44 protein-coding genes (2 of these 44 running past the window's edge) are annotated in these 57,671 nt (G+C 43.5%); 18 read left to right on the top strand and 26 right to left on the bottom strand.

The features are described 5' to 3' along the window. From IM792_RS03750 to IM792_RS03740, 3 genes are all read left to right on the top strand, one after another. A protein-coding gene (locus tag IM792_RS03750) for an arginine decarboxylase (protein WP_194100391.1) crosses the window boundary here: on the top strand, nt 1-1,034 show its 3' portion. The gene continues 361 nt to the left of window position 1, outside the view; the window shows 1,034 of its 1,395 coding nt (coding positions 362-1,395); its start codon lies beyond the left edge, outside the window; the stop codon is at nt 1,032-1,034. A gap of 164 nt (nt 1,035-1,198) precedes the next feature. Then, a complete protein-coding gene (locus IM792_RS03745) occupies nt 1,199-2,059 on the top strand; it encodes an AraC family transcriptional regulator (RefSeq protein WP_194100389.1) in 861 nt (286 codons plus the stop codon). A 77-nt stretch (nt 2,060-2,136) separates the two neighbouring features. After that, on the top strand, nt 2,137-2,847 hold the full coding sequence (locus IM792_RS03740) for an SIP domain-containing protein (RefSeq protein ID WP_194100387.1): 711 nt from the start codon (nt 2,137-2,139) through the stop codon (nt 2,845-2,847). Nucleotides 2,848-3,458: 611 nt separating this feature from the next. Here IM792_RS03740 and IM792_RS03735 read toward each other — a convergent pair. Next, on the bottom strand, nt 3,459-4,184 hold the full coding sequence (locus IM792_RS03735) for an RluA family pseudouridine synthase (RefSeq protein ID WP_194100386.1): 726 nt from the start codon (nt 4,182-4,184) through the stop codon (nt 3,459-3,461). Nucleotides 4,185-4,333: 149 nt separating this feature from the next. Further along, nucleotides 4,334-6,946, bottom strand: coding sequence for an ATP-dependent chaperone ClpB (clpB, locus tag IM792_RS03730; protein ID WP_194100384.1), 2,613 nt, complete (start codon nt 6,944-6,946; stop codon nt 4,334-4,336). A 201-nt stretch (nt 6,947-7,147) separates the two neighbouring features. Here clpB and IM792_RS03725 point away from each other — a divergent pair, with 201 nt between their 5' ends. Then, complete coding sequence (locus IM792_RS03725) at nt 7,148-8,479, top strand: HAMP domain-containing sensor histidine kinase (protein ID WP_194100382.1); 1,332 nt, start codon at nt 7,148-7,150, stop codon at nt 8,477-8,479. Here the strand turns inward: IM792_RS03725 and IM792_RS03720 are convergent. The 4 genes from IM792_RS03720 to pyrE form a co-directional block, all read right to left on the bottom strand. Continuing rightward, the gene (locus IM792_RS03720; RefSeq protein ID WP_194100381.1) at nt 8,476-9,903 is read right to left on the bottom strand and encodes an AAA family ATPase; all 1,428 of its coding nucleotides are present in this window, start codon (nt 9,901-9,903) and stop codon (nt 8,476-8,478) included. The genes IM792_RS03725 and IM792_RS03720 overlap by 4 nt on opposite strands. Nucleotides 9,904-9,965: 62 nt before the next feature. Beyond that, the gene (locus IM792_RS03715; RefSeq protein ID WP_194100379.1) at nt 9,966-11,594 is read right to left on the bottom strand and encodes an ATP-binding cassette domain-containing protein; all 1,629 of its coding nucleotides are present in this window, start codon (nt 11,592-11,594) and stop codon (nt 9,966-9,968) included. Between the two features lie 519 nt (nt 11,595-12,113). Next, nucleotides 12,114-12,509, bottom strand: a complete 396-nt coding sequence (locus IM792_RS03710) for an SRPBCC family protein (RefSeq protein WP_194100377.1) — start codon at nt 12,507-12,509, stop codon at nt 12,114-12,116. A gap of 13 nt (nt 12,510-12,522) precedes the next feature. Further along, nucleotides 12,523-13,164 (bottom strand): orotate phosphoribosyltransferase, encoded by a 642-nt coding sequence (gene pyrE, locus IM792_RS03705; RefSeq protein ID WP_194100376.1) that lies wholly within the window; start codon nt 13,162-13,164, stop codon nt 12,523-12,525. On the opposite strand from pyrE, the gene IM792_RS03700 reads away from it, so the two are divergent. Then, nucleotides 13,163-13,795 carry an NUDIX domain-containing protein gene (locus tag IM792_RS03700; protein WP_194100374.1) on the top strand — a complete coding sequence of 211 codons (633 nt, stop codon included), beginning with the start codon at nt 13,163-13,165 and terminating at the stop codon, nt 13,793-13,795. The genes pyrE and IM792_RS03700 overlap by 2 nt on opposite strands. On the opposite strand, the gene coaD is transcribed toward IM792_RS03700, so the two are convergent. Further along, complete coding sequence (gene coaD, locus IM792_RS03695) at nt 13,770-14,231, bottom strand: pantetheine-phosphate adenylyltransferase (RefSeq protein WP_194100372.1); 462 nt, start codon at nt 14,229-14,231, stop codon at nt 13,770-13,772. The genes IM792_RS03700 and coaD overlap by 26 nt on opposite strands. 113 nt (nt 14,232-14,344) lie before the next feature. Here coaD and gatB point away from each other — a divergent pair, with 113 nt between their 5' ends. From gatB to IM792_RS03680, 3 genes are all read left to right on the top strand, one after another. After that, nucleotides 14,345-15,817, top strand: coding sequence for an Asp-tRNA(Asn)/Glu-tRNA(Gln) amidotransferase subunit GatB (gene gatB, locus IM792_RS03690; protein ID WP_194100370.1), 1,473 nt, complete (start codon nt 14,345-14,347; stop codon nt 15,815-15,817). Nucleotides 15,818-15,843: 26 nt separating this feature from the next. After that, nucleotides 15,844-16,935, top strand: a complete 1,092-nt coding sequence (locus tag IM792_RS03685; protein ID WP_194100368.1) for a TlpA disulfide reductase family protein — start codon at nt 15,844-15,846, stop codon at nt 16,933-16,935. A 95-nt stretch (nt 16,936-17,030) separates the two neighbouring features. Continuing rightward, complete coding sequence (locus IM792_RS03680; RefSeq protein WP_194100366.1) at nt 17,031-17,720, top strand: response regulator transcription factor; 690 nt, start codon at nt 17,031-17,033, stop codon at nt 17,718-17,720. A 63-nt stretch (nt 17,721-17,783) separates the two neighbouring features. Here IM792_RS03680 and IM792_RS03675 read toward each other — a convergent pair whose 3' ends face one another. From IM792_RS03675 to IM792_RS03660, 4 genes are all read right to left on the bottom strand, one after another. After that, nucleotides 17,784-17,963, bottom strand: coding sequence for a hypothetical protein (locus IM792_RS03675; RefSeq protein ID WP_194100364.1), 180 nt, complete (start codon nt 17,961-17,963; stop codon nt 17,784-17,786). 76 nt (nt 17,964-18,039) lie between these two features. Continuing rightward, on the bottom strand, nt 18,040-19,131 hold the full coding sequence (locus IM792_RS03670) for an AI-2E family transporter (RefSeq protein ID WP_194100362.1): 1,092 nt from the start codon (nt 19,129-19,131) through the stop codon (nt 18,040-18,042). Between the two features lie 39 nt (nt 19,132-19,170). Then, nucleotides 19,171-19,407 (bottom strand): hypothetical protein, encoded by a 237-nt coding sequence (locus IM792_RS03665; protein ID WP_194100360.1) that lies wholly within the window; start codon nt 19,405-19,407, stop codon nt 19,171-19,173. Between the two features lie 138 nt (nt 19,408-19,545). Beyond that, nucleotides 19,546-21,102, bottom strand: coding sequence for a CotH kinase family protein (locus IM792_RS03660; RefSeq protein WP_194100358.1), 1,557 nt, complete (start codon nt 21,100-21,102; stop codon nt 19,546-19,548). A gap of 167 nt (nt 21,103-21,269) precedes the next feature. Here IM792_RS03660 and IM792_RS03655 point away from each other — a divergent pair, with 167 nt between their 5' ends. Genes IM792_RS03655 through IM792_RS03645 form a run of 3 tightly spaced genes read left to right on the top strand, consistent with a single transcriptional unit; the run spans nt 21,270 to nt 23,185 of the window. Continuing rightward, a complete protein-coding gene (locus tag IM792_RS03655) occupies nt 21,270-21,746 on the top strand; it encodes an Lrp/AsnC family transcriptional regulator (protein ID WP_194100356.1) in 477 nt (158 codons plus the stop codon). A gap of 25 nt (nt 21,747-21,771) precedes the next feature. Next, complete coding sequence (locus IM792_RS03650) at nt 21,772-22,740, top strand: EamA family transporter (protein ID WP_228084919.1); 969 nt, start codon at nt 21,772-21,774, stop codon at nt 22,738-22,740. Beyond that, complete coding sequence (locus IM792_RS03645; protein WP_194100354.1) at nt 22,733-23,185, top strand: GNAT family N-acetyltransferase; 453 nt, start codon at nt 22,733-22,735, stop codon at nt 23,183-23,185. The genes IM792_RS03650 and IM792_RS03645 overlap by 8 nt, the downstream gene beginning before the upstream one ends. A 67-nt stretch (nt 23,186-23,252) precedes the next feature. Here the strand turns inward: IM792_RS03645 and IM792_RS03640 are convergent, their stop codons facing one another. The 8 genes from IM792_RS03640 to glgX form a co-directional block, all read right to left on the bottom strand. Continuing rightward, complete coding sequence (locus tag IM792_RS03640; RefSeq protein ID WP_194100352.1) at nt 23,253-24,695, bottom strand: efflux transporter outer membrane subunit; 1,443 nt, start codon at nt 24,693-24,695, stop codon at nt 23,253-23,255. 18 nt (nt 24,696-24,713) lie between these two features. Continuing rightward, nucleotides 24,714-27,875, bottom strand: coding sequence for an efflux RND transporter permease subunit (locus tag IM792_RS03635; protein WP_194100350.1), 3,162 nt, complete (start codon nt 27,873-27,875; stop codon nt 24,714-24,716). Between the two features lie 88 nt (nt 27,876-27,963). Beyond that, nucleotides 27,964-29,109 carry an efflux RND transporter periplasmic adaptor subunit gene (locus IM792_RS03630; protein ID WP_194100348.1) on the bottom strand — a complete coding sequence of 382 codons (1,146 nt, stop codon included), beginning with the start codon at nt 29,107-29,109 and terminating at the stop codon, nt 27,964-27,966. Between the two features lie 97 nt (nt 29,110-29,206). Further along, on the bottom strand, nt 29,207-29,596 hold the full coding sequence (locus tag IM792_RS03625) for a hypothetical protein (RefSeq protein ID WP_194100347.1): 390 nt from the start codon (nt 29,594-29,596) through the stop codon (nt 29,207-29,209). A gap of 196 nt (nt 29,597-29,792) precedes the next feature. Continuing rightward, the gene (locus tag IM792_RS03620; RefSeq protein WP_194100345.1) at nt 29,793-30,893 is read right to left on the bottom strand and encodes a Gfo/Idh/MocA family oxidoreductase; all 1,101 of its coding nucleotides are present in this window, start codon (nt 30,891-30,893) and stop codon (nt 29,793-29,795) included. A gap of 94 nt (nt 30,894-30,987) precedes the next feature. After that, nucleotides 30,988-35,187 carry a malto-oligosyltrehalose synthase gene (gene treY, locus IM792_RS03615; protein ID WP_194100344.1) on the bottom strand — a complete coding sequence of 1,400 codons (4,200 nt, stop codon included), beginning with the start codon at nt 35,185-35,187 and terminating at the stop codon, nt 30,988-30,990. Beyond that, nucleotides 35,180-37,006, bottom strand: coding sequence for a malto-oligosyltrehalose trehalohydrolase (gene treZ, locus IM792_RS03610; RefSeq protein ID WP_194100342.1), 1,827 nt, complete (start codon nt 37,004-37,006; stop codon nt 35,180-35,182). Before treZ ends, treY begins: the two co-directional genes overlap by 8 nt. Beyond that, nucleotides 36,987-39,128 carry a glycogen debranching protein GlgX gene (glgX, locus tag IM792_RS03605; RefSeq protein ID WP_194100340.1) on the bottom strand — a complete coding sequence of 714 codons (2,142 nt, stop codon included), beginning with the start codon at nt 39,126-39,128 and terminating at the stop codon, nt 36,987-36,989. The genes treZ and glgX overlap by 20 nt, the downstream gene beginning before the upstream one ends. A gap of 219 nt (nt 39,129-39,347) precedes the next feature. Here glgX and IM792_RS03600 point away from each other — a divergent pair, with 219 nt between their 5' ends. Further along, nucleotides 39,348-40,346, top strand: a complete 999-nt coding sequence (locus IM792_RS03600; protein ID WP_194100338.1) for a glycosyl hydrolase — start codon at nt 39,348-39,350, stop codon at nt 40,344-40,346. A gap of 42 nt (nt 40,347-40,388) precedes the next feature. Here IM792_RS03600 and IM792_RS03595 read toward each other — a convergent pair whose 3' ends face one another. Next, nucleotides 40,389-41,987, bottom strand: coding sequence for an AGE family epimerase/isomerase (locus IM792_RS03595; protein WP_194100336.1), 1,599 nt, complete (start codon nt 41,985-41,987; stop codon nt 40,389-40,391). Nucleotides 41,988-42,141: 154 nt separating this feature from the next. On the opposite strand from IM792_RS03595, the gene IM792_RS03590 reads away from it, so the two are divergent. Next, nucleotides 42,142-44,628: a glycoside hydrolase family 9 protein gene (locus IM792_RS03590; protein WP_194100335.1), complete on the top strand. Its 2,487-nt coding sequence runs from the start codon at nt 42,142-42,144 to the stop codon at nt 44,626-44,628. Between the two features lie 70 nt (nt 44,629-44,698). On the opposite strand, the gene IM792_RS03585 is transcribed toward IM792_RS03590, so the two are convergent. The 3 genes from IM792_RS03585 to IM792_RS03575 form a co-directional block, all read right to left on the bottom strand. Then, nucleotides 44,699-45,442, bottom strand: a complete 744-nt coding sequence (locus IM792_RS03585) for an SGNH/GDSL hydrolase family protein (protein ID WP_228084917.1) — start codon at nt 45,440-45,442, stop codon at nt 44,699-44,701. 127 nt (nt 45,443-45,569) lie between these two features. Continuing rightward, the gene (locus IM792_RS03580; RefSeq protein WP_194100333.1) at nt 45,570-47,558 is read right to left on the bottom strand and encodes a glycoside hydrolase family 97 protein; all 1,989 of its coding nucleotides are present in this window, start codon (nt 47,556-47,558) and stop codon (nt 45,570-45,572) included. A gap of 107 nt (nt 47,559-47,665) precedes the next feature. Then, on the bottom strand, nt 47,666-48,892 hold the full coding sequence (locus IM792_RS03575; RefSeq protein WP_228084916.1) for an AGE family epimerase/isomerase: 1,227 nt from the start codon (nt 48,890-48,892) through the stop codon (nt 47,666-47,668). A gap of 307 nt (nt 48,893-49,199) precedes the next feature. On the opposite strand from IM792_RS03575, the gene IM792_RS03570 reads away from it, so the two are divergent. From IM792_RS03570 to IM792_RS03560, 3 genes are read left to right on the top strand one after another with little or no spacing between them, the layout of a single operon-like run. Further along, the gene (locus tag IM792_RS03570) at nt 49,200-50,123 is read left to right on the top strand and encodes a hypothetical protein (protein ID WP_194100332.1); all 924 of its coding nucleotides are present in this window, start codon (nt 49,200-49,202) and stop codon (nt 50,121-50,123) included. A gap of 12 nt (nt 50,124-50,135) precedes the next feature. After that, nucleotides 50,136-51,680 (top strand): phosphatase PAP2 family protein, encoded by a 1,545-nt coding sequence (locus tag IM792_RS03565; protein ID WP_194100330.1) that lies wholly within the window; start codon nt 50,136-50,138, stop codon nt 51,678-51,680. An 8-nt stretch (nt 51,681-51,688) separates the two neighbouring features. Then, the gene (locus IM792_RS03560) at nt 51,689-53,872 is read left to right on the top strand and encodes a TonB-dependent receptor (protein WP_194100328.1); all 2,184 of its coding nucleotides are present in this window, start codon (nt 51,689-51,691) and stop codon (nt 53,870-53,872) included. Between the two features lie 46 nt (nt 53,873-53,918). Here the strand turns inward: IM792_RS03560 and IM792_RS03555 are convergent, their stop codons facing one another. Further along, entirely contained in the window at nt 53,919-54,383 is a 465-nt protein-coding gene (locus IM792_RS03555; protein ID WP_194100327.1) for a PA2169 family four-helix-bundle protein, read from the bottom strand. Nucleotides 54,384-54,409: 26 nt separating this feature from the next. After that, nucleotides 54,410-54,571, bottom strand: coding sequence for a hypothetical protein (locus tag IM792_RS03550; RefSeq protein ID WP_194100325.1), 162 nt, complete (start codon nt 54,569-54,571; stop codon nt 54,410-54,412). A 112-nt stretch (nt 54,572-54,683) separates the two neighbouring features. Between IM792_RS03550 and IM792_RS03545 the strand changes: the two genes are divergently transcribed. Together IM792_RS03545 and mqnC are read left to right on the top strand one after the other, a co-directional pair. Further along, nucleotides 54,684-56,186 carry an ATP-binding cassette domain-containing protein gene (locus IM792_RS03545; protein WP_194100323.1) on the top strand — a complete coding sequence of 501 codons (1,503 nt, stop codon included), beginning with the start codon at nt 54,684-54,686 and terminating at the stop codon, nt 56,184-56,186. A gap of 71 nt (nt 56,187-56,257) precedes the next feature. After that, complete coding sequence (gene mqnC / locus IM792_RS03540; protein ID WP_194100321.1) at nt 56,258-57,382, top strand: cyclic dehypoxanthinyl futalosine synthase; 1,125 nt, start codon at nt 56,258-56,260, stop codon at nt 57,380-57,382. A 68-nt stretch (nt 57,383-57,450) separates the two neighbouring features. Here mqnC and IM792_RS03535 read toward each other — a convergent pair whose 3' ends face one another. Beyond that, nucleotides 57,451-57,671: the final stretch of a ferritin-like domain-containing protein gene (locus IM792_RS03535; RefSeq protein WP_194100320.1), read on the bottom strand. The gene runs 628 nt beyond the window's last position; the window shows 221 of its 849 coding nt (coding positions 629-849); the start codon falls outside the window, past its right edge — the gene reads right to left on this strand; it ends in the stop codon at nt 57,451-57,453.

Genomic DNA, 57,671 nt, shown 5'->3' with positions numbered 1-57,671 from the left:
TATCTAAAGATATCACCGTTATTTGCAACGGTTTTAAAACCTACCAATACAAGCAGTATATTGTTGATATGCTGCACGATGGTTTTAAAAACATCATCCCGGTATTAGATAACAAGGAGGAATTCAACATTTATGATGATGAAATTGAACTTGACGAGCCTTGTAACCTGGGTATACGCATAGCATCAGAGGAACAACCAAACTCGCAGTTCTATACCTCGCGTTTGGGCATACGTATGGAGGACGTGATCGACTTTTATCATAACAAGATAGAGAAGAACCCGAACTTCAAGGTTAAATTATTGCACTTCTTCATCAACTCAGGTATATCTGACACACCATATTACTGGAACGAGCTGGAGAAATACGTTACTCTATATTGCAAGTTCAAAAAGGTAAATCCCGATTTGGATACGCTGGATATTGGTGGTGGTATGCCTTTCAAAGATTCGCTGGTATTTGATTTTGATTACGAGTACATGATCAACGAGATCGTGAGCCGTATAAAAGAGATCTGCGCCATTAACGATACCATTGAACCGGACATTATTACCGAGTTTGGTAAATACACCGTGGCAGAAGCTTCGGGCATACTATACAAGGTTATTGGCCGTAAACAACAAAACGACCGTGAAAAATGGTTGATGTTGGATGGTTCATTCATTACCAACCTGCCTGATGTTTGGGCTTTGAACCAAAAATATATCCTGCTGCCTATCAACAATTGGGATGCGGAGTATGACCGTGTAAACCTTGGCGGTATTACATGCGACGGGCAGGATTACTACAACCAGGAAGCTCACATGAACAGTGTGTACATGCCTAAAACACGTAAGGTACAATACCTGGGTTTCTTTAACACCGGCGCTTATCAGGAAGTGTTGAGCGGTTATGGTGGTATTCACCATTGCCTGCTGCCATCGCCTAAGCATGTTATCATTCGTCGTAACCGCGATGAAACATTCAACTTTGAGGTATTTGGCGAGGAGCAAAATAGTAAGCAAGTATTGAAAATATTAGGCTATACAGCGTAGTTGGTCATTGGTCAATTGACATTAGTCATTGATCATTCATACTATGATATTCAGGAGTGGGAAAAGAAATTTTTTCCGCTCCTTTGTTTTTATACACTGATCGATCATTAAATATCAGATCACAATAACACTGACTACTGACTACTCACCAATGACTAAAACTGATGACTAAAACGAAGCACATCCCCATACATCGTATTAAAAATGAAACCAATATTGGTATGGAGATACATTGTGTTGGTGAGATGAAGGTGCACGATGAGGGCAAAACCTTGGGCATACATCGCGATGATCATTATATATTCTTTTTAACCGAAAAAGGCGAAGGTTCATTGACCGTTGATTTTACGGAGATCAACATATGCGGGCGTGCATTGTATTATATTTTGCCGGGACAGGTGCATCATGTATTGAATGCTTATCATGCTTCGGGATGGTTTGTTGCTGCCGATACTTCGCTTGTGCCGCCTCATTATCGCGAGATATTTGAGAACCAGCTTTGTATACAGCAACCCTATCCATTAAACGATGAACAGTTTAAGCAATGCGAAAGCACTGCAAAACTTTTGCACCAGCAGTTTGAAAGCGATCGGGAACAACCATTCTATACCCAACTACTCTATTCCTTATTAAATACTTTTATAGGGTATGTGGCTACCGGATATTGCAATAGCAATCAAAATAGCGCAACAGCCTCTCGCCCATACCAAATAACCCAGCAGTTTAAAAAGTTGTTGAGGCTGCACTTTGTAGAGAACAAGAGCCCGACCTGGTATGCGGATCAGTTGATGATCAGCGAATCGTACCTTAACGAAGCATTGAAAAAAACCACCGGATTTTCTGTAACCTACTGGATAACACACGAGATCGTACTTGAGGCTAAGCGCCTGTTACATTATAGCCAACTGAATGTTAAGGAGATAGCCCATACTTTAGGCTATGATGACCATACCTATTTTTCGCGATTATTTAAACGTTCGGCTCAGCAAACACCACTGGAGTTTAGGGCTGAGTACCACAAATAGTCCAATACTTACCTTAAGGTGTCTATTTTAGATCGGTAAATTGTGGCCTTACTTTGTAAGTATAAATACTTACAACAATGAGCGCATTACTATTATCACGCATAAAACAAAAAGCCACCAAAATATTAGAAGATCAGTTTTTGAAAACGGGCTACGTACTTGAAGCCCGCACATGGGTTACTGAAGATATTGTGGAGATCGATCTGCACTTACCATCAGCCACCATGCAATGGAACGAGGTGCAGCACATGAAATGCAAGGTTGCCGACTTTACCTATCGCGACTACACCCCATCAGCATGGGATGCCGAAACACAAACATGTACTTTATATATTGATGTTAACCACAATGGCCCCGGTGCACAATGGGCTAAAAAACTAACCAAGGGCGATGTTGTTGAGTATCTTGGTATAGCAACTACCAAACACACGCCGGTAAATACATCGGCCATTGTTTGCCTGGGCGATGAAAGTGCAATAGGCCACATGCTGGCCATGCAACAGTTAACCCAACCGTCTACACGTTTTACAGGCGCGGTGCTTATGGGCGACAATGCCAACAGTAAATTATTCACCGAATATTTCAGAACGCCTTTACAACCTGTAGAACGTGCCGACAGTTTCGGTCATCAACCACTGATACAATGGCTGTTGCAACAATCCGAAAACCTGGAGAACACGATATTTTATCTGGCAGGCAACTCCACCATGGTATCGCAACTCCGCAAAATTTTGCGAAGCCAAGGGTATGGTTCAAACCAGATAAAGGCGCATGGGTTTTGGCAGTAATATACCTCATCCCGACCCTCTCCTAAAGGAGAGGATGTTAATGAAAACTATAAAAAAAAATGTCATTTCGAACGAGGTACGAGGAGAAATCTGTCGCTTTGCTATTGAACGCGTACAGATTTCTCCTACGTCGAAATGACAAAATTGTATAAAAAAATACAGAAGCACGAACCGTAAATAATCTCTCCTATCGGCATCAGAAATGCCCGGAGTAGCACAAGCCCTGCCAAAGCAGAAACTTTAACCGGGCAGGGCGTAGCCGGCGATTTATTCGCTCTTGTTTGTTTTTTATTGGTGCTCATGAGATCGCTATCGCTAAGGTTTGTTTCTTTTGATCGCTCAAAAGAAATTGAGGACAAGTAATAAACTTTTATAGTTTGTGCTTGATTTGAAAAGGTTGTGCTCTAAACATCGTCAGCCTGCTCTTGGGCGCAGAGCCCAGTTACTTTGTCTTAGACACAAAGTAACCAAAAGTCAAGGCAGAAAAAACCTTCCGCCCACGAGGCCATACTCCCTGGCCCGGTTTTCTGCCAGGCCACCGCTCTTATTTTTTAAAATTCAAAAATTATAAACCAGCCAATAATGACGCGGTTAAAGAGAATTTTAATAATTTAACTATCAAACTTATCCAGCAACTTCAATAAAGTTTCAAAGTCTTTAGGATATGGGGCGTGGATAGTTATGTCCTCGCCGTTCAGGAGTTTAAAGGTTACTTCGTAGGCGTGCAGGGCAAAGCGTTTCATAATAGGTAACTCCTCCTGATCCTTACCCAAATGGTATTTACGTTTAAGTTTCGATAAAAATACTGGCTGACCTTTGTACATTTCGTCGCCGGCTATTGAGGCACGTTGTGTGGCCAGGTGTATGCGTATCTGGTGCATACGACCGGTTACCGGGCGACACTCCACCAATGTATAATGCTTGTAGTATTTTAGTGAATTGAACCACGTTTCGGCGGCTTTACCCTCTTGTCTGCTGATGGTTACACTGCTTTTGCCAATATTCAATATCGGCAGATCGATCTGTAGATCTTCAAAAACGTGCGTACCATCAATAACCGCGTGGTATACCTTTTTTACTTTACGACGCTCAAACTGCATGGATACTGAACGGTAAGCCTCCGGGTGCTTGGCGAATATCAAAGCGCCTGATGTTTCCTTATCCAAACGGTGACATATCTGCGCGTCATCACTGTAAGCCTTCGCCAACTTTAGCATACTTATTTCACTGCTGCCTTCGCCACGCTCATCAAGCGAGCTGATAAATGGCGGCTTGTTCACTACGATAACATCATCGTTTTCAAAAAGTATTTGGTCGGCAAACTTGGGTATTTTCATAACAAGGTGCAAAAGTACGGTTTTAAATGTAAAAGAGCCGCCCGTAGGCAGCTCTATTACTATATGATGGAGTTATTATGTTTGTTTGAGTAAGCCGCAGGCAAATGGTTTAACGCCTTAACAGTATTTAACATTTGCCTTTCAGACTGTTAACCGGCAACTTCATTGCTCTCCTTTGTATTCAGAAAAACAAACTGATTATCAAACATATCCAGCTTAATGGCACTATCCTTATCTACCTTACCGGCAAGTATTTGTTTGGATAATTCGTTCAATATCTTTTTCTGAATAACACGTTTAAGCGGGCGTGCACCAAATTGCGGATCATAGCCTAACTGTGCCAGCCAATCCAACGCTTCGTCGGTGGCTTCGATGGTGATACCCATTTCGGCCAGCGTTTGTTGTACCTGCCTGAATTGCAGTTTGACGATATCGCCTATCTCATCACGGTTAAGCGGAGTGAACATGATTATCTCATCTATACGGTTCAAAAACTCAGGCCTGATAGTTACACGTAACAAATCGAACAGTTGATTCTTGGTTTTAGCGATGATCTCGTCACGGTCATCATCCAGGTCGGTAAAGTTTTCCTGGATTATATTTGAGCCTATGTTCGAGGTCATGATAATGATGGTGTTTTTAAAGTTCACCACACGGCCTTTATTATCGGTCAGCCTGCCATCGTCCAATACCTGTAACAGAATGTTAAATACATCCGGGTGCGCTTTTTCTATCTCATCCAGCAATACTACACTGTATGGTTTACGACGTACAGCTTCAGTCAATTGACCGCCTTCATCATAGCCCACATATCCCGGAGGCGCTCCTATCAAACGTGATACCGCATGGCGTTCCTGGTACTCACTCATATCAATACGCACCAGCGCGCTTTCGTCATTAAACAGGAATTCGGCCAATGCCTTAGCCAGCTCTGTTTTACCAACACCGGTAGTACCTAAAAATATGAACGAACCGATAGGCTTACGTTTATCCTGCAAACCGGCACGACTGCGGCGTGTAGCATCGCTAATGGCCTCAATGGCTTCTTCTTGTCCTGCAACACGTTTATGCAGTTCTTCTTCCAAATGAAGCAGTTTTTCGCGCTCGCTCTGTATCATTTTTGAAACCGGGATGCCTGTCCAGCGTGATACCACACCGGCAATATCGTCAGCGGTAACTTCCTCTTTCAACATACGGCTGTCAACCTGCTGTTTTTGCAGTTCGATCTTCAGCTTCTCGATCTCATCCTGTGTTTCACGAATGCGGCCATACCGCAACTCAGCTACCCTGCCATAATCTCCGGCACGTTCAGCCTGATCGGCTTCCAGCTTAAAGTTCTCTATCTGCTCAACCTTTTGATTGATGCCATCCACCAAATCCTTTTCACCCTGCCATTTAGCGCGGATAGAATCACGTTCGGCACTCAGGTTGGCTATTTCTTCACTAAGTTCAGATACCTTGCGTTCATCCTTTTCACGTTTGATGGCCTCACGCTCTATCTCCAGCTGCATAATACGGCGTTCCAATTCATCTACCGATTCCGGAACAGAATCCATTTCGATACGTAATTTACTCGCAGCTTCATCCATTAAGTCGATAGCCTTATCCGGTAAAAACCTGTCGGATATATAGCGTTGCGACATTTCAACAGCGGCAATAATAGCCTCGTCTTTTATATATACCTTGTGATGCTGTTCGTAGCGTTCCTTTAATCCACGTAATATTGATATAGCATCCTGCGGATCAGGTTCATCAACCATCACTTTCTGGAAGCGACGTTCTAATGCTTTATCCTTTTCTACATACTTTTGATACTCGTTCAAGGTAGTAGCGCCAATGGCCATTAATTCGCCACGGGCAAGGGCTGGTTTCAGTATATTGGCCGCGTCCATAGCGCCTTCGCCGCCGCCTGCACCTACAAGGGTGTGTATCTCATCAATAAACAAAATGATCTCGCCATCGCTCTGCACTACTTCTTTCACTACGGCCTTAAGGCGTTCTTCAAACTCACCTTTGTATTTAGCACCGGCAACCAGTGCGCCCATATCCAGCGAATAAACCGTTTTTGATTTTAAGCTTTCGGGCACATCCCCTTTAATAATACGGAAGGCAATACCCTCAGCAATAGCGGTTTTACCCACGCCGGGTTCACCAACCAATACCGGGTTGTTTTTAGTACGGCGAGATAATATTTGTATCACACGGCGTATCTCCTCGTCACGGCCAATCACCGGGTCAAGTTTGCCCGATTCAGCGTACTCGTTCAGGTTACGTGCGTATTTGTTTAGCGCGTTGTAGGTAGCTTCAGCGTTCTGATCGGTAACCTTATTATCGCCACGTAAGCTTACAATGGCTTTTTTCAGATCCTTTTCATTTACACCCGCATCTTTAAGCGCGTTGGCTGTTTTATCATTAGATGCGAGGATACCGAGCAAAATATGCTCAACCGATACAAACTCATCCTTAAACTCCTTCAGGTATCCCTGCGCCTTTTGCAAAGCGCTGTTAGCATCTGATGATAAATATATGTTGCTGCCGCTTACCTTCGGGAATGACGCGATCTGCTGGTCAAGCACTTCGCCAAGCCTGTTCAGGTTAACATTCAGCTTTTTTAATAAGTAACTGATAACGTTCTCATCAACCAGCAGTAATGCTTTAAGCAAGTGCGCATTTTCAATGGCCTGCTGCTGATTACCGGTGGCAATTTCTGAGGCCTTTTGTACAGCCTCCTGAGCTTTGATTGTAAAGTTGTTAAAATTCATAGCGATAACATCTGTTCAAAACACTTACCAATCAATCATTTCTGAAAAAATGGCGGTTATAATTAATTTAAGCCGACTTTTTGGCTGAAAAGCCTGCTACTAATCCTATAACAATCCGCCAATACTTCAGGTTTTAATATGCTTGTTTGCAATACGCTTTTATTACTACATTTGAATTCCCGACCAACTATTTGATAAACTTTGAACCCTGACATCACCAGTACGGTAGCTGTAAAAAGTCGTGCGGAGTTCCGTAACTATTACATGCTGCAAAACCTTAAGAGCATAAAGATGCTCTGCCTTATATTTTTTGCGCTCAACTTATTGTTCAGAATTTTCCTTTCAGTATTTCCTGATAAAATAACACACGCCCACAACTTCCCTGAGTTTAGCATGAGCGTTTGGGTAAATGTTATACTATGCCCTGTATTTTATTTTGTGGTTACTTGGTTTTATAATAAGATAAGGGTTAGCCATAAGTCAACAATAGCCATGTCCATATTTACAATAATGTTCGCGTTGTATATTATTTTCAGCGGAATGGCATCAAGCTTTATTGTAACCTACATACCCAGTGATAACCTGATAGGTTTTATGATAGCTTTAACGGTTATGGGCATAATCTGCGTGTTTGAGTTTGGGCAAACCATGTTTATTACGCTAACCACCGGCATAGTATTCACCTTAACGCTTGCATCGTTATCAAACAGCAGTACCGAGATATTATATAACGAGCTGATATGCTGTATACTGCTAACCGGTTTCTTTTTTATATCGAGATATAATTATACCTACAAAGCCAACCATTTTTTACAGTTGGTTGAGATCAATAAAAAGAACCGCGAAATTGAACAAGCCAGCAATTTTAAAACCGAAGTGCTGGGCACTGTAGCACATGATCTGCGTAACCCGATAGCGGCTATTGAATCTATCACGATGCTGATGGAACTTGATGAACCCGACGACGACATGCGCGAGAACATCGACATGGTAAAACAATCGTGCGAGAAGGCCCGCAGCATTATTAACGATCTGTTAGAAACCGCACGGAATGATAATACTGATGAACTTGTAGTTAACCGGGTAGAACTAAACGGCTTTTTAAAACGCCTGGCAGATGGATGGAACAGCTCGGCAAGCATACCTAATAAGGTTATATTCACCTCATCGCCAACAAATGCTTTTGCTGATATAAATACCGAGAAATTTCAGCGGGTGATAGATAACCTGATTAGTAATGCCGCCAAATTTTCAAAGGATGCTGATACCATAGATATAACCCTTGGGGCAAGCGACAAGCAATTACAGATAGGGGTAAAAGATCATGGTGTGGGTATTCCGAAAGAGATATTACCACTTATTTTTGATCGTTTCTCAAAAGCAGGTCGTAACGGTTTACGTGGCGAACAATCAACCGGTTTAGGCTTAAGCATTGTAAAACAAATAGTTGAAAAACACAAGGGGAAGATAGTAGTGGAAAGTATAGTTGGTAAAGGATCAACCTTTATTATCAATCTGCCCGTAAGCAACTAATCGCTAACCGGCTCTCCGCCAAAAAACTTTTCGTTAAAGTTGACTAGATAAAGTTCATCGGTCGCGCGGGTGCAGGCCGTATAGAACCAGCGGAGAAAATCCATATTTACCATTTCCTCAGTTAAAAAACCCTGATCAACAAATACGGCCGGCCATTGGCCGCCTTGCGCTTTATGGCAGGTTATAGCGTAAGCGAACTTAATTTGCAGGGCATTGTAATATGGGTTGAGTTTTAGTTCCTCGTGCTGTGCACGTTTGCCATGCAGGTGCACATAATCCTTCATTACCTCCAGGTAAAAGCGCTTTTGGTCGATTGATTGCAGTGCCGGAGATTCGGAATAGAGTGTGTCTAACAACACCTTACAATCAACTATCGGGTCTTCGGCATAATCAATAAATTCCAGTTGCACGTTAGCGAAACGAAAGCCGTACATTTCTTCAATACCACGCACCTTACGTATACGGGCAATATCGCCATTGGCAATAAAACCTGTACTTCCCTCCTCCTTATCGTTCAGCCAAAAATAGTTGTTCTTCACTACCATTATCTGGTCGCCGCCGGTAAGTTCTTCTTCGCGCCATAATATGCGGGCACGTATTTGCCGGTTATACAGGTTGGCATTTTTGTTTGACCGGCAGATGATCAGCGTGCTCTCGTGCCCGTATTTACTGTAGGCGTAGTTAAGGCCATCCTCCAACCTATCGCTCCCCATTCTAAAAACATCCTTATAGCCTTTGGTAACAATGTGGGGCATCTGGGTATCTTCCAATCGTATTTGGTTACGCACGTTGGTTACATTATACAATATACCCGAGTTTTTTTGCTGGCGGAGTACATCCGTAAGTTCATAACTGAATATGGTTAATCCGTACTGCCCCCTCATTAACTCCACATCCAATGCCGGGCTTTCCATAGAACCAACAGGCGGAAGCTGGGCCGTATCACCAACCAGCATTAGTTTGCAATTGTTGGTATTATAAACGTATCTAACCAAGTCATTCAACAAAGTTTCACGGTTATTGCCGTTCAACTCGTCAGATATCATGGAAGCCTCATCAACAATAAATATGGTATTGCTTGCCATGTTCTCGGCCAGGCTAAAGCTTTCATCAACATTTAAAGCCGATTTTTTACGATAGATACGCTTGTGGATAGTAAACGCTTTTCGCCCCGAGTAACCCGTTATCACCTTTGCCGCACGCCCCGTAGGCGCCAACAGCACGAACTTGTAGTTGTAGCTGCGTAGAGCCTTTACCAGCGCGCCTAAAATGGTGGTTTTACCAGTACCGGCGTATCCTTTCATAATAAAGCACTCGTCGCCATCATCGCTCAGCAAAAAGCGATGCAACACGCCGAATAGCTCATATTGCTGCTCAGTAGGTTCATGGGGGAATGCTTTACGGATATTTTCTATTGACGACACAGTAACAAATATAAAAACCCTGCGCGGGTTACCGGCAGGGTTTAATTAATGCTTGTATTTAATTACGCTGTAGCGTATAATTCTTCGCGTTGTTTTTTAACGGCTTCGCTGTTGATGTATTCATCATAGGTCATCAGCTTATCAATAACACCACCAGGAGTTATTTCGATGATACGGTTGGCAACAGTTTCAACCAACTCATGATCTCGTGAGGTGAACAATACCGTACCACGGAAATCGCGGATACCATTGTTCAACGCCGTGATCGATTCCAGGTCAAGGTGGTTGGTGGGCTCATCAAACAGCAGTACGTTGGCATGCTGCAACATCATACGACTGAACATACAACGCATTTTTTCGCCACCTGATAGTACGTTACATTTTTTAAGTACTTCCTCGCCACTGAAAAGCATACGACCAAGGAAACCACGGATAAACTGATCATCCTTTTCGCCCGGTGAGTATTCACGCAGCCAGTCGATCAGGTTTTCGTTCTTGCCTTCAAAGTACTCGGCATTTTCGATCGGAATATCAGCCGTGCTGATAGTTACGCCCCATTTAAAGCTACCTGTAAAATCGGCAGTTCTGCCGGTTAACACATCATAAAATGCGCTTGTTGCCAAGCTGTTTTGCGACAGGATAGCGATCTTATCGCCCTTGTTAACCATGAACGATACATCGTTGAACAACACTTCACCGTTAACAGACTTGCCCAATTTTTCAACCTGTAATATCTGGTCACCCGCCTCACGACCAAGGTTATTGAATATAATTCCCGGATATTTACGGTTTGATGGTTGTATTTCGTCAAGGTTGATCTTATCCAACGCTTTTTTACGGCTGGTTGCCTGTTTTGATTTGGATGCGTTGGCGCTAAAACGACGGATGAACTCCTGTAACTCCTTCACACGATCTTCCAATTTTTTGTTCTGATCGGCGCGTTGCTTGGCCGCTAACTGGCTCGATTCGTACCAGAAGGTATAGTTACCAGTGTAAATGGTCATCTTGCTATAATCAATATCTACCACGTGGGTACACACCGAATCCAGGAAGTGCCTGTCGTGCGATACTACAAGTACCGTAGCCTCATATCCCGCAAGGAAATCCTCTAACCAACTCACGGTGTTAATATCCAAATCGTTGGTAGGCTCATCCAGCAGCAATATATCAGGGTTACCAAAAAGCGCCTGTGCTAATAACACACGTACTTTTTGCTTACCATCAAGTTCTTTTACCAGTTTATGATGCAGATCCTCTTTTATGCCGAGGTTGCTTAATAAGGTAGCCGCATTACTTTCGGCATTCCAGCCATCCATTTCGGCAAACAAGTTTTCCAGTTCACCGGCACGCTCGCCATCAGCATCGCTAAAGTCTTCTTTAAGGTAAATGGCATCCTTCTCCTTCATTACGGCATACATCTCCTTGTGGCCCATCAGCACGGTTTCGATCACCGGGAATTCGTCGAACTCGTAGTGGTTCTGTTTTAATACCGCCATGCGTTCGCCGGGAGTAAAACTTACTGAGCCTGTAGTTGGGTCAACCTCTTTTGAAAGTATTTTTAAGAATGTTGATTTACCTGCACCGTTCGCTCCTATTATACCATAGCAGTTGCCGCGGGTAAACTTCAGATTTACATCCTCAAATAATGTACGTTTGCCGTACCGTAAAGTTAAATTTGATACTGTGATCATGTATGCGCCTTTATTTGGCGCAAAAATACGGTTAATTAATGCAACTAAAAAGTTATTGCCAAACAAGGCGGTTATTAACAATTATTAATTACTTAATTTTTAAGTATTTGATAACGTTTTACAGCGTTTTTTGAATGCTTATTGGGTAAAGCATCTTTAATTTATTTAAAAATTAAAAAATGGGGAATTTCTTAATTTTTACTATACCTCAAACTTCCCCGATGTGGGAAAATATTTCACAACCAAAAGTTGAATTATAGTGCTTAAATGACTTAAAATCGACATTTTGCGAAACTAAATGCACATATTGGGCGTTATAACAGTAATTATAAACCGATTTAACTTTTACTTACAATTTGGAACAAGCTTTGACCTATAAGCAGTAATTAATTTTTTTAGCAGATTTTTTAATATTAACGTTATGGTAGCTTTAATTATAGGTTTGGTAGTTGTCAACGTATTGTTGGTACTATCACGTAAGTCAACCTCGCACAGAGGCCTTTATTAATAACAAACCAATTATGAAAATAGTGCCGCTAACGCGGTAGTTTCGTGATCAGCCAGTTTTTGTAACGGCCCCGAAGCAAACATTTTCATCATCATATTAAGTTCAGCGGTAATGGTATACTGTACACTGGTATACCCTGCCTCCTGCGCGAGTAACCATTTAAAATTAACTTTAAATGGCGGCTGGTCTACGGTCGTGATACTGATCTCGGTATTTTCGATGCGGTGATCAACAACAAGGCGCAGGTTGGCCATGTTTTGTATGCTGAAGCTGATCTCATCAGCGGTTGAGCGCCAATTCTGAATATGTGGCGGCATCAACTGCTGATGGTTATTCATATCGCTTAAAAAAGCAAATAGTTCGGCCACGGGCCTTTCAACATGTACTACGCTTTCAAAAACGGTCATATATAAAAATTTCTTATTGTCCCCAGTTTTCAGGGTTACTACGCCATTGCTTTAACAATTCTACATCAGCAGGTAAAATGTACTGATGTTCTTCGGCATATTTTAACAGTGCCCCGTAGTTTGATAATGTGAAGAACGGGCAGCGTGCTTCTTTAAAATTTTCGGTTGCTACATCAAAGCCATAGCTAAAAATAGCGGCAAGGCCGGCTACATCATATTCAGCATCGCGTAAAGCCTCAACAGCCTGCAAGCTGCTTTTGCCGGTTGATATCAGATCCTCGATAACCACTACCCTTTTACCGGTAAGTACATCACCCTCAATCAAATTACCACGACCATGCTCTTTGGCCTTGGCTCTAACATAAACAAATGGTAAACCTAACTCCTGCGCTACTAAAGCGCCTTGCGGAATACCTGCCGTTGCAACACCGGCTATGCAACCAACAGCGCCAAATTCTTCCTGAATTAACGCTGAAAGTCTTTGCCGGATGTAGGTACGAATTGACGGATGTGACAATGTAATACGATTATCACAATAAATTGGCGATTTCCAGCCCGACGCCCATGTAAAAGGATTGTTAGGTTGTAATTTAATTGCTTTAATTTGCAACAGGAATTCGGCTACCTGCTGTTCCGTCTCAGTATAATTAAACATGGCCCAAAAATACAGAATTTATATTAACGAAAAGGTTATTCTGATAACAGAAAAAGCCCCCGAGAATGTAGAGAACCATCAATTAATTGACGGTCAAACCTTTAATCTGAAAACAATCTATCCAAAGATACTCAAATACAACATAGGCCAGTTTTATGTGGTGTGTGAGGATGCTAAGGAATTTATCAGGAATGTAGAGAAAAGCATTACGCTGATAGAGGCTGCGGGTGGCTTAGTAAAGAATGATGAGGGTAACTATTTATTCATCTATCGTAACGATAAATGGGATCTGCCCAAAGGCAAACTCGAAAAAGATGAGAGCCGTAAGGAAGGTGCCGTACGTGAGGTAGAAGAAGAATGCGGCATTACGGTAAGCAAGCTGGGCGATAAGATCTGCAAAACCTATCATGTGTATACCATAAAACGCCAGGTGGTTTTAAAGAAAACACATTGGTATGCCATGAAACATAAGGGCAACGAAAAGCTTAAGCCACAAAAAGAGGAAGGCATTACCGATGTACGCTGGTTTAAAAAGAACCAGGTTGATACTATATTGCAAAATACTTTTCCATCAATTATTGATGTGCTGGTAAAAACAAAATTGGTTAAAGAAAGGCCAGTGCTTCTTTAGGGATGAACTGGCTTATATCTCCCCCATGGCGCAAAACATCGCGCACTATGGTTGAGCTTATGGCCGAGTGACCTGGCTTGCTTACAATAAAAATGCTCTCAATATCAGGCGCCAGGGTGTGGTTCATTTGGGCTATGGCCTTTTCGTACTCAAAGTCGGACACAGTACGTATCCCCCTGATCATGTAGTTGGCATCAATGCTGCGGCAAAAATCAACCGTAAGGCCTTCATAGGCTACAATATTTATTTTAGCTTGATCAGCAAATACGGCCCTTAGCATTTCCTGCCTTTTTTCGATACTTAAAAAACTTTGTTTGCTGCTGTTTACGCCTATGCCTATATAAACCTTATCAAACAGGCCTACTGAGCGTTTAACAATATCAACGTGAGCTTTGGTTACAGGATCAAACGAACCGGGAAACAGGGCGATATTCATGGTAGTAAAGATGATAAAAAAATGCGAAACGGGTTATTGAAATTGCATTTAAGGCCAAGTATGATATTAACTTTATATATTTGGCTTTTTGCCACCGGTATACTAAATAATATATGACGAGTTTTACAGACGGCCTGAGCGATAAATACGAGCTGGTAGTTGGTTTAGAGGTTCATGCCCAGCTATCTACACAAAGCAAAATGTTTTCGGCTGATTCAGCAGCATTCGGTGCCGAGCCCAACCACCATATCAGTATGGTATCATTAGGGCATCCGGGTACATTGCCTTTTACTAATAAAACCGCGGTTGAATATGCCGTAAAAATGGGTTTGGCCTGTAATTGCGCTATCAATAAACACAACTCATTCGCCCGTAAAAATTATTTTTATGCCGATCTGCCCAAAGGGTATCAAATCTCGCAGGATCAGGCACCAATATGCCTGGGCGGTTATGTGCAGGTAAAACTAAGCAATGGGTCAAGTAAAAATGTTGCCCTGCACCATATCCACATGGAAGAAGATGCCGGTAAAAGTTCGCACGATGGGCACCATACCGACTCTTTGATTGACCTTAACCGTGCCGGTGTGCCTTTATTAGAGATAGTAACACAACCCGATCTTCGCAGCGCTGAGGAAGCCGGTCAGTTTTTGACCGAGGTTCGCCGATTATTGCGCTACCTGAATATTTGCGATGGCAATATGGAAGAAGGCAGTATGCGTTGCGATGCCAATATATCGGTACGCTTACATGGGCAAACCGAATATGGCAACCGTTGCGAGGTGAAAAACCTGAACTCTATCCGTAATGTGCAGCGCGCTATCGAGCATGAATTCGCACGCCAGATAAGTGTTATTGAGGCTGGTGGCCATATCGACCAAAACACCTTGAATTTTGATGCTGATACCGGTGAAACATCAGTATTACGTAGCAAAGAAATGGCTAATGATTACCGCTATTTCCCGGAGCCTGACTTGCAACCGCTGGTTTTAACCGAGGATTATGTGGAGCAAATACGAGCCCAACTCCCAGCTCTGCCGCAACAGTTATATAACAGGTATGTTAACGAGCTTGGCTTAAGTGATTATGATGCTGGTGTACTTACCGCCGACCATGATGTGGCTTTATTTTTTGAGCAGTTAACGCAAAAGACCACCAACTACAAAGCGGCCGCGCACTGGTTAATGGGCCCCGTAAAATCATACCTTAACGAGAAAGGGCATTCAATTAGCACTTTGGCCGTAACGCCTGAGCATATTGCCGGTATTATTGAGTTGATAGAACAAGGTAAAATAAACAATACTGTTGCCGCGCATAAGCTATTCCCTGCCCTGCTTGAGCAACCAGCCAAAAAAGCCGCGCAATTAGCACAGGAACTTAACCTGCTTATTACTGCCGATGGTAATGAGGTTGAAGAATTCATCCGCGAAGCGCTGGCCAAGTATCCTGACAAGGTAAAGGAATACCATAAGGGTAAAAAAGGCGTTTTGGGTTTATTTATGGGCGAGGTTATGAAACGCTCAAAGGGTAAGATAGACCCGCAAAAAACTAACCAGTTATTGATAAAGCAATTAGAAGCAAGTAAATGAAATTCCGTTTAGCACAATATACACTAATGGCAGGCACATTATTTATGTTTGCCTGTAGTAATAAAGATTCAGCATCATTCACCGTTACCGGCGAGATCAAAAATCCCGGCGATGCCAAACAAGTTCAGCTGTTACAAATGGATAGCACCGAGCTGCGCCCGGTTGATTCGGCCACCATACAGGATGGTAAGTTCGAGGTAAAAGGCATATCGCCATACGCGGCATTTTACCGCTTAAAAGTTGGCGAAAATGAGTACGACCTGATCGCGAAAAATGGCGAGGAAATAACCTTTAAAGCTGCCGATACCAAAAATGGCTACGAAATAAAGGGTTCAGAAGAATCGGAAAAGCTAAAGGAGTTCCACCAAAAAACAGGTGTTTTTGCTGAGCGCAACACCAAATTATCTGAGGAATTCGAAGCAAAATCTCAGGCGCTGGGCAAACAGTCTGATTCGTTGTTGAACATCTATCGCCCTGCATTCCTGAAAAATTTAGCTGATTATAATAAAGCAGCTATGGATTTTGCGGATGCCAACAAAAGTTCATTAGCCGGATTTTACGCCGCAACCTCTGTCGACCCACGTACTTACGAACAACAGCTAATAGCTTATGCTGAGGCCATAAAAGATAAATTTAAGGACAATCCCATCATTCAGCGTTTCGTTGCGCAAATGATAGCTATTAAGCCCGTATCTGTAGGTCAAAAAGCACAGGATTTTACTATACCTAATATTGATGGTAAAAACATCAGCCTGGCTGATTATAAAGGCAAATACCTGATGATAGACTTTTGGGCCTCATGGTGTGCGCCATGTCGCCAGGAAAATCCGAACGTGGTTAAACAATACAATCTGTATAAATCAAAAGGCCTGAATATATTGGGCGTATCTCTTGATGATGATAAAGCCAAATGGCAAGCCGCTATTAAAAAGGATGGTTTAACCTGGGCGCATGCCTCAAATTTAAAAGGATTTGAAGGCCCTGTTGAACGTATGTATCAGATCACGGCCATACCATCAAACTTTATAATTGACCCTAACGGAGTTATTGTTGCCAAGAATATTACCGGCCCTCAACTTGAAGAATTTTTAAAGAAAACTTTTAGCAAGCCTCAATAAATTGTTAAACCAAAGTAACGCTTAACAATTAATTAATATTACATTAACCATTTACTATAATTAAGCGTATACTTTTATAGCAAAAATTTAACCTGATGAGCTACGCTACTAAACAGAAAATTCTTATTGTTGATGACGAACCGGATATATTAGAGCTGATAGAGTACAATTTAAAAAAAGAAGGTTACCAGGTGTTTTTGGCACATAATGGCCAGGAGGCTGTTACCGAGGCTAAAAGAACCCTACCCGATTTGATAGTACTTGATATTATGATGCCTAAGATGGATGGTATCGAGGCCTGTCGCATTATGCGTACCATGCCTGAGTTTAAAAATACCTTTATGGTATTTTTAACCGCCCGTAGCGAAGAATACTCTGAAATTGCAGGTTTTAACGTTGGCGCTGATGATTACATAGCCAAACCTATTAAGCCACGTGCCTTGGTAAGCCGCATTAACGCTATTTTACGACGCAACGCTCCTGCCGAAGAAGTAGTTGACAACAAACTGGAGATAGAAGACCTTGTGATTGACCGTGAGGCTTACCTGGTATTTAAAAGCGGCGAAAAGATAGTTCTTGCTAAAAAGGAATTTGAACTGCTTTACCTGCTGGCATCAAAACCGGGCAAAGTTTATACCCGCGAGGTGATATTAAAAAATATTTGGGAAGATTCGGTTATCGTTACCAACCGTACAATTGACGTTCACATACGCAAACTACGCGAAAAATTAGGCGAAGAATACATCTCAACCGTAAAAGGTGTAGGTTATAAATTCGGCGCTTAGTTAAGCGATATTTTAACTTATTATATTATAATGCCCCACCGTTTGGTGGGGCATTATTTGTTATTAGTGTTTATTCTCGTACTTACGGAGGTTATCTCTGTTAGATGTTTGGTCTGACCGTTGTGCCCCGCCGTTGGTAATTCCTTTTGATTTGGCTACCTCCCTGCTATTGGTGAAAGCCCTGTCGGCAATGGAATTTCCCTGAAAGTTTCCGCTGTTTCTTAAATCCTGTCCCTTTTTCATAACTGTGGTATTTAGTTTAACATTGCGCATTGTTGGTCAATACGCTATCAGTTTAGGTGAAACAATAACTATACCGCTAATTCTTTTTAAAAATGGATCTGATCTTATCTAATATACCGGTATTCGACTTTTTACCTTGCGAGCCGATCAGGAAACCATAGGGTTTAAGTTCGGGCACATTATCGCAAATAATTTTTATGATACCGATGCAGGGTATGGCCAAAATCATTCCTGGCACGCCCCAAATCAATTCGCCCAACACAATGGCTATTATAGTAAACAGCGGGTTAACACTAACCTGCTCGCCTACTACCAAAGGTTCCAATATATAAGTCTGCGTAAATTGTATTAAAAAATAAGTACCCAATACACCGGCTACCATGCCCCCATCGCCGCCTTGTACCACTACCGCCAGCACAGTAAGCGATGTACCGGTAACGTTGCCCACAAAGGGTATTATCTCCAGCAATCCGCATAGTACGGCAAAAAATATGGCATTCTCCACCCCTACAATACTAAAACCTATGCCGTATAGTATCCACAACATCACGATCATCAAACTTAAGCCACTCAAATATTTTTGTGCTACGCGGGCCGATTCATGCACTACTTCATCCGTGCGTTTCAGTTGTTCATCAGGTACTATTTTGAGTATGAATTTTTTGATATGACTACGATAATACAACAGCAGGAACATATACACTAAACCCAGCACTAAATTTACAGCAACACCCATTATTGAACTGGCCACCACGGCTGCCATACTACCTGCATTACCTGCCCCGCCTGATTGTGTTTGTTGTTTCAGCAGATCCTCCTGTTGTTTAATGGATATACCTACCTTATTATTGAGCCATTGCTTGACATTTAAGAGCATTTCGGCCAGGCGCTGTTTCATTACATCAACATCGCTGGCAAATTCGCTTAATTGAATTGATAGCAAGTAAAGAATAATTCCAACCGAAAAAACCAGTGTAAAGACCGACAGAAACGCCGAAAAGCCACGGGATGCACCTTTGCCTTCGAGGTAATTGCTGAAGCCGATAAACAACATGGCAAACAATCCCGATATGGTGATAGGAACTAAAAACTCTTTCGCGAAATACAGCCCGCTGATAAGCAGAAATAAAAGAAAAAGTACAAGTACACTACGTTGAAGTTTAGCCATGGCAAAACAACAAGCATATTGTGATAAAGTTTAAGTTAACTACGCTACCAGGCTTTCGCGAATGCGACGCGATACCTCTTTAAGCATCTCCGAACCGCTTAAGCGCTCCTCTGTATCCGTTAATTCCTGTTCATTAGTGTACGAAAGTTTGGCCATATGCTGATCGTTTATCGAAAGATCAAACATATCTCCATCCTGGATAACTTTTATGAAAGCTGGCGCTCCCCAATAAGTTGCTACAAACATTATAGGGTTTAGTAACAATTCGGTATTCATAAGTACTCAAAAATTTAGTGTGTAAGGATAGTAACATATAAATATAGCAAATGGTTTTAACATTTTAATAAATTATTATAAATTTTATTAATGTATTCATAACATTTATTGCGGCGCAGCCATCAATTCAATAATCGCCTACCATCTGTTTATCTCAACATCCATCCAGGCTACACGGGTGTTAAGCCATTTTTTTATCTGAGCCACCTCATTGTTGTAGGTTCCTAATATCAACGGATTAGGCCATACGTACTCATTTAGTATTGGCCAGCGCTTAAAGTTTTGTTGTTGCGATAGATTGATATACTTATAATTACTATCAATATCAGTATATACCCCCTTTATTTCATTGCCTTTGATCTGGTTCCAGCGGTCTTTAACTTTTTTGCGGAAAGTGGCATCCTCAAACAACCGTGAGTACCAAGGCCCATCCTTAACCCACCAACCTGTTGGTTGTGTAGCCTCCGAATAATCGACATTACCAATGGCGAGGTCAAAATCCCACAGCGGACCAAGCGTTAGCTTACCGCCCCTGTCCTTATAAAAAAATATGCTGCTAAAATCCTTCGCGTCCTGGTTCTTCATCAACTCCTGAACTATAAAGTAATTAACGAACGAGTTTACATCTATGTACTTAGCATAACCCTCGTTTGCATCAGCAAAATTATCAGCAAAAATGGCATCTTCGGTTTGCTGTACGTAACCCTTAATGTAATTGAATTGCGCTTCAGGAATATCCGACGGTGATTTCAATGTGAAAGGAATGTCGTGCGAGGTACGGAACCAAAATGCTTCATCCAAACGCTGATCCCACTCGAGCAGGTAACCACCGGTAATCTTATCGTCGGATACATCGCCTTTTTTAAGTTCGGGGATGTTCACCCGGTTCTCGTGAACCTCAACTTGCTCGGTGAGCAGGTAACTACCTATGTATTCACCATTCATAACCACTTCTACAAAACGGCTATCGGGCGTAAAGCCAACACCCAGCTTTTTACCCAGGCTAAAAGCAAGGCTGGTACGCATCAATGTTTTGTCGGAGTAATTAGCCAGTAAAACCCAATTCTTAGCCGCGCCAATGCCCAGCACAGCTGCCTTATCAGTAAACTTTAAGCGATAAGGTTTTTTAGGATGCCCCCAGGTTGAATTACCCCTACCCTTAATTTGTAGTGGTATGGTTAGTTTCTCCTGCTCAAACTCGCCATTGGTATTTATTACCAACGTGCCATTTACGTAATAATCCTTTGAGTCAACAGGCGCTGTAGTAGTGAGGTAAAAAATTGGTATGCCTGTGAAATTCTGAACCTTGAATTTATAATCGCGGGTTAAACCCTTGGGTGTAGTAAGCGAGTAGGTAACCGATTTTGTAAAATCAGTTTTTGTAGTGCCGCTTACTAATAAGGTATCATTCCCCTTAACAACGGTGCCGGCCGTTTTTGTTGTGAATGTAACTACAAGCTTCCGGCTGTTTTTAATGGATGGGATAAGGGCTGTTATTTCATTATCCTTTATGGTTGCCTTAACATCGGTAGTCAAAAGATCGGGGTTGTTTTTGGCTTCGATAATCACCGAGGTAAGCATCACAGTGTCAACCTTCTCGGGTACAGGTTCGGGGATAGGGTCGGTTTCCTTGGTTGTTTTACAACTCCACACAGCTATCGCTACAATAAAGCAAAAAGTAAATCTTTTAATCATTAGGTGTATTAATTGGTTGTTAAGAAAATATTAATTGGTTTTTCAAATATATATGTTGGCAATGAAATAATATTCATAAATATTTATCAGATCACACAAAGAATTAAATTCATTTAATTTGTATTATTTTTGAATTTTATTCTGATTAGTGTTTATATTTGAGAATTATGTTAGAAAACGATCTGATTCTTGATAAAACCGATCTGCATATTATTCGCTTAATGCAGGAAAACGCACGTATTTCAAACGCTGATATTGCGCGCGAAGTGGGCATGGCGCCATCCGGTGTGCTCGAAAGAGTTAAGAAACTGGAACAGAAGCAGGTAATAAAACAATATACCGCGGCTATCAATCCGTCGGCATTGAAACAGAACTTGCTGGCCTTTATATCTATCAAAGCAAACGAAGGCCCGGCTAACATTGAGGCAACCAAGCATCTGGCGGCAATACCCGAGGTGCAGGAAGTTCACCATGTTGCCGGTGATGATTGCTATTTGGTAAAGGTTCGTACTTATGATTCTGCATCGTTGATGAATATTATGCGTAACCACCTAAGCAAAATACCCAACATAGTGAGCACCCGCACTACCATAGTGCTCGAAACCGTGAAAGAACAACAGCAACTGGTAATACCCGAAGCTTAATACAATACTTTAAACACCAATATCTATGTCAACCTCACAAAACAAGCCATCAACCATAATGGTTATTGTAGCCTTTGCATTGGTATACATTGTATGGGGCTCAACATATTTCTTTATACAATTAGCCCTTCAAGGCATGCAGCCCTTTTTTTTGGGAGCCGCCCGCTTTTTATTGGCCGGTACCATAATGCTGATATGGTGCATAATAACCGGCGAAAAGGTTTGGGACTTTAAACAAAACAAACATGCCATGATCAGTGGCTTGCTGCTGCTTTTTGGCGGTACGGGGGCGCTTATTTTGGGCGAACTGGAAGTACCAAGCGCGGTATCGGCCATATTGGTATCGGCTGCGCCTATATGGTTCGTGCTGCTGGATGCCTCTCACTGGAAGGAAAACCTGAAAAGCCTATCAACAATCATGGGGTTACTGATAGGTTTTGGCGGTGTTGTAATGCTGTTCGGCGAGCAGTTAAGCAGCGCCATACACTCGCATGGAGCATCAAAACTACCTTATATGGGTATATTGGTGGTGGGCTCGATAATATGGTCGGCAGGTTCTTTGTATTCAAAATATAAAGCTTCAGGCACATCAACTACAGTAAATACTACCTGGCAAATGCTGGCCGCGGGTGTAGCCTTTATACCATGCAGCATAGCTCATAATGAATTCAACGGCCTGCAATGGAGTTCAATTCCAGCGACATCATGGTGGGCGGTGGCTTATTTAGTTGTATTTGGTTCGATAGTAGCATTCAGCGCCTACGTGTGGTTACTGAAAGTTCGGCCAGCTACGCAGGTAAGTACGTATGCTTATGTTAACCCTGTTATAGCAGTACTGTTAGGCATATTATTCGCGCATGAGCAGATCACTACCTTACAGATAGGTGGCCTGGTAATTATTTTGAGCAGTGTATTACTGATCAACCTGGCTAAATACCGCAAGGCCAAACAGCCGGTTGATGTTATTACCGAACAAAACTGCGCCAGTGCTTAGATCAGACCGATTAATATTAGTGCCGCTTACCGATCAGGATGCTGAAGCTTATTACAAGCTTTATGAGCATACCGATGCCATATTAGCCAATGAAACAGCTACCGATTTCACCAACAGGATAATTTCGGCCTGCAATATCGTATGGGGTATCAGATTGATCAGCAACAAGGATATAATAATTGGCGATTGCGCATTACATCATTTTGATACAGAGCATAATGAGATACAAATAGGTGGCTCACTACTGCCAGCCTATCAACACCAAGGTTACATGCGTGAAGCATTTGAACTTGTACTAAATTACGCACAAAATTCCATTGACGTTAAAACCATATACGGTGTAACCACACCTGATAATATCGCCGCCATAAAACTTGTTGAAAAACTTGGCTTTATAAAACAGGATACTAATAGCGATACTCTCATCCTCAAAAAATCGCTGTAAACGACAAATGCCGCTTTGCAGCGGCACTTATCATTTACAAAAAACACACAGATAAAAAAAACCTTACTTAGCGCCAGCCTCCCCCTACCGCCTGGTAGAGATTAACGGCGCTCAAGAATATATTTCGTTTAGTATTAGCCAGATCAAGTTCGGCCTCCAACACACTTTGTTGGGCGGTAATGATCTCTAAATAGTTAGCACGGCCAACCAGATAAAGGTCATTAGCTACTGACAAGGCATTGTTAAGCGATTTCAATTCTTCCTGTTTCAACTGGTAAAACTTGTTATAATTTTCAATGCCATTTAAGCCGTTGCTCACTTCCTGAAAGCCGGAAAGTATGGTTTTTTGATAGTTGTAAACCGCTACCTTGCTCTCGGCTATGGTACGTTCCAAATCGGCTTTCAGGGCCTTGCGATTGAATATCGGCGCGGTAAGTCCACCTAAGACACCCCATGTTAAACTCCCCGGATCAAACAACAATGATGATTTGAATGCATTGTAACCCACATAAGGTGTAAGTGTCAAAGATGGCAAAAAGCTGCGACGGGCAGTTTTTATATCGGCATTCATGGCCGCTAATTCCAACTCAGCCGCCTGCACATCAGGCCTGTTCAACAATAACTGACTTGGCACACCGGCAGATAATACACCCGGCAATGTAGCTGTGTTTATCGAAGTATCCCGACTGATTGGTTTATCAAAATTGCCGGTTAAAAAATTCAGCTGATTCTCGGTTTCCTTTATTTGTTGGCGGGTGCTGTACTCCAAGCTTTTGGTACGCAGCAACTGCGCCTGAAACTGTTGTACAGCCAGCTCGGTAGCACGGCCACCCAGCTTTTGTATCTTGACGATCTCTAAAGCCTTATCCTGTAAACCGATGTTCTTTTTGATGATCTTCAGCTCGGTATCAAGCGCCAGCAACTGATAGTATGATTGTGCTATTTGTGCCGTCAACGATGTTATTACCAACCTGTAACCGCTTTGGCTTGCCAAAAAACGGGCATAGGCAGCCTTTTTCTGATTACTCAGCTTACCCCACAGATCAACTTCCCACGAGGTTTGAAAACCCAGAAAATAATTAGGCACCGGGTCAGGGATGCGTTGCTTGTCGTTAATGTTGGGCGAAAAATTGGTATCGTAGTTACCTACTCCGTTTTGCGTGTAGTCGCCATATTTTTCAACCCCGGCATTAGCGGTGGCATTTATTTGCGGCAATAACCTTGAGGCATTAAAGCGCACATTGGCACGGGCAACCTCAACACGCTGCAAGGCGGTCAAAATATCAGGGTTGGAGCCAAGTGCTGAGTCGATCAGGTTTATCAGGTTCTGATCGGTAAAAAACTCCTTTAATGGCAGCTTGGCTATACTGGTTGTATCGGCGCTGCCCGTAAATGTATCGGGCATTTTGATGTTGGCCTCGGCCGTTGTAGCCTTGTAATTTTTACAACCGGCAAAACACACGGCTGCAAAAGCTACAGGTATAATATATTGATTTGCTTTTTTAAGCATTTTTTGATCTCTTAAATTTTAGTGATTGATTGGGTCGAGCATTTCAGCGTGCTCTACTTTTTCTTGCTTTTTGCTACCGCGATTGGCCATTGAGGCGAATATTACATACAGCCCTGGTATAAGCACCAACCCGAAGATGGTACCTAAAAGCATACCCCCTGCTGATGCCGTACCGATTGAACGGTTCCCCATAGCACCCGCACCGCTGGCTATACATAGGGGTATTAAACCGGCGATGAATGCCAGTGAGGTCATCAATATCGGGCGAAGCCTGGATACGGCACCTTCAATAGCGGCCTTAACAACGGTCAACCCTTGTTTTTGGCGCTGAATGGCGAACTCTACGATAAGGATAGCGTTTTTACCTAATAAACCGATGAGCATTACAAGCGCTACCTGGGCATAAATATTATTCTCCAATCCGCATATTTTGAGGAAGAAGAACGCACCGAAAATACCTGTAGGTAATGACAGGATAACCGGAAGTGGTAGCAGGAAGCTCTCATACTGCGCGGCAAGCAATAAGTACACAAACACCAAACATATAGCGAATATGTAAATGGCCTGATCGCCGGATAGTATCTGCTCACGCGTCATGCCCGACCATTCAAATTCAAAGCCTTTTGGCAAGGTTTCATCAGCTACCCGCTGGATGGCTTTCAATGCATCACCACTACTATAGCCCGGCGCGGCATCACCCGTTATCATGGCCGAGGTGTACATGTTATAACGGGTTAGCTGCTCCGGCCCGAATACCTTTTCCATCTTGATGAATGTGGCAAATGGTACCATCTCGCCTTTATTGTTCTTTACTTGCAGATTAAGCACATCTTCAGGCTTAGAACGATACTCGGGCGCAGCCTGCACCATCACCTTATACATTTGCCCGAAACGGATAAAGTTCGAGGCATAATAGCTACCCATCAGCGTTTGCAGGGTCGACATAGCTTTATCGATTGTGATACCTTTTTTAGCCGCCGTTTGCTGATCAACAGTGATCATATACTGCGGAAAGTTAGGATCGAAACTGGTGAATGATCCTACAATCTCGGGCGCGTCATTCAGGGCCTTTACAAACTTCTGCGTCACTGTAGCCGCATTTTGCAAGTCGCCACGACCGCTACGGTCAAGCATACGTATTTCAAAACCGCTGGCATTACCAAAACCCGGTACCGTAGGCGGCGGGAAAAATTGTATCGAAGCATCGCTGATGTTACGGGTTTTCTCCTCCAGTAATTTGATAACATCTGTTAATGATTCCTCACGCTCCTCCCATGGCTTTAAGCTGATCATGGCCATGCCGTATGATGCACCGGCTATCTCATTCACCAAACTATAACCTGCCAGCGTTGATACCGACTCGATTGATTTGATAGATTTGGTTTGCGCTTCAACCTGCTTCAAAACCTGCTCAGTACGTTCAACGGTGGCACCCGCAGGGGTGGTTACGTTTACGTATAGCATACCCTGATCCTCTGTCGGGATAAAGCCTGTTGGCAATATGGCGTTAGTTCCCCAGGTAAGGATGAAGAAACCAGCCAGTATAATAAGCGTTAAGCCCTTACGTGGCGACAGATAATTCATCCATTTAGCATAACGGTTTTGCAAACCATCATAGCGCTTATTAAAGCCCGCGAAGAACTTTTGAACGAAGCTTTTTTTCTGCGGAACATGATTATGCTTCAGCATTAAAGCACAAAGCGCAGGGGTTAAGGTTAACGCGTTTACACCCGATATAACAATGGATATAGCCAGCGTTAACGAGAACTGTCTGTAAAACACCCCCACAGGCCCCGACATGAACGCCACCGGCACAAACACGGCCGACATAACGAGGGTTATGGCAACAATCGCCCCGCTTATCTCGCGCATGGCACTAATGGTGGCATCCATAGGGCTTAAATGTTCTTCGGTCATTTTTACGTGGACGGCCTCAACCACCACAATGGCGTTATCAACCACAATACCAATGGCCAGTACTAATGCAAACAGTGTTAACAGGTTGATGGAGAAACCCAGCATCTGCATAAAAAACAGTGAACCTATCAAGGCTACAGGTACTGCCAGCGCAGGTATCAATGTAGACCGGAAATCCTGCAAAAAGATATATACCACAACAAACACCAGCAGGAAGGCTTCAACCAATGTGCGTAATACCTCATGTATCGATGCATCTAAAAAGCGGGATACATCATAGTTCACGTTGTATGTCATACCCGTTGGAAAAGATGTTTCCTTCAGCTCAGCCATACGGCTTTTGATGTTATTAATTACATCTCGCGCGTTCGAACCTGGCCTTTGCTTGATCATGATAGAGGCAGACGGGCGGGCATCGGTATTTGATACCATGCTATAGGTAAGCGAGCCAAACTCCACATCTGCTACTTCTTTCAGCATCAGCACAGCGCTGCCTTCATCGGCACGAATAACAATGTTCTCGTATTGTTTCGGATCAAAAAACTTACCCGGATAGCGCAGTACATATTGCAGCATCTGTGGAGATTTATCAGAGCTTTGGCCTGTTTTACCCGGAGCAGCCTCAACGTTTTGCGCACGGATAGCATCGATAACCTCATCGGTTGATACCTTGTAGGCCATCATTTTATCAGGCTTAAGCCATACACGCATCGAGTATTCTTTGGCACCCATTATCTCGGCACGACCTACCCCATCAATACGCTTAAGCTCCTGCAATACGTTAATATCAGTGAAGTTATAAATGAATTTCTCATCCATATTTTTATCATCACTCATGATGTTGAGGTACATCAGCATACTGTTTACCTCCTTTTCGGTGGTAACACCTGCCTTGATCACCTCCTCGGGCATCTCATCTATAATGGTCGACACACGGTTCTGCACGTTTACCGCGGCCTGATCAGGGTCAATTCCTACGTTAAAATAGATCTGGATAACGGTTAATCCGTCGTTACTACACACGCTGGACATATACGTCATGCCCGGCACACCGTTAATGGCCCGCTCAAGCGGTGTAGCTACGGCTTTGGCACAAACCTCGGCATTGGCACCGGTATAATTGGCGGTTACCGTAACCGATGGCGGCACAATATCAGGAAACTGGGTAACCGGCAGCGTAACCAGGGCCAGCACACCCAATAATGTAATTATAAGGGATATAACAAGCGACAGCACAGGCCGCTTTATAAAGGTTTCAAACATATCAGTTTCAGAAAGATGTACACAATAAACTCAGGCGCACCTTTTTAACAAAGGGCGCAAATACAAATTATAGCACCGGATGCTTTGCTTATTGCATTGCAATCAAAGCATCCTTAGCAACTTGTTTTGGTTTTATCACCATTCCGTCGCGTACGTTTTGTGTGCCTTCGTACAGGATGTTGTCACCCGGTTTTAGGCCATCCTTTACAATGTAGTAATGAGAAAAACGGGTTAACGGGGTAAACGCCTGCATGTGCAGTTTGTTATCCTTATCAACCACGTAAACATAACTCTTATCCTGAATATCAAATACCGATTGCTGTGGTATCATAACCACTTTTTCGGCCTTTGTAGAAATATATAGTTTACCGGTAGCGCCGTGCCTTAATAAACCCTGTGGATTAGGGAAACGTGCACGGAAGTTTATTGAACCTGTAGTTTGCTCTATTTCGCTCTCAACGGTTTCTATCTGCCCCTTTTGAGGGAACTCTACACCATCGGCCAATACCAATGTGACCTGGCTGCTTGTTTTATCAGGCGAGGTTTTCATGGTACGCACATAGCGCAGGTACTCATTTTCAGGAAAACTAAAGTAAGCGTACATAGAGCTAATATCTGACAGGCTGGTGAGTAACGTACCCTCATCAATCAAACTACCCGATTTTAGTGGTATACGGTCAATTATACCGTCGTAAGGCGCAAGCACTTGGGTATAGGTAACCTGATTTTGCGCACTTTGCACCATAGAACGTGCTTCATCAATAGTTGCCTTATCTGCTGTTAATTTTGATTGCGCTACTTCCAGTTCTGATTTAGAGATCACCTTTTTTTCAACCAGCATTTTCACACGATCAACTTCCAGCTCGGTAGCCTTGGCATCGGCCATGGCATTGCTTAGTGCTGCTTTAGCCTTTGAGAGTTCTACCTTAAATTCCTGATCGTTAATTTTAAATAAAAGCTGACCTTTTTTAACCGGTTTACCTTCATCAACATATATTTTTTCAAGGAAACCTTTTACACGGGCCCTGATCTCTACATTTTTATGTGCCTGGATATCGGCAACATATGATTTTTTGAGTACGGTATCTGTGGTCTTCAAAGTCATTACAGGGTACTGAAGCGTGTCGGTATTTTCCGCACTCTCATCTGTAGCGGCACTTGAAGAGCAACCCGTGACAGCGAATGCCGCCGCGGAAATGGCTATAGCATAGCCTAAAACTTTAATCTTTTTCATTGTTTGGATTGTAAAGTTGGTATAAAAACTACGCGCATAAGCGCAAAACAAAGCACACCAGCGGCAAAACCGTTAGTGGATAGAAAAAGAAACAGTATTAGAATGGACTGAGCCTGAAGAGAAAACCGTAATAAGCCGGCAATGTGGCTTTACGTACTGAATAACGTGTAAATAAATGCTTTATATGTGCCGATATAAAACCGGGGATAATTCCGCCTGTTGGCTGGACAGCATTAAGTTCAAATGAACGGTTCACTAAAAAGCGAACACGGAAACGGGCGACAAGCCTTTTTTGATTGGTAGATTCGGAAGCATCGTCATTACAAACGGTGCTGATGTGGTCGGCACTTACCTGATCATTGTCGTAATTATTGGTAGCCGTTACAACATATTGGTTTTTAAGTAGTGCGCCGGAAATAGGCAATACAATAGCGATGCTGAACCAGCATACTACAGCTAACAATATGTAGGCGAACCTTTTGTGCATAACCTCCAATTACGAAGTTAGCAAAAAAACGCTGGCAACTCAAATATGTTTGCAACAAATACGCTATATAAATGATAAATAATTGATTTTTTATTCCAATTTGCTCAGATACAGAAGTATTTTGTACTTTAATTTATTTTAACGATAAAATATTATTCGGCAGGCAATATTGAGTAATATAAATGATATGTAAATGTTACACTATCCTCTCCCTTTTTCCTGATGCGATGCTGCGATAAATAGCATCTATCACTTTCATGTCCTTCAATCCTTCTTCGCCGGGTACACGGGTCGGCTTTTTGTTCATCACACATAACGCAAAATCATCCATTTGCGCGGCTTGCTGATTTATTTGCGGCAGTTCCATTACGCCAAGGTGAGTGCTGCCTTTTATACCTCCGTAACCAAAAGCAGGTTCAAGAGAGAAATTTCCTTTTTCGGCAGTGGCTTTCAGGTAACCCCAGTTATTATTGTAGCTTGATTTACCGGTTGTGACCAACCCGCCAGGAAATTCGAATTTCCAATTGATGGTTTCGTCAACCTCGGCAAACAGATCGTTGTTGGTTTTCACTTCAGTAGCTGTTACAAACAGCGGCTCCTGCCCTAACGTGTAACGTGTGCCTTGTATGGAGTATACGCCCATGTCCATCAGCGCGCCACCACCGGATAAAGCTTTTTTCAGGCGCCAGGCATTTGGATCACCCCGATAAACAAAACCATTGCCCGTATCAATAGCGGTAACCTTGCCGTATACCTTTTTTTGACCCAGGCGCATCATTTCCATATTATGCGGATCAAAATGCAGGCGATAACCTATGGATAGCATACGCTTAGCCTTTTTACAGGCAGCTATCATTTCGGTACATTCGGCGGCATTAAGCGCCATAGGCTTTTCGCAGATAACGTGTTTACCAGCTTTGGCTGCGCGAATGGTAAACTCCTTGTGCATGGATACCGGCAACACCACATACACAATATCTATATCCGGATTTTTAGCTATCTCATCAAAATTCGAGTAGTTGTAGATGTTTTTATTGGGCACATTGTATTTCTTCGACCATTCATCAGCCTTTGATGGTGTACCGGTAACCAAACCTGCCAGGTAGCAATGTTTGGTTTCGAGCAATGCCGGGGCAAGTTGCCCCCTGCTATACCCACCCAGGCCTACGAGGGCTATACCTAACTTTTTATCGCTTGATATAAGCGACTGTAGCGTTGGTGTTAGCGCCAAAGCACCGGCACCTATTGATAATGTTTTTAAAAAACTCCTCCTGCTGAATGGTTCAAGGTTTTGCATGGCCGTAAAACTTAAGTTGAAAATTGGTTAATTGCAGACGTGGTGTGTAGATTTAACACACTAAATTACAAATTGTTGCAACCATTTTTCAATTTCAAACACGGTTATACATCAGCGTATATTTAAGTAGTTTTTGGATGTATTTTTCATCTAACTGTCCCGGCTTTAGTCGCCATAACCAATTCTTTTCTGTAGATGCGGGAGTGTTCATGCGTGCATGTTCATCAAGCCCCAATACATCCTGTACAGGGATGATGGCGATTTTAGCTACCGAAGCCATTGCCAGTTTAGTTAAAGCATCATGAACGTTTGATTCCTTTACTTTTACACCTGAGTAATCGGTTAATTGTCGCTTTATCTTTTTATTGGCATCCTGCCTATACCAACCAACGGTGGTATTATTATCATGCGTACCGGTGTATGCTACAAAATTATCTGAATAATTGTGAGGCATATAAGCTGAGTTCGCAACCTCATCGCCAAAAGCGAATTGCAAAACCTTCATACCGAGAAGTTCAAACTCATCGCGCAAATAGTAAACCGCGTCGTCAATATCGCCAAGGTCTTCGGCAATTAGCGACAGGTCGCCGAGCTCGGTTTTTAGGGTTTCGAAAAAATCTTTGCCGGGGCCTTGTTGCCATTTACCATTAATTGCTGTTGTTTCTCCGGCAGGTACCTCCCAATAAGCGGCAAATGCGCGAAAATGATCTAAACGCAGCAGATCAAACAATTCCATGTTCTTTTTAATTCGATCGATCCACCATTTGAAATTGGTTTCCTTCAGTTTATCCCAGCAAAAAACAGGCATACCCCAAAGCTGACCATCGGCATTAAAATAATCGGGAGGCACACCGGCTACACCTTGCATTTTACCATCGGCATCTAAACTGAATATATCGCGGTTTGCCCATACATCAACCGAATCATAACTCACATAAAAAGGCAGATCACCAAACAGCTTTATACCGAGGCTATTACAATACGAACGCAAACCATTCCACTGCTTAGCGAAGATGAATTGCAGCCATTGGGCTTTCAATATATCATCCGAATATTTGCGGGCGAAAGCTTTGAGCGCTTTGGGGTTTCGTTGTTTATAATCCTGATGCCACTCGAACCAGGGTTTGCCACCGTGTTGCTGTTTGATAACTACATATAGCGCAAAATCATCTAACCAGGCCGATTGCTCACGGCAGAATACGGTAAAATCATTTTGTAAAACGCCGTCAAGCTTTTTAAAATTGGCCCAGGCAATATTAAACAGATGCTTTTTAATACGCTCGGCCCCTTCGTAATCCGCTTCATTTTTTGATGGCAAGGTATTCTCTTTTAAATCAGCAGCGGATAACAAACCATCGGCAGCCAGCAGTTCAGGACTGATCAATAATGTATTCCCGGCCATGCTTGAGAACGAGCTGTAAGGCGAATGCGCATTCACCATCTCCGTTGGACTAAGCGGAAGTAACTGCCAGTATTTTTGCAAACTATTACTTAAAGCATCGGCAAATGCCGTAGCTTGCGGCCCCATATCGCCCACCCCGAAACTTGAGGGTAACGATGTAATGTGCATCAGCAAACCCGAACCACGTGGATTCTCCGGCCGTTCAAAGCTGAGCACCGCTATCGGGATCGCCGATTTGAATATATCCTTAATATATAATTCACTATCCTCAACCCTGCCGATTGTACCTGTAATTTGGTTGGTGTATTTATCAGTAACCGTAGCTGGGAGGATAACCCTTGTTGATGCCCAGTTAATGCCATCTTTTGTAAAATCGGGTTGAATAGCCGGTAAATGAAGCGGCAGAACTGTTATCAACCACTGCCCTTTTTGTTGACGCGCAAAGGCAATAATGTGATTGTTGTATTTACCCTTAACCTTTAGCGGGATATACTTGCCCTGAGCAAACAGATCAGCATACTTGGCTCTAATAGCCAATAGCCTATTGGTGAGCCATAATTTGATGCCGGCATTATATCTGTTTTCCCATAATTCATCAGGGGATTGATTTGTGTTAGTAAGCAATTCTTCGCTCAGCTTATAATCAACCGGGCGGCGATTATCCGAATCAACCAGACTCAAATCCCAACGATCGCAACCCTGATAAATATCAGGCACGCCGGGCGCGGTAAATTTGAGTGCTACCTGTACCAATGAATTGATAATACCATGATCGGCAAGCTGTTTATAGAATGGCTCAAAGCTTTGCCAAAAAGCGGAATTTCGATCTAATAATTTTGATGCAAAATTTTTAGCCGCGGTTTCGTATTCCTCATCCGGCTCGGACCATTGCGAGTGTTGTTTACCCTCGCGCAGGGCTTTTTCAAGGTATTGATGCAAGCGATTTTCAAAATCATCATCACCCTCGCCCGGCATTGGGTAAGCGCCTGTTATGGTTTGAAATATCAGGTATATATCATTAATATCAAGCTTTTTATCTTCGGGCGATTGCAAATTTTCTTTAAGCCATTTTTCAACCAACTTGCTCCACACATCGGGTATCGAACTAAGTGCGTTTAACCTTGCCCGCACATCTTCGCCACGCTTAGTATCATGGGTTGATGTGCCGTTCATGGCCAGTGGCCAGTGTTGTTGCCTGTCCTTCATCAGCACGTGGAAATCATCAACCGACATACCGAAAGCATCCTGTGCATCACCCACCTCGTTATGGCCAACAAAACGGTTATAGGTATACATCAGCGTATCCTCCACACCTTTTGCCATTAGCGGCCCGGTAAGCTGCATACATCGCTGGTAAAACTTGAGGGCATTAGCGGCATACTCTCGGCCTTTTTCTGAAGGGAGTTTGAGCAGGGCTACTTCTAATAAGTTAACAATTGGCTTGAGTTCTTTGTCGCTGTTTTTTACTTGTTTTAATATGCGCTCTATACTATCCGCTTCGTCGCTCTGTAGCGGCATGGCGTTGCCATAGTAGCGATAGATTGGGCAGTATATCAAGAATTTGGCGATAGCCTGCTTAAGTTTATCATGAGATATCTGCTGATAGGTTTCCTCGTCGATCAGGTTAAGCTCACAAAAGTATTTGGTAAGGTTGGCAAGTTCGCCCGCCATGTGATTATGCAAAATGTATGCCTTTTTATCCCAAATATCGCTTTCGGTAAACTTAGATTTGTCGCTAACTTTTTGGTAGATCGATGTGAACTGTTTTTCGTTAGAGCCATCAGTCAGCAAATTATTTACAGCAGCTAAAAATTCGTAACCCGTAGCGCCTTGTATTGGCCATTCGGCAGGAAGCTTCTCGCCTTTTTCGAGTATCTTTTCTACAACGATATAAGTTTCGTTACCTGCGAGTTTGCGGAGTTGCTGTAAATATCCGGCAGGATCAAACAAACCATCCACATGATCGACCCGTAGCCCCTGGAAAACGTCCTCTTTTAATAACGATGCAATAAACTTATGGTAATACGCAAATACATCCGTGTTTTGCATGTTTAAGCATATCAAACCATTCACCGTAAAAAAACGACGGAAATTGATCTGGCTATCAGTTTCCTGCCAGTTGCATAAGCGGTAATATTGCTCATCAGCAAGCTGGGTTAGCTTCTTTTTATTACTATTTATAACGCTGATAGCTTCTTCTAATGAAGTGCTGTACTGCTTATCAGAGAATAATGAATTGATTTGAACTTTTAACTCATTAAACTCTATTGCAAAGGATTTTACATCTTCTGTTTGATGTACTTGTTTAATTTGTTGCAATAGCTTCTTTAATGCTTCATCCTTATTTTTAATAGCCGAGAACATCCATTGATAACCGGGCAAATTGACCGGGTACAGATTATCATAATAGCTTAACGATAAGCCGCCTTTTGCATAAACTAGTTTAAGCTCGCCTTTATTGATCACATCGCTTAACGGAGCACCAATAAAGGGCACCATGATGCGGCCTTCAAACAGTTCGCTTGTACCGGCTGTATCAAAAAATGCGGAGTAGGCCGACATGCTCCCTTTCTCCAGCACATCCATCAGCCATTTATTCCTGGTATCGAAGGCCATATGGTTAGGTACAATATCTTGTACCCAATTCATTCCTGCCTCTTTTAATGCAAAGCTTATTTGCCTGAGTTGCTTTAAACTACCTATCTCCGGATTTATGCGGTGCGGATCGGTAACATCATACCCATGTGTGCTGCCCGGCACGGCTTCAAAAACTGGAGAGGCATACAGGGTTTTAATACCGAACTTTTTCAGGTAAGGAATGATCTGCTCCAGATGCGAAAAGGTAAAATCCTTATTGAATTGGATGCGATATGTAGCTACAGGATCAAACATGGTGATTGATGTATATAATGATAGATTCGGGTTGTACGATTCCCGGATTAGTTTCCGGAGCTTGTCCGCCCCATTTTTCATCGGCACTATTGAGCAAGATAGCCCAATCTTGTCCGCCGGGTAATTGAATATTTTGTTGCTGTTTGGAGAAGTTCATAGCGCAGCAGATCTGTTCATCTTCGTGCCAGCGGTTTAATAAAAGGGTATTATCTTTCGCATCAAACTCAACCCTTAAATCACTTCTTTTTAAATACTTAAGTGCCGGATATCGCTTTCTTACTTTAATTAATTCCTGATAGTAAGCGAACATGGTTTTATGTTTTTGTTTAGACAATAAATCCCATTGCAGCTTCGACCGCTTAAAGGTTTCTTCCGCTTGTGGATCAGGTGTTTCGCCTTCAGCATGGAAAGCCTTGAATTCCTCTTTTCGTCCTTTTCGTACAGCTTCTATCAAGTCCTTATCGGTATGGCTAATGAAATATTGAAAAGGGTTAGTTTCGCCCCATTCCTCGCCCATAAACAGCATTGGCATGTACGGACTAACCATTACCGCCGCCGCCATCAGTTTTTGCATCTCGAAATTTACCAATTGGCTGGTGCGCTCTCCCAGCATACGGTTGCCTACCTGATCATGATTTTGGGAAAATACCACAAACTGATCGCCGGTATTTTTATCAGCTCTGGTACCAAAAACCTTTAGCCTGTGCGGCGAATAAATGCCATCGTACACATAAGCATCTTTGTATGATTTTGCCAGATGTTCGATACCGTTAAAGTCGGAATAGTAACCTGTTTGTGGTTCACCGGCGGTTACGCGCAGGGCATGATGAAATTCATCTATCCATTGTCCATCAATACCATAACCATTATTATCTAAAGTATTTATATAAACGGGATCATTCAGATCAAGTTCAGCTATCAGGTGGTATTGCCTGCCTGTGTGCGCTATTAACTGATCAACATGCTGCTTAATTTCCTTAAGAATATGCACCGGACTAAAATCCTTAATAGCATGCACGGCGTCCATCCGCAAGCCATCAATATGAAAATCCCTGAACCACATCAGGGCATTCTCGATATAATATAGCCGAACGGCATCGCACCAGGCATCATCAAAATTAATGGCGTTACCCCAGGGAGTATGATATTTATCAGTAAAGTACGCGCCAAAATCATTAAAGTAATTTCCTTCAGGGCCTAAGTGATTATAAACTACATCAAGCACCACAGCCAAACCTTTAGCATGGCAGGTATCAACCAGACGCATCAACCCCTCGGCGCCACCGTAAGTATTTTGAACCGCATAAGGCAACACGCCATCATAACCCCAGTTTCGCTCGCCCGGAAATTGAGCCACAGGCATTATTTCAATCGCAGTAATGCCAAGTTCCACCAAATGATCAAGCCTGCCTATAGCTGCCTCAAAAGTCCCTTCAGGAGTAAATGTGCCTATGTGCAGTTCATAAAAGATATAATCATTAAGCTTTGGGTTGCTCCACTCTGAATCCGTCCATTTAAAACCATTTAGGTCAAGCGCTTGTGATGCGCCATGCACGCCATCGGGTTGCGCTAACGATGCCGGATCAGGTCGTTCCTTTTCATCATCAAGCAAAAACGAATAGGTGTCGTTAGGTTTTAGCTTATCAGTTGTTAACTCCCAATAGCCATATTCGGCCGAATGTAATGGCAGTTTTAACTTATCCTTACCTATCAGCAGATCAACCTTTTTAGCTAAAGGTGCCCACAAGGTAACATTAGCTATACCCTGACCTTCAAAGTTTACGCCTAAGCTACGCTTATCAATCTGTGGGTTTTTCATGCTTGTTATGATGTTCCAGTAAAATAACCGTACGCCCCTGAACCGTGATCATATCGCCTGAATTATGTACTTTGCCATCGGCCTCATAAGCCGAGGTATCTAACACAACACGCCACTTTTTACCAAATTTTTCGGGCGGCATTTTATAGTCGATGGCTTCGTGGAAAGCATTGAATATCAAATAATAGCTATCATCAACTATCCGTTCGCCTTTTGGCCCTAATGAGTGTATGCCTTTACCGTTCAAGAACACGGCAAGCGATTTGGCAAAATCATGGCTCCAGTTCTCGTCGCTCATTTCGCTGCCTTCGGGTAAAAACCAGGCAATATCATCAAGCCCCTGCCCCTTAACCGGCTGCCCCTGAAACCAACGCCTACGCCTGAAGTTAGGGTGATCCTTACGGAAATTGATCAGCTTTTGGGTGAACTTTAGCAATTGCTTATCCGCATTGCCCCAATCAAGCCACGATATCTCGTTATCCTGACAATAAGCATTGTTATTACCCTTTTGCGTGCGTCCCATCTCGTCACCGGCTACGATCATCGGCACCCCTTGCGATAGGAATAGCGTCGATAAAAAATTACGCTTTTGCTGCGCGCGGAGCTCATTCACAGCCTTATCATCCGTATCTCCCTCGGCACCGCAATTCCACGACCGATTGTGGCTTTCGCCATCATTGTTATCCTCACCATTGGCCTCGTTATGCTTTTCGTTGTACGATACCAGATCATTCATCGTAAAACCATCGTGCGCGGTTATAAAGTTGATACTGGCGGTCGGGCGGCGGTAATCATCCTCATACAGATCAGGGCTGCCCGTAAAGCGCTGGGCAAACTCACCCAGCATACTATCGGCACCACGCCAGTAATCACGGATGCAATCACGGTATTTGCCATTCCATTCAGCCCATCCCGGCGGGAATTTCCCTACCTGGTAGCCGCCCTCGCCTACATCCCAGGGCTCAGCAATCAGCTTAACCTGCGATATAACCGGGTCCTGGTGAATAATATCAAAAAAGGCACTCAACCTGTTCACCTCGTGCAGTTCGCGGGCTAATGTCGAAGCCAGATCAAAACGGAAACCATCAACATGCATCTCAGTTATCCAATAACGCAGGCTATCCATTATATACCTTAACACATTGGGCAACATAGCATTAAGCGTATTACCTGTACCTGTGTAATCCATATAAAAACGCTTATCCTCGTCAACTAAACGATAGTAAGATGAGTTATCAGCGCCCTTGAATGATAGCGTTGGCCCTAATTGGTTACCCTCACCGGTATGGTTATACACAACATCTAATATCACCTCAATACCAGCTTTATGCAGCTCCTTCACCATAGCCTTAAATTCACTTACCTGCCCGCCGGTTACCCCGGTTGACGAGTACCGAACATCGGGCGCGAAAAAGCCGATAGTGTTATAACCCCAATAATTACGTAAACCCTTTTCGCCTAAGTGGCGATCATTTACAAACTGATGTATCGGCATCAACTCGATGGCGGTAATGCCCAAATCTTTTAAGTGTTTTATTATTGCGGGATGTCCGATAGCCGCGTAGCTTCCCCTAATGTTCTCCGGAATTTCGGGGTGCTGCATGGTTAAGCCACGTACATGCGCCTCATATATTACAGTTTGATGGTATGGTGTGCGCGGTAACTCATCATTCCCCCAATCAAACGTGTTATCAATAACTACTGATTTGGGTATGTATGGGGCACTGTCGGTTTCGCTATAACTCAGATCGCCATCCGGGTGACCAACCTCATAACCAAACAGCGAGTCGTGCCAATCTATAGCGCCCGCGATAGCCTTGGCATAGGGATCTATCAGTAATTTATTAGGATTGAAGCGCAAACCATTCTGCGATTCATACGGGCCATGTACACGATAACCGTACAACTGCCCCGGTTTTACACCTGGTAGGTAAATATGCCACACCTGGTGCGAGCGTTCGTAAAGTTTAATTTTTTTAGATTCCTTAGTATCATCAGGTGAGTTGAATAGGCAGAGCTCAACGCCTGTAGCATTATCGGCATACAGGGTAAAGTTAACGCCCTCGCCATCCCATGTGGCACCAAGCGGGTATGGTTTACCCGGGTAAGTAATTATTTCCATAGATAGATGTAAATGTTTTTTTAATTGTGGTAGCTAATATTATGAGGCATCGGCTACAATGGCTGTTATAAGTTTCAGTATAACAGCCAACATTATTACAGCGAAAAAGCTATAATGTTTAAACAAGCTTTAAAAACGCTCAAAAAATATATTATAAGGATAAATAAATATTACCCCCTCGGTTATACCATACTGTAGCTTTGTTTAAAACCTATTTGTATGAGAATTAAACTAACCCTGCTTGCTTTAATAGTTGGCCTCAAAGCCATTGCGCAGCAACAATTTGAACCGGTAAACCCCAATACCACGCCTGAAGCCCGTAAACTGCTCAGCTACATTTACAGCATCAAGGGCAAAAACATTATAACCGGGCAGCACAATTATCCGCATATACCTAATAAACATTTGGATAGTGTTAAGGCGATAACAGGTAAGCAACCCGGCCTTTGGGGGGCTGATTTTATTTGGAGCGGCACAACTGATGTTGGCCAAACCATAGTTGACCAGGCTATTGAACGCTATAAGGAGGGCTACCTTATTTGCCTGATGTGGCATCAGGGCCGACCAACCGATAACCCACCTTATGGTTGGAAAGAAAGCGTACAGGCCAAACTTACGCCCGAACAGTGGAAAGAACTGATAACCCCTAACACTGAACTGAACAAACGCTGGCTTGCACAGATAGACCAGGTAGCCGTTTGGCTAAAAAAGTTACAGGATGCCAGGGTACCCGTACTTTGGCGCCCCTACCATGAAATGAACGGCGTGTGGTTTTGGTGGGGCGATAAAAAAGGCCCTGATGGTATAGCCAAACTTTGGAAGATGATGTACGACCGCTATACCAACTACCACAAACTAAATAACCTGATATGGGTTTGGGGAGCCAACGGCCCGCGCGATCTGCCTGAAGATGAGGCTTACTCGTACAAATACTATTACCCCGGCGCTAAGTATGTAGATATTTTAGGCACCGATATTTATAATGTCGATTATGAGCAAAAGGATTATAATGAGCTTCTACAATTGGCCAAGGGCAAGCCCATCGCTTTAACCGAGGTTGGCGAACTACCTAAACCCGAAATACTTAAAGCGCAGCCCGAATGGGTTTGGTTTATGGTTTGGGGCGATTGGTTATGGACGCACAACACCAAAGAGTTGGTTAAAGGCAACTACTCGCGCCCTAAAGCTTTAACGCTGGATGAGATAAAATATCAATAACTAAACACAAACAAAAATGCCGGGCTATAAACCCGGCATTTTTTATTTTACAGCCACACTTGGCTTTGATAAATTTCCCTGCAAATCCACAGCGCGGATGGTATAGGAAGCTTTTTTGCCGTTACCATCAATTAAAAACCAGGTGAGCGGCGTGTAGCCTATACGATTGCCGTTGCTATAAATATTATAGCCCATAAACTGGCGATTATCCTTCGCGGCAGCCCATTGCAGCCTTACGCCTTTTGCCAGCTTTTTAAGTGACACTTTTTGTGGTACCGATGGCGGTATTTTATCGGGCTTTAGCTGATTGATGCAATTCATTAAGGCGCGGAAGTTATGGTAAGTACCTTTCCATATCTGGCCCTTTAGCGCATCCTTCATTTCGGGTTCTTTGTCGATACCTGCCGGATACCAGTCGCCATGCTGATGATCAATGAGATAGGTTTGCACATACGTCCATAATTGCTTGAACTTATCGTAATACTTCAATTCATCCTTTGGATAGAGCGTCGACATCATGAGTAATGAATTCACCCCCTCGGCCTGTGCCCACCAGTTCTTTCCATCTTTTATAATACTGATGCCGGGCTGATCCTTATAGTAATATCCTTCATCGTAAAAGCCACCTACCTTGCCATCCCAACCATTTTTAAGCGCATGGTCAACCATGCGTTTAGCAACTTTTAAGGTATTCTCATTATGCCCTAAACCTAACACGTGCGAGGCTTCAAGCATCAGGTAAGCGGTTTCCACATCGTGCCCGAATGATACATGATCGAGATAACGATGTTTCAGGATGCTCTCCTTTGATGAATCGCGGGTAGAAACGGGCGTCCAATCCGGCTGAAAGAATAGGGTGAGATAGCCTTTCGGTGTAGTGATCTTATCTCGCACTAAAAACAGCATCTCCTTCAATCTTTCGCGCAGCAAGCTATCAGGCCAAACAGTATACAGTTCAGTAAATGCTTCGAGCAGGTGGATGGATGTGTTCTGATCTTTATACCCTTTATCGGATGTCGACGGGAAATCCGGCGTTCGTTTTATCACGCTCCCATCCTCATTCATGTGCTGAAAATATCCTTTATTAACCGGATCATGAGCATGTTTTTCAAGCCACCAAAATGTTTGTTTGGCAAGGTTAAGTCCGGCGGTATCACCGGTGGCCTGATAGTAAGCGGCAAGTCCGTATATAGCGAACGAGTTACCATACGCCTCCTTTGGCGCGAATGAGCTTTCGGCAACGTTACCATCCCTGTCGGTATAAGTATAAAAACCGCCGTTCATCTTGTCCCACATCTTATCCCTTAAAAACAGAAAACCATGTTTGGCATCAGCCTTAAAATACGGTACACCGGGATAAAAAAGTGCTGCCTTAGCGTTTGACCATACGTGCCTTGCCTGCGTAACTATCATTTTATGCTGATCGGGAGCTACCTTAAAATCATACGTAAAGGCGCTCAAAAACCCACCGCTGGCAGTATCAACCGAACGTGGGTACCATTTATCAAGCAGCTCTACACGAGCCGAGCGTTCCATTTGTTTGGCGATAGCCTGTTTTTCGGTTTGAGCCAGTAACATCTGCGGCAGCAAAAGGCAGCCCGAAAACAATAGTTTTAAATGAGCAGGGATAAGTTTATTCATGGTTAAATAAGTGGTTTCAGGCTTAAAAATAAATGCAGAAAGCGGACTGTGCTACATTTTGCCAATATATTACAATCATTTGGTAAAAATACATTACATGCCTGTTGGGCACCGTGTTACTTTTAGCTTACCAATTGTACAAATCAATATATCTATGCAAATTTTATACAAATCAACCCTTCTGCTTTTCATCGGTGTGGCTACGGCTTGTTCGGTTTATGGTCAGCAAAAAAAGGCTATGGTGATCAACAGTAAAGATTATCTCGAACTGGAGGGCGTGAATGTTATGCTCGCGCATGATTTTTACCCCGAAGGTCATCAGGGCGGCGTGGGCGTTATACAGAACGGGCAACGCACAGCCACCAACGGCGATCTGCGCCTTGAACCAACACCGGGGCAATGGTCGCCCATACCAAAGGTGGGAAAACGCGTGGTCGATCGCCAAAAGAACGAGGTTAGCGTGCGCATGGAGTACCCTAACCCGGATATGAACCGCAAGGGCTTTAACCCTATTATTTACCCCGACCTGAATTTTGCTTACAACATACGTGTTAAGCCCGAAGGTAGCTCGTTCCGGATCATTGTTGATCTGGATAAGCCCCTGCCCGATGAATGGATAGGCAAGGTTGGTTTTAACTTCGAGCTTTTTCCGGGCATATTGTTCGGCCGGTCTTATTATATGGATAGTCAGTTTGGCATATTCTCGCAGCAACCTAACGGACAAATGTATAAGGATGCCGACGGCGAGCTACAGATAAAACCAATGGCCAGCGGCAAAACACTCACCATAGTGCCCGAACTTGATGCTCAGCGCATGACGATACAAAACCTTTCCGGCGGTAACCTGGAGCTTTTGGATGGCCGCGGAAAGCATAATAATGGTTGGTTTGTGGTACGATCGCTGGTGGCTAAGGGCGCATCAAAAAACGCTATCGAGTGGTTGGTAACACCTAACGCGGTAAGCGGCTGGCAGTCGGAACCGGTTATACAACTATCACAGGTGGGCTATCATCCGGCACAATCAAAAATTGCCGTTATTGAGCTTGATCATAATGATAAGAGTCGTAAACAAGTTTCGCTGCTGCGCATAGCCGAAAAAGGGGGACTGGAGCCAGTGCTAACATCGGCACCCAAAGAATGGGGAGATTTTTTGCGTTACCACTATTTGCAATTTGATTTTAGCAAGATCACCAAGCCGGGCATGTACATCATAAAATATGGCGACTATCAAAGCAGGCCATTCGCTATTAATGCCGATGTATTTAAAGAGAATGTTTGGCAGCCTACGCTCGATTACTTTTTACCTGCGCAAATGTGCCACATGCGTGTAAACGAGAAGTACCGTGTTTGGCATGGCTGGTGCCACCTGGATGATGCGCGCATGGCTCCTATCGACTCGAACCATTTTGATGGCTATATTCAGGGCAGTTCAACCCTTACCAAATACAAGCCCGGTGATAATGTACCCATGCTTAACCGTGGTGCCTGGCATGATGCGGGCGACTTTGACCTGCGGGTAGAATCGCAAGCGGAAACCATTTATGGTTTGGCATTGGCATACGAGGAGTTCGGAGAAAAGCACGATAACACCGCCATTAATCAGACCACTTTGGTAACCGAGATACATGAACCTGATAACAAGCCAGACCTGTTGCAACAAATAGAGCACGGATTATTATCAGTAACTAACGGTTACAGAACATTAGGGCGTTTTTACCGCGGTATTATTGAGCCCACCTTGCAGCAATATGTATTGCTGGGCGATGCCGCCAATTTGAGCGATAACATCCCCTACAATAGCAAACAACCACCGGCAAATGCTACAGGTATTAAAACCTGGGCTGATGACCGCTGGGTGTTTACCGAGCAAAACCCACCACGTGAGTTGGGCGCTGCCGCCAACCTTGCCGCAGCCAGCAGGGTAATGAAAGGCTATAATGACACTTTAGCCACTCAATCACTGCAAATAGCTAAGGAGGTTTGGAAGAATACAGCATCAAACGATATACTGCCACGCATTCAATTAGCTGCCGAACTATTGATCACCACAGGCGATAAGGAATATGCCGATTACCTGGTGAGTAAAACCAATGTTATAACCAAAGAGATAGCTAAAACCGGCTGGTATGTTGGCCGTACAATAAAACTGGTTAACAATGCCAAATACAAGCAGGCCATAAATACCGCCGTTAAGAATATGTACAGCTCCATAGTGGCTGATGGCAAGAAAACCCCTTACGGTGTACCTTACGAACCGGATATTTGGGGTGCTGGCTGGGGCATACAGGGTTTTGGTTTCAGGCAGTATTTTTTGCATGCCTCATTCCCGGATATCATCCCGACAGATTATATGTTGGACGCGCTGAACTTTGTTTTAGGATGTCACCCGGGATCAAACACTTCATCATTCGTGTCAGGCGTGGGTTCACAATCCATGACCACAGCTTATGGTTTTAACCGTGCTGATTGGTCGTACATACCGGGAGGCAGCGCATCGGGAACAGCATTGATCCGTCCGGATTTCCCGGAGTTACTGAAATGGCCATACCTGTGGCAACAGGGTGAATACGTATTAGGTGGAGGAACAACCGATTACCTGTTCCTGGCCTTGGCGGCAGATCATGTATTGAATAAGAAATAGATCAAATTATATAATAAAAGAAAAGCGGCCTGTGTATCACAGGCCGCTTTTCTTTTATCTGCTTAAATAATTACTTTTTCTTCAATGCTGCTTTGATGGCAGCTTCAACAAGCGGTTCCATTACCTTGTAACCGGCTTGAGTTGGGTGTACACCATCAGTGGTGTATTCTCCCTTTAGGCCTTTTTTATCGTCGGCCATCGGCGTAAAATAATCTACGTAAACCATTTTATTGGCTTCGGCAAATTCTTTCAGGCTTTTGTTGATGTAGGCGATCTTCGGCACCGGGTCTTTACCGCGGCTCCAGGGGTAATCATACACAGGTAATATGGATGATAGCACCACCTTAATGCCATAGTGCTGTGCCAATAAAGCCATTGATTCAATGTTGCCAATAATGGTTTCTTCAGACGTTGGGCCTGTGTTACCGGCGATATCATTAGTACCGGCCAGTATCACCACTACCTTTGGTTTCAAATTAATCACATCCGGACGGAAACGCAGCAACATTTGCGGAGTTGTTTGGCCGCCTATGCCACGGTTAATGTAAGGCTTATCCTTAAAAAAGTCAGGGTCTTTATCGCTCCAACCCTGGGTTATTGAATTACCCATAAACACCACACGGTTCTCTCCCGATGCAGGTGGTTGAACAGCGGCGTTTTCCTTTTCAAAGCGTTTTAGGTTGGCCCAATCCTCTTTCAAATACCTTAGTTGCTTTAACTCCTTAGCCATGCGCACTGTATCAGCAGTTTGGGCATAGGCCGACGAAAATAACAGCGCCGAAAAAAGCGCCGGTAAAATAAATCTCTTTTTCATGGTGTGTTTCTTCTCAAGTATATAATTATCAAGAAATAACGCTATGAGGCTTGATAAACCCTCAGATAGCGTGTGCTAAAATACTATTTAAGTTTATTTTATCGTTGAACACAAATCTGCTTAACAATTACTTAACAGGATATATTCTGGCCGCCCATCCGCCACCGCTGCTCATATGAACTTTTATCTTCTCGCCTGATGATACTTTTACCAACTCTCGCACATAATCAGTAGCGTCACGATCGGCGTTTATGCCATCATTAAATATTTCGGCCTCATAAGCTCCCTTTGGCAAAAATGACAGATCGATCTCCATGTCCCGTGCATCCCAATTGGTCATGGCGCCAACATACCATGCATCGCCATTGCGTCGGGCTATGGCTACGTGCTCGCCTACCTTGCCTAACAGTGGCACGGTTTCATCAAACACGGTTGGTATTTTACTGATAAAGTCGGTCGATTCCTGTTCTTTCCGGTAAGCCGACGGGTTATCGGCCAGCATTTGTATCGGCGCTTCAAATATTACGTACATGGCCAATTGGTGGCTGCGTGTACCCTGGCTCATGGGGTTTGAATTTATAGGGCGATATGATGCTTTGTTAGCATTGCGCATAGCTCCCGGTGTGTAATCCATCGGCCCGGCTAACATCCTGATAAAAGGTATTGATACATCATAACGCGGCACATCATCATTTGGCGCCCATTTGGCATTTTCTAAACCCTTTACTCCTTCAAAATTCAACACGTTCGGGTATACTCGCTGAATGCCATCCGGCTTATACATACCATGCAGGTCGATCAGTAAATGATATTTGGCAGCAGTTTCGGCTATTTTATAAACTGATGATGTTACCTTTTGATCGTCGCGGTCAAAAAAGTCTATCTTAAAACCTTTAACACCCATGTCGGCGTATTTTTTGAACGCCCCTTCCATATCGGCTGTTACACCGCGCCATGTGGCCCAAAGTATAATGCCAACGTTTTTTTGCTTGCCGTAGCTGATTATCTCTTGCAGATCAACCTCGGGGTTCAGCTTGGTCATATCTACCGAGTTGCTCCACCCCTCATCCAGTATCACATATTCCAGTTTATTTTCCGCTGCGAAATCAATGTAATACTTATACGTAGCGGTATTAATGCCCGCCTTAAAGTCAACATGCGATATATTCCAGTCGTTCCACCAGTCCCAGGCTACCTTACCGGGCTTTATCCAGGCCACATCCTTAATACGCGACGGGCCTGCAAGCTTTTGCACCATATCATTATTTAGCAGCGTTTTATCATCAGGTGCTACAATAACTGTACGCCACGGCAGGGCGGCTTTACCATTAACAGTGGCAATGTAGTTGGCGCGCTCGGTAACTATAGCGTTAAGACGTTTAGGTTCTTCCTTAACCGGGTAGCGGGCAAAATCAGCTTTGAGGGCATGTTGTTCATCCTTGTTTTTAACTACATACATACCGGGGTAATCTTCCAGTCCGGCTTCTAAAATTGCAGCTTTGGCACCGTTACCCAGATCAACCAGCATAGGCAGAAAAGCCAGGGAATCGGCAATTACTTTTGATAGCGGCACCTCATTATACAAAGCCTCAAATGATGTTTGATACTGATCGCCGGCCAAACGCGGATCATGCACATAAGGGATGAACACCTTATAGTCATCAGCGAATTTAAAGTTGGCATCCTCGGACACAACCTTTACTGGTTTACTTTTGTTGAGTACAAAGCGATACGCAATACCATCATTATAGGCTCGTACCACAAAACTATAGCCGCCCTTGCAGTTAAGGGTTAGCTGCTGGTAATTATCTGTTACCGATCGCTTTTTATAATTATAAGCATCGAATTTGGAGTTTACCGTAATGCTTTTGTTTGATGATACCTTAACATCATTACCTAGCACCTCGCCACCACCAAGCTTAAGGGCAGCAACAGATGGTTGAATGATCTCGGTACCGTTGTACCATAACGACCAGCTAAGTTGTTTGCCCGCGCTAAGCGTAACCTTAACCTTTTTATCGGGCGATGTAACGGTGTAGTTTTTTTGCTGCGCGATAAGTTGCTGACTGCCGAACATAGCAAGCACTACTAAGCTGAATTTGCAGATACTTTTCATGATAAAGATATATCAGTAATTATTTGGTTTATACATTGTAAACGGTGGCAATATACAACATAGCCCACCTGCCGCTTACGCCTATTTTAGCCGATAACACATATAAGTTACCATTTTGAAGCCGGAGTAAATTGCTTTAATACCCGTTTATACACCTCGATACAAGTACGGCTGTTATGATACGGGCATTTCCATATACCTACCTTATCCTCGTGTGCCATCAGGCTGCCATCAGCGTAAATGCCCCATACCCACTCTCCTCTTTGTTTATCTATTATGTGCGCCTGCACAAAACCCCAAAGCTTGAGGGAGATATCCGCGTATTTCCATTCGTCGGTAAGTTGCCAGGCATTGAGGTAGCCTACCATCGCTTCGGCTTGTACCCACCAGTGTTTTTCTTTTATTAGGCCACCATGCGTGTCATCAAATTCATACCACAAGCCACCGTCTACCGTATCAATACCTTCGAGCGCGGCATCAGCCATTTTTATAGCGAGATCCTTAAACTCTACAGTCAGTTGTTCATCCTCTATGATTTCCGCTGCCTCTAACAACAACCAGGCGGCCTCAATATCGTGCCCGTAGGATATGGTAGTTGAGCGGCGGTTCCAATACTCATCAAAAAACAATACCAAATGGCCGCTTTCAGCATCAATAATATGCTCACTAAAATTATTCAGTAACCCGACGATCTGTTGCCTTAATCCCGCATCGGGCCAAATGGTGTACAGGTTTGCATAGGCTTCGAGCACATGCAGATGGGTGTTCATTGATTTCTGCTCGTTGGCATCCTTGGCGCTCAGGCGCAGGTCGGCTATGGGTTGCCAATCGCGGGTGTAGGCTTCAAAGTATCCAGAGTTTATCGTGTCATAGCTTTTCTCAACTAATAAATGGTAGAGCTCAATGGCTTGCTGTTTTACTTCATCATTATTTACAGCTTTATAATATTCAGCAAGGGCGTAAATAACAAACGCATTCGCGTATACCTGTTTTTTGGTATCGAGCGGATTACCCTGATAATCTACCGTCCAGTAAATACCACCGTGCTCTCGATCAATAAAATAATCCAGTATATATTGATAAGCGCGATTAGCCATTTCAAGGTATTTATCATCAGCCTGAAGTTGGTAAGCTGCCGAATAGGACCACAATATCCGGGCATACATTACCGAACCTTTGGGTGCGTCAGGATAGGATATGTTTTGATGATCAACCCGGCCAATAAAACCACCATTGATATCATCAACCGCATGGTTACTCCAAAAGTTAAGGATGTTAGCATGTTCGGCCTTAACCTGTTTGCCATATTGCAGCAATTGATCTGTATTTTCCAAAGGATTAATTTTATTTTGAACTATCAAGAAAAAACGAAAGCCAAATAACCGTCAGGTTTACTGTTATCAAAACTACAGCGGTGCGTTAATCAGCATTAATACTATTTTATCAATCTATTATAAAAAAGCGTCAAACTTACTCGCCAAACCAAATAAGAGTTTTAAATTAGATTATTGTTTTACCAGTTATAAATGAGCCGTTTACACAACGGTGGATACTTTGTTAAAAAATTAATAAGTTATTGTTTTGTAATAAAATTATTACTTAACTTACACACAAATTTTAAAGCTAACCTAATTAAGCTTGATGAAACCTCTATTAAAACCACTTGCAATTACCATTGCGGGGCTTGCTTTAATGGCAACAACTGCCCGCGCACAAAATGAAGCCGATGCGTTAATGATGGGAAGAAACAAATTATGTATCGCCGCCGGGTATTCTTATTCCTCATGGGATAAATACTGGGAAGGCAGCCTTAAACGCGACAATGCTAACATCGGTACATTTTCGTCGTCATCATTTATGGCGATGCTCAATTACGGCTTGCGCGACGACCTGAATATCATGGTGTCATTACCCTATGTATCCACCAAAACATCGGATGGTACATTAAGCGGCATGAGTGGATTACAGGACGTGAGTTTTTACATAAAGTACAGGCCGGTACGTAAAACATTCGGCAGCCAAAAACTATCAGTATTCGCGGTGGGCGGGTACAGCGCGCCAAGCCATAATTATAATGTGGATCTGATGCCGGTATCAATAGGTATGGGCAGTAATGTAACTACCGGTCGTTTAATTGTTGATTACCAGTTAAGCAAATTCTTCGCTACTGCATCAGGTTCATATCTGTACCGCAGCAATGTGGAAATTGATCGTACTGCTTATTACACCACCCGCCAGATCAACTCGAACCAGGTGCAGATGCCGAACGCGGGTGTTTACCAATTCCGCACGGGTTACCGTACCCCATATATTATTGCAGAGGCTTATGTTGACCATATGCGCACTTATGGCGGTTTTGATATTCGCCGTAACGATATGCCTTTTGTAAGCAATACCATGAACAGCACCAACGTAGGTTTCGAGGGCAAATACTACCTGCCGCAACTACGTGAGTTGGGCATACATGCCGCCGCATGGCGCACCCTTGAAGGCCGTAACGTTGGTCAGGCAACCGGCTTTATGGCAGGTGTACTTTATACTTTAAATGTGGCTAAATCAAAATAATTATCCTGATTTATGAAAAGACTTTTTACTTACGCATCCCTTGTTCTGTTAGCCTCATCATTCGCAGCCTGTAACAAGGATATCAAAGAAAATAATGAAGATTTCCCGGTGCTTAGTCCTGCTAAACTCGATGAAACCGCAGGCAACTGGAAACCATTGGTAATTACCTCAACCGAGGAATTCAATTTACCCGAGCCGGAAGCAACCAGCTCGGCCGCTTATAAAAAGGAAGTTAGTGATATAAAAGCATTAGCTACCAACCTAAGCGCCGAACAGCAAAATATTGTTAACTATTGGAAAGTGGGCAGTGTATTACGCTGGAACGAGATATTACGCGAACTGGTGGCCAAACACAACCTGCCACCTTACCAAAATCCGGATGGCACCTACCCTATCCCAAGCGCGGCTAATCCGTTCTCGTATCCGCAGTTCCCTTTCTCAAACCCGCCGTATGCGGCCCGTGCTTATGCTTATGTAAGCGCCGCACAATATGATGCTTTGGTAGCTGCATGGCATTTCAAATACAAATACAATCGTCAGGCCCCTTATAAAACTGATGCGGGTATAACCGTATCGGTACCAAAAAATGATCTGCCATCATACCCATCTGAGGATGCTGTGGTTGCAGGTGCATCTTTCGAGATAATGAAATTGCTTTTCCCTGCGGATGTTGAATACATCAAACTAAAAGCTAACGAAGAAAAACAATACCGCATGTTAGCCGGTGCAAACGTAGCCAGCGATGTTATTGCAGGCGATTCGTTAGGCCGCTGGGTGGCACGCAAGGTTGTGGGCCGCGCCCGTACAGATGGTATGGGTGCCGCTGTTGGTAATCCTGATATATGGAAAAAACTTGAAGATGATTGTATAGCCAAAGGTGAAACCCCTTGGTACTCGTTAGAGATACCTAAAAGGCCGCCAATGTTGCCTGTATTCGGTAATGTAAAACCGATGATGTTCACCGCGGCCGATGTACCAGGCATTCGCCCGCCGGCGCCACCGGCAACTACATCTGAAAAAATGAAACAGGAAGTAGCAGAAGTGTTAGATTATACCAAGAATGCTACCCGCGAGCGTATGCGCATTGTTAACTATTGGGCTGATGGCGTTGGTACCTACACCCCACCGGGCCACTGGAATGCAATTGCTACCACCGAGTTTGTAAAGAATCAATACAGCGAAGTACGTTGGGCACGTAATTATGCCTTACTTAATGCCGCCCTTATGGATGCCGCTATTGTGTGCTGGAATACTAAGTATTATTATTTTAACGCCCGCCCATGCCAGCTTGATGGACGTATAAAAACGTTGACCGGCGTGCCTAACTTCCCGGCTTATATATCAGGCCACTCCACCTTTAGCGGTGCCGCGGCAACTATACTGGCCTACCTAGTTCCATCAAAAGCCAAAAGCTTTGAGGATATGGCTAACGAGGCTTCTATGTCGCGCATGTACGGTGGTATTCACTACCGTTCAGATTGTGAAGAAGGTTTGATCACCGGCCAAAAAGTAGGCAATTATGCCGTTGAACGTGCAAAAATTGACGGCGCTAACTAATACTTATAATGACAAGACTACGTACTACCTTATATATATCTTTTTTAGTTCTGTCTGCTAACAGTGTTTTCGCCCAATCAAAAAATGATACCTCAACCACATTGAGCGAGGTAACCATATCCGAAATAAAACGGAATGGTAATATATCCCGTTTGGATAGCATCAAGGGCACCTATATTTTCACCGGTAAAAAAAACGAGGTGATCAGGGTACCGGCCCTTGATGCTGCCATTACCGAAAAATACGGCAGACAAATATTCGCCAAGATACCCGGCGTTTTTGTTTACGATATGGACGGCACCGGCAACCAGGTTAACATTGCCACCCGCGGCCTCGACCCGCACCGTGGCTGGGAATTCAACATGCGTAAGGATGGCATTATAACCAACTCGGATATGTATGGTTACCCGGCCAGTCACTACAACATCCCGATGGAGGCCGTGGAGCGTATAGAGTTAGTGCGCGGTACCGGCTCATTACAATACGGTGCGCAGTTTGGCGGTATGCTTAATTACATCAGCAAGCAACCCGCTGCAACGCCATTCTCTTTCGAGAGTATCAATACCGTTGGCTCGTATGGTTTGTTGAGCACCTTTAATTCGGTTAGCGGCACTAAGGGTAAGTTTAGCTACTATGCCTGGTTCAATAACAAAAGCAATAACGGCTATCGCGATAACGGCGACTCAAAGTATAACTCGCAAAATGTTACTTTGATGTACCAGTTCTCGCCAAAATTGCTCGTTAAAGCTGAGTGGACACGATCAGACTATACCATACATCTGGCAGGGCCATTAACGGATGCCATGTTTAAGCAAGATCCGCAAATGTCTACACGTGCCCGTAACTATTATAACCCCATCATCAACATACCATCGTTAACATTTGATTGGCAGCCGGGTAAAAACACCCGTGTATTGCTGACCACATCAGCTATTATTGGCTCGCGTAACAGTGTGTTATATGATAAGCAGGCCACCATTGGTGATACCATCAACACCCAAACCCTGCAATACAACAACCGCCAGGTAGATATTGATCACTTTAACAGCTATACATCGGAGTTAAGAGTGCTGCACAACTACCAGTTTTTCGGCAATACCAATACCCTTGCAGGCGGTGTGCAATACATGAACAACAACCTGCATCGCCAGCAATTAGGCAAGGGCACTACGGGTAGTGATTATGATTTGACGCTGGTAACGCCGGGCTTTGGTCGTGATATGCACTACAAAACCGGTAACGTAGCCGTGTTTGCCGAAAACAAATGGACGCTCTCAAAAAAACTGAGTGTGAATACCGGTTTCCGTGTGGAGCAAGGCACAACCGACCTTACCGGTACCATCAACTACTTAAACCCTGCAGATGTGCCCAATACCATCAAGCACAAATTCCCGCTGTTTGGAGTGAGCACGCAGTACAAGCTTAATAACTTCATGAATTTGTACGCGGGTTGGTCGCAGGCTTACCGCCCGGTGATATTTAAGGATATTATCCCGGCATCGGTTTACGAAGTATCTGACAAGAATTTGAAGGATGCCAAAGGCTATAACCTTGAAGGTGGCTTTAGAGGCAGCTGGAGTATTTTAAGCTGGGATGTAACCTATTTTCGCCTGTTATACAAAAACAGGCTGGGTACAGTAGCCTTGAAGAATGATAATGGCGATGATATTATCTACCGTACCAACATTGGTAATTCGGTAAACAACGGTGTTGAATTCTTCACTCAGGCCGATATCAGGTTAAGCAGCAAAGCCGCCCTTACCCTATTTACGTCAACGGCTTACATGAATGCCGTTTACCAAAACGCGGCAGTACGCTCGGGCACAACCAATATTGACGTGAGCGGCAACAAGGTGGAGAGCGCTCCCGAATGGCAAAGCCGTAACGGTGCTACTGTAAAATTCAACCGTTATAGCATTACAGTATTGCATAGCTATACTAGCAACACTTTTGCCGATGCGTTGAATACGGTTACACCAAACGCCACAGGTTCGGCAGGCTTGGTGCCATCGTACCATATTTTTGATTTGAACGCCAGGGTTAACCTTACACGTAACTTAAACCTGCGTTTAAACCTTAACAACGCTTTTGATAAGCAATACTTTACCAAGAGGCCACAGTTTTACCCTGGTCCGGGTGTATGGCCGTCGGACGGTCGAACCATCTCGGCTACCGTGGGTATAAAAATATAAAGCACCGGTTTAACAACCAGTGCTTTATATTTACTTGCGTTCAATATTAGTGTGCAACCGCATCCCGCAACGATCTTACCTCATCATGAGATTTTTGCAGAATAACTTTGTGCTTGGTTAGCATCTCGCGTATGTAAGCCGGGATATAATCCTCATCAAGCGCCAATGTGTAGGTTTTGATAATGGTATCCTCTCCAAACTCACAATCCTCCAAAATACTATGCGTAGTATGGCTGCTGAATTTAGCCTTCAGATCGAGCCATGTACGATGCAATGCGCCTGGTACCGATGAATTATTTTGCACATCCTTCGGGTTGCTTAGCGCCTGCACTTCGGTAGCCAGTTCCATTTTAAATTGATGGCTCTGGCCAATGCAATTGGTAAACAGGTAGCGAATATCAGTATCGCCGTCCTTTACATCATTCAATGCATGCTGAAAGCCCCTGATTCGGTCGTTATTGATCTGAACCAGATCGTTCAGAATATCAACTGTTGCTCTTGTATTTTCCATGGTAATGCGTTTTTAAACCGCTACCATCACCCGGCTATCTTCCTGATTATCCAGATAATGATGGCTATTACCAGTATTACAATTATAATACCAACATAAACGCCTGCCTTAAAAATATCGCCTATTAGTTGGCAACTGCTTAAACTCATAATGGCCAGCATAAAGGCCAGTATATTCAATTTCCTCATAATGTGTTAATGATTTTTTGTTGATGTTATTGAACTGTTAACATAAGCAGCGCATGCTATGTTTTTACTTACGGATATTATTTATTGGCCGATATGTTTATTTTAGCCGCCGATGGATTTAGCAGATACCTTTTTACACCTCGATAATATAAGCGTACGCGCCTACAATAAACTTTTATTTCAGCATCTTACACTTACTCTACAAAAAGGCCAGCATTGGGCCCTGGTTGGCGAAAGCGGATCGGGCAAGAGCGCCTTGTTGCAAACCATAGCGGGCAAACTGAATATTACCAATGGCGATATTAAGTACAGCTTTTGGGAGGAATACATACAACAGCAGCCTGAAAACAGTCAGATCACTTTTCATCAGTTGATTACGCTGCTGGAATCAAAGCATCATTTTAAAAATCTATCTAATACTACCGATTTTTATTATCAGCAGCGATTTAATTCCTCTGATTCGGACGACTCGCCTACCGTGACCGAGTATATACAGGGAATCCATCCCTTAAAAGGCCGCGAACATTGGAGTGTTGATGAGGCTATTGGCTTGCTTAATTTGCAACCATTACTGCACAAAAAACTCATCATGCTATCCAACGGTGAAACCAAGCGGCTACGCATTGCATCGGCATTAATAAAAAGTCCGGCGTTGATGCTGCTTGATAATCCGCTGGCAGGGCTTGATGTAAATACCAGGCAAGAGTTCAATAACATTATTGGTAAGATTGCTGAAGCAGGTACTACGGTGATCATGACCGCCGCGCCTGATGAGATTCCGTCGGCCATAACGCATGTGGCCGTACTAAAGGATGGCGCTATTATTGAAACCTGTCAACGGGATGAATTCGATGCAGGTAAATACAATTTCAATCCGCAAAGCTATATTGATGGCGATGCCATAGCTGCCCTTACCAATAATACACAGCCTGCGCCTTACGAATACGTTGTGAACATGAACGATGTAAACATTCGTTATGGAGAAAACCAGGTATTGAAAAACGTAAGCTGGCAAATAAAACCCGGCGAACATTGGGCGCTATTAGGTGCTAATGGCGCGGGTAAATCAACCCTGTTAAGTTTAATTAATGGCGATAACCCACAGGCTTACGCTAATGATATTGTATTATTTGATAAAAAGCGCGGCAGCGGCGAAAGCATTTGGGATATTAAAAAACGGATAGGCTATGTATCGCCTGAGTTTTACCAATATTTCCCGGCAGATAACAGTTGCTTACAGGTGATCGAGTCGGGATTTTATGATACTTTGGGATTATTCCGTCCATCAAATGCAGCTTATCAGCAAAAAGCTTTGCAGTGGATGAAGGTATTGGAGATTGATAAATATGCCCGTACCTTACTTAAAAACATACCGGCATCGGCACAAAGACTTTGCTTGTTAGCAAGGGCATTGGTTAAAAACCCGCCGTTATTGATATTCGACGAACCCTGCCAGGGACTTGATACCCACCAGCAAGCACACTTTAAACGTGTAGTTGAACAGATATGCCATAACACCCCGGTTACGCTGATATATGTTACCCATTATCAGCATGAGATACCCGATAGCGTTGATAAGGTTTTACGCTTGCAAAAGGGAGAAGTGGTTGGTTAGCGCGTTTCATCCCATTGTCAATCTTGGTGTGGTGTAGGCATTGAATTTAATAAGTATGTATATTTGCTTGCATGAATACAGCCGATCTGTTGCAGCATGCACTGGAGTTTGATTTTTTGAGTATGGAGGAAGGCGTTTACCTTTATCACAACGCCCCTACTGCCGAGTTAATGCATGTAGCCAACCAACTCCGTAAAATTCAGGTGCCGCATGGCAAAGTAACCTGGCAGATCGACCGTAACGTTAACACCACCAACGTTTGTATTGCCAACTGTAAATTCTGTAATTTCTTCCGTCGCCCGGGGCACGAGGATAGCTACATAACCGATATTGAAACCTACAAACGCAAGATAGAGGAAACCTTCAGGTACGGCGGCGATCAGTTGCTGTTACAAGGCGGTCACCACCCTGACCTGGGTTTGGAGTTTTATACCACGCTGTTCCGCCAGTTAAAGGAGCTATACCCTACCCTTAAACTACATTCGCTCGGTCCGCCGGAAATTGCCCACGTTTCTAAATTAGAGAACATGAGCCATTACGATGTGCTGAAAGCCATGAAAGAGGCCGGTTTAGATTCATTACCCGGCGCAGGTGCCGAAATACTGAACGACCGTGTTCGCCGACTGATATCAAAAGGCAAATGTGGTGGTAAGGAATGGCTGGATGTGATGCGTGCGGCTCATAAACTCAACCTGCCAACATCGGCCACTATGATGTTCGGTCACGTTGAAACTATTGAAGAACGTTTTGAGCATTTGGTCTGGGTACGCGAGGTACAGTCAGAAAAACCTGAGGGTCATTATGGCTTTACGGCATTTATTCCATGGCCTTTTCAGGATGATGGTACATTGCTACGCAAAGTTCGCGGCATAACCAATAATGTAAGCGGCGACGAATATATCCGCATGATAGCCTTGAGCCGCATTATGCTACCTAATGTTAAAAATATACAAGCCTCATGGCTAACCGTGGGTAAACAAGTAGCACAATTGTGTTTACACGCCGGCGCTAATGATTTTGGCTCAATCATGATCGAGGAGAATGTAGTATCAGCCGCGGGTGCGCCTCACCGTTTTACGGCAAAGGGTATACAGGAATCCATTATCGAAGCAGGTTTTGAACCACAGCTACGCAATCAAAAATACGAGTGGCGCGAAATTCCAACTCAAATTGAAGAACAAGTGATCAATTACTAAGATCAATCTATATTAAACAGAACAGGCCCCGCATTTTGCGGGGCCTGTTCTGTTTAAAACAAATTTAATTATCCATTCAACTTAATGAACGAACCTACCAACAGCGCCAATGTAGCATCTTTGGTAAGCGGTTCATCAAACGCGGCAGTGGCCGAAGTTTTGCTCGCGCTTGTACCTGTAGCAGGCAGTTTGGTAATATCAACAGGCCCTTGCATCACATTATCCTCACCTGCGTAATTACCATCAACCACAGCAATACCGGTATCATTACCTTTGGTGTTACTGACTA

Origin of the sequence: Mucilaginibacter sp. JRF (assembly GCF_015223065.1) — a bacterium.
Taxonomy (GTDB): domain Bacteria; phylum Bacteroidota; class Bacteroidia; order Sphingobacteriales; family Sphingobacteriaceae; genus Mucilaginibacter.
Note: the sequence above shows the minus strand (reverse complement) of the source record. Positions and strands in the feature narration are given on the sequence as shown.

What these genes read in the sequence shown, in the direction of transcription:
- IM792_RS03745 (WP_194100389.1), top strand. Translation starts at nt 1,199, where the DNA reads ATGACTAAAACGAAGCACATCCCCATACATCGTATTAAAAATGAAACC.
- IM792_RS03740 (WP_194100387.1), top strand. Translation starts at nt 2,137, where the DNA reads ATGAGCGCATTACTATTATCACGCATAAAACAAAAAGCCACCAAAATA.
- IM792_RS03735 (WP_194100386.1), bottom strand. Translation starts at nt 4,184, where the DNA reads ATGAAAATACCCAAGTTTGCCGACCAAATACTTTTTGAAAACGATGAT.
- clpB (WP_194100384.1), bottom strand. Translation starts at nt 6,946, where the DNA reads ATGAATTTTAACAACTTTACAATCAAAGCTCAGGAGGCTGTACAAAAG.
- IM792_RS03715 (WP_194100379.1), bottom strand. Translation starts at nt 11,594, where the DNA reads ATGATCACAGTATCAAATTTAACTTTACGGTACGGCAAACGTACATTA.
- IM792_RS03710 (WP_194100377.1), bottom strand. Translation starts at nt 12,509, where the DNA reads ATGACCGTTTTTGAAAGCGTAGTACATGTTGAAAGGCCCGTGGCCGAA.
- IM792_RS03700 (WP_194100374.1), top strand. Translation starts at nt 13,163, where the DNA reads ATGGCCCAAAAATACAGAATTTATATTAACGAAAAGGTTATTCTGATA.
- pyrE (WP_194100376.1), bottom strand. Translation starts at nt 13,164, where the DNA reads ATGTTTAATTATACTGAGACGGAACAGCAGGTAGCCGAATTCCTGTTG.
- coaD (WP_194100372.1), bottom strand. Translation starts at nt 14,231, where the DNA reads ATGAATATCGCCCTGTTTCCCGGTTCGTTTGATCCTGTAACCAAAGCT.
- gatB (WP_194100370.1), top strand. Translation starts at nt 14,345, where the DNA reads ATGACGAGTTTTACAGACGGCCTGAGCGATAAATACGAGCTGGTAGTT.
- IM792_RS03685 (WP_194100368.1), top strand. Translation starts at nt 15,844, where the DNA reads ATGGCAGGCACATTATTTATGTTTGCCTGTAGTAATAAAGATTCAGCA.
- IM792_RS03680 (WP_194100366.1), top strand. Translation starts at nt 17,031, where the DNA reads ATGAGCTACGCTACTAAACAGAAAATTCTTATTGTTGATGACGAACCG.
- IM792_RS03675 (WP_194100364.1), bottom strand. Translation starts at nt 17,963, where the DNA reads ATGAAAAAGGGACAGGATTTAAGAAACAGCGGAAACTTTCAGGGAAAT.
- IM792_RS03670 (WP_194100362.1), bottom strand. Translation starts at nt 19,131, where the DNA reads ATGGCTAAACTTCAACGTAGTGTACTTGTACTTTTTCTTTTATTTCTG.
- IM792_RS03665 (WP_194100360.1), bottom strand. Translation starts at nt 19,407, where the DNA reads ATGAATACCGAATTGTTACTAAACCCTATAATGTTTGTAGCAACTTAT.
- IM792_RS03660 (WP_194100358.1), bottom strand. Translation starts at nt 21,102, where the DNA reads ATGATTAAAAGATTTACTTTTTGCTTTATTGTAGCGATAGCTGTGTGG.
- IM792_RS03655 (WP_194100356.1), top strand. Translation starts at nt 21,270, where the DNA reads ATGTTAGAAAACGATCTGATTCTTGATAAAACCGATCTGCATATTATT.
- IM792_RS03650 (WP_228084919.1), top strand. Translation starts at nt 21,772, where the DNA reads ATGTCAACCTCACAAAACAAGCCATCAACCATAATGGTTATTGTAGCC.
- IM792_RS03640 (WP_194100352.1), bottom strand. Translation starts at nt 24,695, where the DNA reads ATGCTTAAAAAAGCAAATCAATATATTATACCTGTAGCTTTTGCAGCC.
- IM792_RS03635 (WP_194100350.1), bottom strand. Translation starts at nt 27,875, where the DNA reads ATGTTTGAAACCTTTATAAAGCGGCCTGTGCTGTCGCTTGTTATATCC.
- IM792_RS03630 (WP_194100348.1), bottom strand. Translation starts at nt 29,109, where the DNA reads ATGAAAAAGATTAAAGTTTTAGGCTATGCTATAGCCATTTCCGCGGCG.
- IM792_RS03625 (WP_194100347.1), bottom strand. Translation starts at nt 29,596, where the DNA reads ATGCACAAAAGGTTCGCCTACATATTGTTAGCTGTAGTATGCTGGTTC.
- IM792_RS03620 (WP_194100345.1), bottom strand. Translation starts at nt 30,893, where the DNA reads ATGCAAAACCTTGAACCATTCAGCAGGAGGAGTTTTTTAAAAACATTA.
- treY (WP_194100344.1), bottom strand. Translation starts at nt 35,187, where the DNA reads ATGTTTGATCCTGTAGCTACATATCGCATCCAATTCAATAAGGATTTT.
- treZ (WP_194100342.1), bottom strand. Translation starts at nt 37,006, where the DNA reads ATGAAAAACCCACAGATTGATAAGCGTAGCTTAGGCGTAAACTTTGAA.
- glgX (WP_194100340.1), bottom strand. Translation starts at nt 39,128, where the DNA reads ATGGAAATAATTACTTACCCGGGTAAACCATACCCGCTTGGTGCCACA.
- IM792_RS03600 (WP_194100338.1), top strand. Translation starts at nt 39,348, where the DNA reads ATGAGAATTAAACTAACCCTGCTTGCTTTAATAGTTGGCCTCAAAGCC.
- IM792_RS03595 (WP_194100336.1), bottom strand. Translation starts at nt 41,987, where the DNA reads ATGAATAAACTTATCCCTGCTCATTTAAAACTATTGTTTTCGGGCTGC.
- IM792_RS03590 (WP_194100335.1), top strand. Translation starts at nt 42,142, where the DNA reads ATGCAAATTTTATACAAATCAACCCTTCTGCTTTTCATCGGTGTGGCT.
- IM792_RS03585 (WP_228084917.1), bottom strand. Translation starts at nt 45,442, where the DNA reads ATGAAAAAGAGATTTATTTTACCGGCGCTTTTTTCGGCGCTGTTATTT.
- IM792_RS03580 (WP_194100333.1), bottom strand. Translation starts at nt 47,558, where the DNA reads ATGAAAAGTATCTGCAAATTCAGCTTAGTAGTGCTTGCTATGTTCGGC.
- IM792_RS03570 (WP_194100332.1), top strand. Translation starts at nt 49,200, where the DNA reads ATGAAACCTCTATTAAAACCACTTGCAATTACCATTGCGGGGCTTGCT.
- IM792_RS03565 (WP_194100330.1), top strand. Translation starts at nt 50,136, where the DNA reads ATGAAAAGACTTTTTACTTACGCATCCCTTGTTCTGTTAGCCTCATCA.
- IM792_RS03560 (WP_194100328.1), top strand. Translation starts at nt 51,689, where the DNA reads ATGACAAGACTACGTACTACCTTATATATATCTTTTTTAGTTCTGTCT.
- IM792_RS03555 (WP_194100327.1), bottom strand. Translation starts at nt 54,383, where the DNA reads ATGGAAAATACAAGAGCAACAGTTGATATTCTGAACGATCTGGTTCAG.
- IM792_RS03550 (WP_194100325.1), bottom strand. Translation starts at nt 54,571, where the DNA reads ATGAGGAAATTGAATATACTGGCCTTTATGCTGGCCATTATGAGTTTA.
- IM792_RS03545 (WP_194100323.1), top strand. Translation starts at nt 54,684, where the DNA reads ATGGATTTAGCAGATACCTTTTTACACCTCGATAATATAAGCGTACGC.
- mqnC (WP_194100321.1), top strand. Translation starts at nt 56,258, where the DNA reads ATGAATACAGCCGATCTGTTGCAGCATGCACTGGAGTTTGATTTTTTG.